Source organism: Brevundimonas sp., assembly GCF_035561115.1.
Classification (GTDB): domain Bacteria; phylum Pseudomonadota; class Alphaproteobacteria; order Caulobacterales; family Caulobacteraceae; genus Brevundimonas.
In genome coordinates, this window is sequence record NZ_DATMYH010000103.1 from 1 (window position 1) to 47,303 (window position 47,303).

Consider the following 47,303-nt stretch of genomic DNA (forward strand, 5'->3'; position numbering starts at 1 on the left):
CGCCAGCGTTGTGGGCAAGGCCGAGAGCGAGCGGTGGACCACCCAGACCGGGCGCACCTGCGGTTCCGCGCTCGGCTGATCAACCGCCGAGCTGGGACAGGTTCCGCAGGTCGCCCGAACGCCCCAGGGCAAGGGAATGGCCCGCTGACTTTCCGCCCAGGGACGAGATGATCCGCCGCGTCAGCGCCTCGCGGTCGTCGTCCTCCTGCAGCAGGTCGCGCAGGTCGACGCCGCCGTCGCCGAACAGGCACAGGCGCAGCTTGCCCTTCGAGGTGACGCGCAGTCTGTTGCAGCTGTCGCAGAATCCCGGCGCATAGGGCGCGATCAGGCCGATGGCGCCGGCGTGATCGGGATGACGATATTCCAGCGCCGGCCCGGCGTCGAAGGCGCGCGGCGTCGGCGTCCAGCCGTTTCGGTCCAGCCAGTCGCGCAGGCCTTGGGCCTTCACGTGATGGCGGGCGAAATAGTCGTCATTGTCGGTCGTCTTCATCAGTTCGATGAAGCGGACGGCCACGGGCCGGTCGCGGACGAAGCGGGCCCAGCCGTCGAAGCCGGCCTCGGCCGTCTCGCGCAGCAGAACGGCGTTGACCTTCACGGCGGAGAAGCCCCCGGCCAACGCCAGGTCCAGGCCGGTCAGGACCTGGCTCAGCTTGTCGTGGCCGGTGATCCGGTGAAACGTCTCCGGGTCGATCGAGTCGATACTGACGTTGATATGGCTGAGGCCGGAGGCCCGCCAGTCGGCCGCGTGGCGCGCCAGGTTCCAGCCGTTCGTGGTCATGGCGACCTTGGCCACGCCGGGCGCGGCGGCGACCGTCTCGATGATGGCGTTGAAGTCCTTGCGGACGGTGGGCTCGCCGCCGGTCAGGCGAACCTTGCTGAGCCCCAGATCGGAAAAGCCGGCCACCAGACGGCGAATCTCGTCGACCGTCAGGAACGACAGCGGCCCGGTCTTTTTCCAGCCGTTCGGCAGACAGTAGGTGCAGCTGAAATTGCACACCTCCGTCACCGACAGGCGAAGATAGTGGAACCGGCGGCCGAAGCCGTCGGTCATGGGGGCGGCGTCGAGCGCCATGGAAGCTCCTTTCCAGACACGGGAGGCGGAGGGATTTCTCCCGCCACCCTCGATCCTTGCGGATCCGGCCGCCGGGCCATGGCGCGCGGGCGCTACAGGTCAGGCGGCTCGGAGCGAACTCGGGCGGATTGGTAGTCGATCATTCCGCCACACCCTATGACCCGGGGCCGAACGGGCCTTGATGAAGATCAAGTGCGATCCCGGCGGGCCTTGTGCGTCTGAGGGGACGGCCATGCTAGTCAGGGCGACGGAGCGGATCGCTCTGGATGGAGGCGTGGTTAGTGGCGAAGGCGGAAGCGGGCATCGGACGGCGAAACGGGCTGTTGCTGCTCGCGGCCACGGTCCTGGCCGCCTGCTCGCCCCGGCGCCGAGTGGCGCCTTCGCCGATCGACCTGTTCGCGGCGGCCAGTCTGCGCGAAGTGCTGGACGCCGCCGTCGCCGACTATCGCCAGCGGTCCGGCCAGGCCGTGCGGGCGACCTATGCGGGCAGCGCCCAGCTGGCGCGACAGATCGCCCAGGGCGCGCCCGCCGACCTGTTCATTTCGGCCGACGCGGCCTGGATGGACTGGCTGGGCCAACGCGGTCTGATCGAGGCGCCCGCGCGACGGGACCTCGCCGCCAACCGCCTGGTGCTGATCGCTCCGGCGTCCAGGTCCGGCGCGGGCGTGGACCTGACCGTCCCCGGCGCACTCGCTGCCCGACTCGGAGACGGCCGGCTGGCCATGGCCGAAGCCGCCGTGCCGGCGGGCCGTTATGGCCAGCAAGCCCTGACCCGCCTGAACCTGTGGTCCGGGGTCAGCCACCGTCTGGCCCCGGCCGCGGATGTCCGGGCGGCTCTGTCCCTGGTGGCGCGCGCGGAAGCCCCGCTCGGCGTAGTCTATGCGACCGACGCCCGCGTCGAGCCGCGAGTCCGGGTGGTGGCGATCTTCCCGGCCACCAGCCATGCGCCGATCGTCTATCCCGGAGCCCCGGTTCGACGGCGGGACGGCGCCGCCGGCGACCCCGAGGCGGCGCGGGCCTTTCTGGCCTTCCTGGCCGGCGCGGAAGGGCAGGCCCGGTTCCAACGTTTCGGCTTCTCGCCGGCGCCCGTCTGAGCGGCCGGATGTTTTCGCTCAGCCCGGAGGAACAGCAGATCATCGGCCTGTCGCTGAAGGTCGCGACCACGGCGACGCTGTTCAGCCTGCCGCCGGGCGTCGCCCTGGCCTATCTGTTGTCGCGAGCCGAGTTTCCCGGGAAGGCCTTACTGTCGGGTCTCACCCATCTGCCGCTGATCCTGCCGCCGGTCGTGACCGGCTACGCCCTGCTTTTGCTGTTCGGGCGCAGCGGGCCGCTAGGCCGCCTGCTCGAGCCGATCGGGATCGTCTTCGCCTTCGACTGGACCGGGGCGGCGCTGGCCGCCGCCATCATGGGCTTTCCCTTGCTGGTGCGGGCCGTGCGGCTGTCGTTCGACATGGTCGATCCCCGGATCGAGCGGGCGGCCGAGACCCTGGGGGCGAGGCCCCTAGTCCGTTTCCTGACCATCACCCTCCCGCTGGCGTTGCCCGGCGTGGCGGCAGGCGCGGTGTTGGGCTTCGCCAAGGCGCTGGGCGAGTTCGGCGCCACCATCACCTTCGTCGCCAGCATTCCGGGAGAGACGCGCACCCTGCCGCTGGCCATCTACAGCCTGACCCAGGTGCCCGGCGGCGAGGCGGCCGCCATGCGACTGGTCCTGATCTCGGTCGGGGTGTCGATCGGTGCCCTCGTTCTTTCGGAGTGGGGGGCGCGTTCCGTCGCCCGGCGGGTCGGAGGGAGGCGGTGATGCTGGAGGTGTCAGCGCATATCGTCCGGGACGCCTTCTCGCTGGACGTCGACTTCTCGAGCGACGACCGGATCACCTGCCTGTTCGGCCGTTCCGGCGCCGGCAAGACCACGGTGGCCGAACTGGTCGCGGGTCTGATCCGTCCGGTCCGCGGGCGCGTCGTGCTGGACGGGGAGGTGCTCCTCGACTCCGGGACCGGCCTGTCGGTCCCGGCCTGGAAGCGGCGCATCGGCTATGTGTTCCAGGATGCGCGGTTGTTTCCGCATATGACCGTGCGAGACAATCTGCTCTACGGCGCGCGCCGGGCGGGCGACCGTCATCCCGAACTGGACAAGGCGGCGGCTCTGCTTGGGCTGGAGACCTTGCTGGAGCGCGCTCCGGGCGCCCTTTCGGGCGGGGAAGCCCGTCGGGTGGCGATCGGACGGGCCCTGTTGACCCGACCTCGCCTGCTGATCCTCGACGAGCCGCTGGCGGGGCTGGACGGCGCCCGGCGCGGCGACATCCTGCCTTATCTCGATCGACTGGCCCGCGACGGGCCGCCCATTCTCTATGTCAGCCACGCCGTCGAGGAGGTGGCGCGCCTCGCGGACCGGGTGGTGCTGGTCGGTGATGGCCAGACCTCCGGGGCGGAGCCGCCCGACGCGGCCTTCGACCGGCCGGAGGCGGAGGTCGCGGCCGGGCTCAGCGCGCCTTTGTCCATTCTCGACGGCAAGGTGGCCGGGCACGACCCGGCGGGCGACGCCACCCGGATCGACCTTGCCGGAACCCCGTTTTTGTCGCCGCTGCTGGACGTGCCTCCGGGCGAACGCGTGCGCGTGGTCGTCGACGCCCGCGACGTCGCCCTGGCGCTGACAGACCCGATCGGCGTCAGCTTCCAGAACCGCCTGCCGATGCGGATCGCCGCACTCGAATCGCGGACCGACGGGGTGCTGGTGAGGCTGGAAGCGGGCGGCCTGAGGCTCAAGGCCCTGGTCACCCGACAAGCGGGCGAGCAGCTGGCCCTGGCGCCGGGCGCGCGGGTGATCGCCCTGGTCAAGGCGACCGCCGCCGCCCGCTACGCCTGAGCGCGGTCAGCCGCGCGTGGGGCGAGCCCGCAGCAACATCGGGCCATAGGCGATGGCGAAGGCGAGAAAGGCCCCGGACCACAGGGCGGCCGAGACGATCAGCAACGGCTGGTAGAGGGACGGAGACAGGCCGCCCGCGACCCGGGTCAGGGCGGCGGCGTTGACCAGACCGTAGATCACCACTTCGACCGGGCCTGCGGCCAGCGGCCGACCGGTGTGGCCTCGGCTGGCGCGGGTCATAATGGCCAGGGTCATCACCCCGATGGCGCCGGCGGTCAGGGCGTGGACGCCGACGGAGGCCGGGACCAGGCCGGGCGTGGCGACCGACAAACCCGTCAGAACGAGGCCCGCCGCAAGCCACAGATAGCCGAGGTGCAGGATCCAGACGAGCGGTTCCGCCAGGGTCGCGTCGCCGCGCCAACGGACCAGCCGGAGCAGGTTCAACCCGCCCGCCGCCAGCAACATCGCCCCGGCGGCCGGATGCGCCGGGGCGACGCTCCAGCCGACCAGGCCCGCGGCGGTGACCGCCAGGGTCACCGCGTCGAAACGGCCGGCGACGGCGGGCAGGGGGCCGTCGCGCTTGATCTGCCAATTGCGGGTGAAACTGGGCGTGACCCGGCCGCCGATGACGGCGATCAGCAGGGCTATCGTCGCCAGACCCAGTCGTGTCGACAGGTTGGCGACGCCGCCGGCGCCCGGCTCAAGGTGAAATCCGGCATTGGCGAGGGCGAACAGGGTGACCATGACGGCGACCGGGACATTGCGCCAGTTGCGTCCGGCCAGCACCTCGCGCCAGATCACGCCGGCCATGACGAACAGGAACAGGCCGTCGACGATCGCCGGCCAGGCCGCCGTCGCCAGGTCTGCATTCAGGGCCATGGCCAGCATGGCCGCCCGACCCGCCAGCCACAGCCCGAACAGCAGGGCCAGGGGCCTCCCCACCACAGGCAGGCGACCGGTCCAGTTGGGCACGGCGGTCAACAGGAAGCCGACGACGACCCCGCCGGTATAGCCGAACAGCATCTCATGCACGTGCCAGTCGAGGCCGACCGGGCCGCCGCTGAGGAAGGCGTAGAGCCAGATCGGCGCGGCGATCGCTGACCACAGGGCGGCGAACAGGAAGAAGGGGCGCAGACCGACGCTGAAGACGGCGGGACCGCGATAGGCCCGAATAGCGGCGGCGGTGTTCATGAAGACTCCTGGACGACGGTTCCGTCCGGCATAGACGATCGGGGCGGAGAGAGGCTTGACGGACCGGCCCCTGCGGCCTGTCCATCGTCAAGCCGACCGATCGGATCGGACCGGCGCAACAGCGCCTGCTGGGCCTCGGCCGAACGCTCGAGGAGTTCGCGCCAGACCGCGACCGCGAGCGCCTCGTCCAGCCCGCAACGCCCCGCGGCGGACCGGACGCGGGCGAGGATGGCGGCGACCCGCTGGGGATCCCGTACGCTTTCGGGTCCCGCCTTGAGCCCGGCGATCAAGGCGACCTGGCGCTGGCGCGCGGCGACGAGCCGCACCAGGACCGCGTCGATCCGATCGATCCGCGTCCGCCGGGCCGCCAGTTCCGCGGCGCTCACGCGGCCGTCCCGGCGCCGATCCGGCGGGCGCCGGCCGCCCCGTGCAGATAGCCGCTGACCAGAGGTCCCGGGGGGCCGAGAGGCTCGATCCCGCGCGCCAGCGCCGCGGGCGTGATCCGTCCGGCGACGAAATCGTGGAACAGACGGGAAACCGCGACCATGTCCAGACTGTGCGGCGACAACCGCAGCATCGACACGCCCGCCGCCTCGAGCGCCTCGACCGGAACATCGACGAGCTGGCAGCCGTGCGACAGGGTCTGCAGCCCATTCATGGCCAGGAAGTCCTGTCCCTCAAGGGTCGCCACATCCATGCCGTCCGGATGGCGGTCGCAGACGTAGCGGCAGGCGTCCCGGTGCAGGCCCTCCATCCGGGCCTGGGCGCAGCGGCTCGACAGGGCGAGCGGCAAACGGCCGAAGGCGAACAGCTCAAGCTCCAGCCCCGGGCAGGCCTGGGCGATCTCCGCGACCGAGGTCAGGGGAAGCTCGACATTGGCGCACAGACGCACACAGCCCATCCGCACCAGCTCCACCGCCGCGGGGGCGTTGTAGACGTTCAGCAGCGGGCCGGCGACGAAGGGAGCCGGCGCCCCGCTCCAGACCGCCGACATGTCTCCGGCCTCGATCAGATGATCGGGGTCCGCGGCGAGTTCCGCCGCCAGCCGGCGCTCCCTCGGCGTGGAGGGGAGAGCCAGGGTGGACCAGATCACCGTCTTGCCGGCCGTTTCCAGGCGCTCGGCCGAGCGCGCCAAAACGTCCTGCAGCAGCGGCTGGCGCTTTCCGCACACCACCTCGCCCAGATAGACCGTCCCGACCGGGGCCTCGTCGGCGATCCGGGCGTAGAAGGTCTCGACCCGGTCCGGCGCCCAGTTGAAGAGCAGCGGTCCGATCGCCAGGTCCATTGATCCGCGCGGTTCCATGGACACCCTCATCGCCAGCGTTTCCGATAGGCGCCGGTGGTCTCTCGCGCGCCCTCGGCCAGATCGCCCAGCAGCGATTCATAGGGATCCGGCGACTCTCCGCGCTGGATGGCGTCGATGGCGGCCCGGAAGGCGGCGGTGACGCGCGCCACATAGGCGCGGCCTCTCTGTCGCCCCTCGATCTTGACGGCGGTGACGCCGGCCCGGGCCAGGCCGCCCAGCAGACTCATGGCGTTCAGGCTGACCGGGTCCTCGAACAGATAGGCCGCCTCTCCGGACCCGCCGCCGCGGAACCGTCCCTTGCACAGGGTCGGATAGCCGCCGACCTCGCCGGCCGGCAGCCGGTCGATGGCGAAGCCCGACAGCCGCGTGGTGCGCTCGCCATGGTCGTCGCTGAAACTCACCGCCTCGGGCGGCGAACACACCCCCGACAGGTTCGGCGAACGCCCGGAGGCGTAGGAGGACAGCGCGCAGCGGCCTTCAGCCATGACACACAGGCCGCCGTAGACGAAGGCTTCGGTCTCCACGGTGATCTCCGGGGTCAGGCTTCGGATCTCCTCGACGCTGAGGACGCGGGGCAGGACCACCCGCTTCACGCCGTATTCGCGGGCGTAGAAGGCGATCGCCTCGGGGGTCCCCGCCGCCGCCTGGACCGACAGGTGAAGTCGGGTGTCGGGGTGGTGGGTCCGCATGTGCGACAGCACGGCCAGATCCGCGGCGATCACGGCGTCCACGCCGGCGCCCGCCGCCGCATCGGCCGACGCCCGCCACAGGTCGGTGGCGTCGGCCCGGGCGAAGGTGTTGAGCGCCAGCAGGACCCGGGCGCCGCGTTCGTGGGCCCAGTCGGTCGCCGCCCGCAGCTCCTCGGGAGAGAAGTTCAGGCCGGGGAAATTGCGCGCATTGGTCTCGTCGCGGAAGCCGCAGTAGACGCTGTCCGCACCGGCCTCGATCGCCGCCTTCAGCATGGCGGGCGAACCGGCGGGGCAGACCAGCTCAAGCGCCGGCGCGGTGGCCCCGGTCATGGCCGGACCTCGCCCTGACGCCAGCGCCCGACGACGGACAGGGCGGTCTGCAGCATTGGATCGAGCCGCCGCGGCAGGCCCAGGATGTCGGCCATCGTCAACTCCGAGGCTTCGAGCGCATTGTGCAGGGCGAGGATGGCGGCGGTGTCGCCGTCGACGTCGATACGGCGCTGGAAGAAGGCTCCGTCGGCGTCCCCGCGTCCGTCAAACAGGGCGAGGAGGGTCAGCAGGGGACCGCTGATGCGAGCCGAGGCCCCGCCGGCATTGGAGTCGGGCCTTACCACGCGGATGGACCCGGCCACGCCGTCCGGCCGCATCTCGAAGGCGACGGGCAGGTGGTCGGGTATGATGCGGATGGTGGCCTGGCGGACCGGACCCAGCCGGTCGAACGCGTCCGGCTGGCGACGGGCCACGCTCCGGAGCGACGCGGTCAGCAGGACCTCCACCGGCCGCCGCGTCCGATACAGGAGTTCAGTCCACCGACGGCTCGACGACGGTCGGCGCAGGGGGGCTATCCGCATCGGGAATAGCCGCAGTCCAGGCAGCTGTCGCAGCCTTCCTTGCGGACCAGACCCGGCGTGCCGCAGCGCGGGCAGGCCGAGGGGGCGGAAGCGGCCGCGGCGACGGCCGCCGGTTCCGGGGTGGACTCGGCGATGACGCCGCCCCCGCCGGCCGACAGCGCCAGATGGCGCTCGATCACGGCGCCGATGGCCGCCGGAAGGGAGGGCGTATACCGCCCCTCCATCCACGCCCCGCCGCCGGGGTCGAACACCGCCTTGAGTTCCTCGGCGACGAAGGAGACGTCGCCGCCGCGCCGGAACACGGCCGAGATCATCCGGGTCAGGGCCACCGTCCAGGCGTAGTGCGCCATGTTCTTGGAGTTGACGAAGATCTCGAAAGGCCGGCGCGCCCCGTCCCCTTCGTCATCGGCGTCGTTGATGGTGACATAGACCGCGTGGGCGTCCAGCGGCCAGCGGACCTTGTAGGTCGCGCCCTCGAGCCGCCCCGGGCGCGGCGTCAGCACGGGCTCTTCGGCCGCCGCCGCCGGTGCGGGCGACGGTTCGACGCTGAGCACCGAGCCCGTGATGGCGTTGGGCCGATAGGTGGTCAGTCCCTTGCAGCCCAGGCGGTAGCCCTGGCGATAGACGTCGGAAAAGGCCTCGAAGGCGATGTCTTCCGGGCAGTTGATGGTCTTGGAGATCGAACTGTCGATCTGGGCCTGGGCCGCCGCCTGCATCCGCAGGTGATGCTCCGGGGTCAGGGTCTGGGCGCTGACGAAGGCGTCGCCCGGCGCACTGTCCAGGGGCGCGTCCGCCCCCTTGAGCCGCTTCCACAGCGCCAGGGCGTAGTCCTCGACGGCCTCCTCGCGCTTCGTGCCGTCGGGCTGCAACACCTTGCGGGTATAGGCGAAGGCGAACACCGGCTCGATCCCGGACGAGACGTTGCCGGCCAGCAGGGAGGTTGTGCCGGTCGGGGCGATCGAGGTCAGGCAGCCGTTGCGCAGGCCGTGGCGGGCGATCAGATCGCGGGTCTCGGGGTCCAGCCCGGCCAGGTTGGGCCGCTCCAGCATGGCCGGATCGTAGAGGGGGAAGGCGCCCTTCTCGGCCGCGAGCTCGGCCGAAGCGCGATAGGCTTCGCGCCGGATCACGCCCAGCCATTGATCCGTCAGGGCCACGGCCCGGTCCTCGCCGTAACGGGCGCCGCAGAAGATCAGGGCGTCGGCCAATCCGGTCACGCCCAGGCCGAGGCGGCGCTTGGCCCGCGCCTCCGCCTCCTGGGCGGGCAGCGGAAACCGCGAAATGTCGATGACATTGTCCAGCATCCGCACGGCCGTGCGGGTGAGGGCCGCCAGTTCCTCCTCATCCATGGCCGCGCCCGGCTCGAACGGCGCCGACACCAGTCGGGCCAGGTTGATCGAGCCCAGCAGGCAGGCGCCGTAGGGCGGCAGCATCTGCTCGCCGCAGGGGTTGGAGGCCGAGATCACCTCGCAATGGGCCAGGTTGTTGGCCGCGTTGACGCGGTCGATGAAGATCACCCCCGGTTCGGCGGCGTCGTAGGTGGCCTGCATCAGGCGGGTCCACAGGTCCACCGCCCGGACGGTGCGGCGCACCTCGCCGTCGAACACCAGGGGCCAGTCCGCGTCGGCGTCCAGGGCGGCCATGAAGGCGTCGGGGACCAGGACCGAAAGGTTGAAATTCCTGAACCGGACCGCGTCCCGCTTGGCGTCGATGAAGGCCTCGATGTCCGGATGGTCGATCCGCAGACAGCCCATCATCGCCCCGCGTCTCTGACCGGCCGACATGATGGTGCGGCACATGGAGTCCCACACGTCCATGAAGCTGAGCGGACCGGAGGCCTCCGCCCCGACGCCCCGCACCGGCGCGCCCGAGGGTCGGACGGTCGAGAAGTCCATGCCCACGCCGCCGCCCTGCTGCATGGTCACCGCGGCCTCGCGCACGGCCTGGAAGATGCCGTCGAGGTCGTCGGGCACCGTGCCCATGACGAAGCAGTTGAACAGGGTCACGGCCCGGCCGGTGCCGGCGCCGGCGAGAATCCGTCCGGCGGGCAGGAAGCGGTAGCCTTCCAGCGCCTCCCGGAACCGGGCGCGCCAGCGACCGCGCGTCTTGACCGGTTCGGCTTCGGCGAGGGCGGCGGCGACCCGGTCCCATGTGGCCTCGACGGTCGCGTCGCCGGCCCCGTCCTGGGGCCGGAACCGATATTTGCTGCTCCAGATTTCACCGGCCAGCGGACTGTCGAACGCCATCTCTGCACTCCTCGAAAACGGAGAACCAGACTCGATGATTCCCTGCGGCGCGCGGAAGGCCCGCGCCGGTGTCGCGGCTCCGGACCGGCATCAATGCGGCGCTTGATGGAGGTCAAGCGACGGCCGACGCCGGCGGCCTAGGAAGATCCGATCGCCGCGTCCGGAGACCGGAGCGCGAAACGGAAAGGAGTCTTCGGATCATGGCGCTTCAACATCTGTCGGTCGGCGAGATCGCGGTCATCATGCCCGCCGCCACCGCCGTCTTCCGCCGTCACAAGATCGATTTCTGCTGCAAGGGCGACGCCCTCCTCGCCAGCGAGGCCGAACGCCGCGGACTGGATCTTGCCGCCATCGAGGCGGAACTCCACGCCCTGGGGTCGCCGGGCGTCCATGCGCCCGCCGAGGTCCCCGACCTGATCGCCCACATCATCGAACGCTATCACAAGGTGCATCGGCTGGAGTTTCCGGCGGTCATCGAGATGGCCCGCCGCGTCGAGTCCGTCCACCAGGACCGGGCGGACTGTCCACGCGGGCTCGCCGAACTACTGTCCAACATGTTTGAGGATCTGGAAGATCATCAGCACAAGGAGGAGGCGATCCTGTTTCCGGCCATGATCGCCGGGATGGGAACGGTTCTGCGCCACCCGATCGCCCGGATGATGCAGGACCATGAGGAGCTGGGGGAACTGCTCGCCTTCCTGGCGGACCTGACCGACGACTTCGTCCCGCCCGACGGCGCTTGCTCGACCTGGCGGGCCCTCTACGCCGGCTGCAGCAAGCTGGATGCGGACCTGCGCGAACACGTCCACCTCGAGAACAACATCCTGTTCCGGCGCTTCGTGTGAGCCCGATCAGAAGTCCAGCACGGCCGCGGCTTCGCCCGCGCTGAGGCCGGGAGCGCCCGGGCGGCGTCGGATCAGGACGTCGGCCGTCGCCAGGGCCTTCTGGGTCGCGGAGTCCTGAACCTCCAGTCCCGCGACGCCGCCATCGCCCAGACGGCCGCGCTCGAACGTCTCCCGCTCTCCGCAGGGCTTCAGCGGCGCGGTCAGGGTCATGTCGCGCCAGTTCAGCAGCGCGGCGGGGTCTCTCCCCGCCAGACCCGCGACCAGCGGCGCCATGAACAGGCGGGCCGTGACCAGCGCCGACGTCGGATTGCCGGGCAGACCCAGCACCAGCGCGCCGCCGGCCCGCCCGAACCAGACCGGCTTGCCGGGCTTGATGGCCACCTTGGAGAAGATCAGCTCCAGTCCGAAGGGCGCGAACATCGCGCGGGCGTAGTCCTTCTCGCCGACGGACGCGCCGCCGGTGACCACCACCAGATCGGCCTCGTCGAGCGCGCGGCGGGCGGCGGCCTCCAGAAGCTCGGGCGTATCGGTCAGGCGACGACAGGCGAGCACCTCGCCGCCGCATTGCCGCGCGAGGGCGGCGACCCCGAACGAAACGCTTTCCGGAATACTGCCGGGCGTCTCCAGCGCCTGTCCCGGTTCCGCCAGTTCATCGCCGGTGCCCAGGATGATGACGCGGGGTTGGCGCACCACCGGCAGCGCAGCGACATCGGCGGCGGCGGCGGCGACCATGGCGCGGAAACCGAGCACGGTCCCGGCGGGAAGCAGGACGTCGCCAGCCCGGAAATCGGAACCGGCGGTGCGGATGTGAGTCCCCGGTCCCGGCGGAACCTCGAACAGGGCCTCGTCGCCGTCGCGGCCGACGATCTCCTGGATTATCACCCTGTCGGCCCCGTGCGGCGTCGGTCCTCCTGTGAAGACCCGCACGCAAGTCCCGGCCGGCAGGACGGGGACGTCGGCCCGTCCCGCGAAGGCGACCGCGGCGACCGGCAAGCGCGCCGGCAGCGTCGCCAGATCGACGTCCCGCACGGCGTAGCCGTCCATGGCCGACACCGCCGTGCGCGGCGCGTCGCCGCGCGCCCTCAGGTCCGCCGCCAGGACCCGTTCTCCGGCGGCGCCCAGCGACACGGTCTCACAGGGGAGGGGGCGGGCTTCGCGCAGCACCAGGGCGAGGGCGGTATCGAAGTCGATCATGTCGCGCCACCGTCGCCGAGGGACCAGTGGCCCGACCGTCCGCCCGATTTCGACAACAGCCGGACCTGGCTGATGACCATGCCGCGATCGGCCGCCTTGAGCATGTCGTAGAGGGTGAGGCAGGCCACCGAGACGGCGGTCAGGGCTTCCATCTCGACGCCGGTGGGCCCGCTGACCCGCGCCTCGGCGGTGACGACGAAGCCGGGCAGGCTCTCGTCGAGGGCCACGGTCACCGACACCTTGTCGAGGCCCAGAGGATGACACAGGGGAATCAGATCGGCGGTGCGTTTGGCCCCCATGATCCCGGCCAGTTCGGCCGTCGTGATCACCGCCCCCTTGGGGGCCTTGTCGTCGCGCACCAGGGCCAGGGTCGCGGGCGCGCAGATCACCCGTCCCTCGGCGACGGCCCGGCGCGCCGTGGCGGCCTTGTCGCCGACGTCGACCATATGCACGCGGCCGGCGTCGTCGAGGTGAGTCAGGGCGCTCACGGGCAGATGCCCCGGAATCGCGGGATCTGGCCGACCAGGGAACAGGGACGGAAGCGGCTGTCCAGTTCCTCGGCCAGCACCAGATCCCAGGCGTCGCGGCAGGCGCCGGTCGAGCCCGGCACGCAGAAGACGAAGGTGTCCTCGGCCTGACCGGCCAGGGCGCGCGACTGCAGGGTGGCGACCCCGACCGTCGCGAGGCTGGCGAGGTGGAAGATCACGGAGAAGCCGTCCAGCTCGCGCCGGAACAGCGGCTTCACGGCCTCGGGGGTCACATCGCGCGGGGAAAAGCCGGTGCCGCCCGTGGTCAGCACCACGTCCACGCCCGGATCCGCGATCCAGACCTTGAGCCGGGCGCGGATGGCGTCGACCTCGTCGTGAACGATGGCTTTGCCCGCGAGCACATGGCCGGCGGTGGTCAGCCGCTCGACCAGCGTTCCGCCGGAGGTGTCGGTCGTTTCGTCGCGGGTGTCCGAGATGGTCAGGACCGCGATGTTGAGCGGGTGAAACGGCAGCGTCTCATCAATTCGTCCGGCCATCAGGGCGCCTCATCCTTCCAGCGCGCCACGGCGGCGCGATCCTCGTCCACGGGCTCGATCCAGCGGCCGCCGGCGGGGCCGGTCTCGTACTTCCAGAATGCGGCCTCGGTCTTGAGCCTGTCCATCAGATAGTCCGCCGCCTCGAAGGCGGCGCGCCGGTGCGCCGCCGCGGCGGCGACGAAGACGATGGTTTCACCGGGGACGATGTCCCCGCAGCGGTGCGCCACGACCAGGTCCCGGACCGGGAACCGCGCGGCGGCGGCGACGGCGATATCGTGCATCGAGCCTTCGGTCAGGCCCGGGTACCAGTCCAGCCGGAGGGCATCGACCACCGACCCGTCGCGGGCCACGCCGCGGGCCAGGCCGGTGAAGCTCACCACCGCGCCGTCGCCGGTGCGGCCCGCGAGAAAGGCCTCGAGCTCGGCGGAGGCGGACAGGGGGCCGGCGATCAGTCGGACGTCCAGGGCCATCTCACCCTCCCGAAACGAGAGAGAAGAAGGCGATTTCCTGGCCTGGCCGCGCGAGGGCGTTCTCGCCGACTATGACCAGGTCGACACAGGCGCGGACGTCCGGCCGCAGCAGGGCGTCCGCTGCGACCTCGTCCTGTGCGGCCAGCAGCCGGCGAATCTCCCGGACGGGCAATCCATCGGCCGGCAGGTCCAGCTGTCCCTCGGCCCCCAGTCGTTCGCCGACGCGGCCGAAGTACAGAATGCGGGTCATGATCGTTTCCATTTCAGGCCGCCCGGGCGAGTTCGGCGTCGATGAGCGCGGCGCGCAACTCCCCGACGAAGCGCGGCGACAGCGCCTGCGTCACCGAGGGTTCAGACCAGTAGGGATTCATGAAAACGCAGCGGATCACCAGCATCCCCGCAGCCTCGTCCGGCCGGCCGTCATGGCCGACCAGAACGCCCGCGATCAGGGCGGCGTTGTCGGCCCCAAGGGTCGTTTTGGACACGGCGAAATGGGGCGATCTCTGGAAATAATCGAAGACGGCCTGGGTCCGGGCGTTGGAAAGGCTGAGCGCCTCGCCGGGGCGAGCCAGCGAGAAGCAGGCGATATTGCTGTCGGCGGGCAGGAACCGCGCTTCCGGGACGGCCTCCCGCACCACGGCTTCGAACGCCTGGCGGGCCTCGACCGTGGCGGCCATCAGGGACCCGAGGCCGTCGGCGGCGAAGCCCAGGGTTTGCGCCGTCAGCCAGGTCGCCGCGGCGCCCGCCGCCGACCGTGACCCCTCCAGCGTCGACGACCATTTGCCGTCGCCCAGCTCCGGTCGGTCCAGGTAGGGAGCGTCAAAGGCGGAAACGGCGTAGTGCTCCGCGTCCGGCGTCAGGAAGGCCCCGCAGGCATAGGGTACATAGCCCAGCTTGTGCGGATCGATGGTGATCGAGTCCGACCGCCCCATGGCGCGCAGCGCGTCGGCGGTTTCAGGCGCCAGCGCCGCCTCCGAGGGGCCGTCCAGCATGCCCCGGAGGAAGCCGCCATAGGCCGCGTCGACGTGACGCCAGATGCGCCAGCCGCGCTCCGCCCGCCACTGGTCCATCCGGTCGTAGAGGCGGTCCAGGGGATCCACGGCGCCGGTCTCGGTGGCGCCGGCGACGGCCACGGCCATCAGGATCGGCCGGCCCTCGGCCTGGGCCCGATCAACCAGCCGTTCGAAATCGGCCAGGTCCAGACGTCCGCGGGCGTCCAGGGCCACGCTCCACATCGCCTCCGCGCCGAGACCGAAGATATTGGCCGACTTGCTCCAGGAATAGTGCCGGTTGCCCGGCGCCAGCATCACCGGCCCGCGGTAATCCCTTCCCGAAGACCGGCTGATGCGGCGCCAGACATCGCCCGGATTGGACGCCGCCGCGCTGCAGGATTTCAGGACATCGTCGGACACGGCATGAGCGGTCCGAAGCGCGCGGAACCGCTCCCAGCCCATATGGGCCGCGGCGAACGGATCCAGGGTCTCGCCCGTCGTTTCGGCGATATGCAGGGCCAGGGCCAGCCAATGATCCAGCCGGTAGCGCGCGCGCCAGACCGCCTCGAAATTGGCCACGGTGCCGCCGGAGGTGAAATGGCCCTGGGCACGCAGGGGGTCATAGCCCAGCATGTCCGCGAGCGCCCCGATGGCTTCGGTCTCGATCACGCTGCCGACCCGGCTGGCGTCGCGCGAGCTGTTGTTGGGATTGTGCAGCATGGCCGCGAACCAGCCGAGCAGGCCGGGCAGGGAGAGGTCCGCCTTCATGTGGGCGATGTAACGCGGCGAGAAGGTCGGCGTTTCGGCCGTCAGGGCGTCGCAGAGTTCCAGCAACCGGCTGCCGAGGCGATCGCCGTGACGAGCGGGGGCGTCGGCGGCGACCGGCCCCCCCGCCGGCGCGCTGTCCTCAAACCGGCCCGAACGCCAGCGAAACCAGTGATCGAGGATGGCGTCCATCTCGCTGCGCAGACGACCTCCGTTCTCGGACCGCGCGCCGGGAAAGTAGGCGCGGACGAGTTCGCGGGCCGGGTCTGCGGTCATGGGACGTCGATCGCCTCTGCGCCCGAACCGGGCGGTCCGCTGGACTTACAGCCTGGGCGGCGAAATCGAATTGGCATCGATCAATTGCCCGCCCCACTCCCGTCAATGGCGACGCGGCGCCTTGGAGGCCCGGATGAGACACGGCGGTCTGAGGGCCCGCGGGTCCCGGGGGAGGGCCTAGCGGGGGCCTGTGTCGCCGGAGGTTTCCCCCAGCAGGCGGGCGTAGACTTCCAGGTCGATCTTCGAGAGCAGGGCGGCCGGGTTTTCATAAATGGCGCTGTTGGCGCCGTGCTCGAAACACTCGACGCTCTGGACCCAGCAGCGACCGTCGGTGGCGTCCCGTATCAGGCCTTCGGCCCGTTCGAGAACATACTGCGACAGGCGTTCGCAACTGGTTCCGGGGACCCGTCTCGCCTGGGCCAGGCCGAGCGTCTCGAGGTGCAGCAAAGCGTCCCGCTCGGGATCGTCGTCGCTGATCAGAAGCGTATGGTCGAAGGTCGCGTGAAGCCATTCGCGGATGGGCCCGAAGCCGCCCTTGCCGAAGTCCACGACCCATCCGCGGTGGTCGAGCTGTTCGGCGGCGAAGGTGAAGCGAAAGCCGAGCGAATACCCGTGAAGAAGATGGCAGTGGCTGTCGGCGGCCCATTGCCTGAAGGCGCAGGTCAAGCCCCGCTCAGCCCCGTAAGTCTTGGTGGAGAGGTGGGCCATGAGGGGGCTCCGCAACGGCGAGGCGCGACCCTTAGAGGGGTTTTCGTCCATCGGGCAAGCCGGGCGCCGGTCCGGGACCCGATCGGCCGGCCCGCCCGGGCGGCGCCGTCCGGCGCGCAGGGTCGGCAGGGGCGCGGCGCGGTCCAGGGCGATGATGCGCCGCATGGCGTCATCGGTCGTCGCGTGCGACCGAAAGCGTTGCGGGGAGCCGCTCGCCTGACCGCAACCGGCTGTCTTCACGAGGTTCGCCATGGATGCGTCGTCTTCAGACCGGAGCTATGATCGCCCCGTCGCCGCGGCCCGGGCGGCCTTTGACGAGGGCCGGACGCGGGATTTCGCCTGGCGCTCCGCCCAGCTCGCCGGCCTGATCCGACTGGTCGACAGGCATGAGGAGGATATCGTCGCCGCACTCGCGCACGACCTGGGCAAGCCGCGGGCCGAGGCGCTGACCGCCGAGGCCTGGCTGGTCCGCGCCGAAGCGCGCGAGACCGCCAGGTCCTACCGTCGCTGGGCTCGGGCGCGACCCGTTCGAACGCCCTTGTCGCTGTTCCTGGGAGCGGCCCGGGTGGCGCCGGAGCCGCGCGGCCTGGTCCTGATCATGGGGGCGTGGAACTATCCCTTTCTCCTGACGCTGTCGCCGCTGATCGGCGCCCTCGGGGCCGGGTGCGCCGTGGTGGTCAAACCTTCCGAACAGGCCCCGGCGACGGCCGATCTGCTGGCGGACCTCCTGCCCCGCTACCTCGACCGGGAGGCTGTCCAGGTCGTCCAGGGGGACGCGGACGGCGCCGCGCGGCTGCTTGAGCAGCGGTTCGATCTCATTCTCTACACCGGCGGGGCGCGGGTCGGGCGGCTGGTGATGGCTGCCGCCGCCCGGCGCCTGACGCCCGTCATCCTGGAACTGGGGGGCAAGAGCCCGGCGCTGGTGCACGACAGCGCCGACATCCCGGAAGCCGCCCGCCGCATAGCCTGGGGCAAGTCGCTGAACGCGGGCCAGACCTGCACCGCGCCCGACTATGTACTCGTCCCGCGCGACCGGACCGACGCCTTCCTGGCGGCCTATCGCGGGGCGCTGGGGCGGTTCCATGGCGGCGACGCCGCGACCAGCGCCGACTATGGACGGATCCTGAACCGGCGTCATTTCGAACGCCTTTCCGCCTATCTCGGCGACGGGCGGGTCGCGATCGGCGGTCGCACCGATCCGGCGCGGCTATTCATCGAGCCGACGGTGCTGGTCGACGTTTCGCTTGATGCGCCCATCATGCAGGAAGAGATCTTCGGCCCGATCCTGCCGCTGATCCCGTACGACAGCTGGGACGAGGCCCTGGCCTTCGTCCAGGCCCGGGACAAGCCGCTGGCGGCCTATGCTTTCGGTCGCGACCGCGGCGCCATCGACCGGGCCGAGCGGGACATCAGCGCCGGGGCCTTCTGCGGCAATGACGTGATCCTGCAGCAGACGGTGCCTGACCTGCCGTTCGGCGGGGTGGGCGCGAGCGGCATGGGCGCCTATCACGGCCGCGCCGGGTTCGACGCCTTCTCCCACGCCAAGGCGGTGCTGCGCCGCCCGGTGCGGTTCGACAGCGGTCTGCGTTTCCCGCCCCATTCCGAAGGCAAGCTGCGCCGGTTGCGGTCGTTCTTCTAGCAGCCTGTCGCGGATTTCACCTGGATGAGCGCATTGGTGAATCGACGGCGAGTATCCACCGATACTCAACGCGCTGATCGAACCCCCGATCTCGACCTGGTGTCTCGCGATAGCATCGAGACCTTCAAACGAATTCATTGAAACGGAAAGCTGTGCTAGGATGCCACTTGTCCGTTCGCCGGGGTTTCGTTCGATGCGGTTCCGAATCCCATAACTGGAGGATCGGTGTTGAACCAGCCAAATGCGGAGGCCCCGATCGGTGGCGACGGGAGGGCCATGAGGGGTCTGATCGCATCACCGCTTCGTGCCTGGAGTGGGGATGCGCCTTTGGGCCAGGTGTTCTGGGGCTATGGCGTGTTCGTGAGCGCGCTGCTGATAACCGCGTTTATCGGCGCGCTCTATCGCAATGACATCTGGATACAGGAAGCGCTGCTTCTGGCTTTTCTGGCCTATACGGTATGGATCCTGACTGCGATCTGGCGGTGCTCGGAGGCTGGCACGTCGGTCTGGCACATGATCGCGAGGCTGCTCACCTTCACCTGGGCGGCCAATACACTCCTCGTCGCGGGGTTTCTCCAGTTGAACCTGCTGGAGACCGCGCTCGGCCTATAAAGGCCGAGCCGCATCCCGACCCGACCCCAGGTGAATTCGCAGGCCTCGCCAGATAGAGCCCGCGAGCGCGCTCGCCGTCGCGATCCAGGCCGTCAATGCGACCCAGACCATGGCTTGGGCGATGGTCTTCAACGCGGGGATCTCCGCCGCCAGTGAAAGGCGCAGGCTCGCCAATGCGTACATGCCGAGCGGAAAGACGAGGCTCCAAAGCATCGGCGTATAGACGAGAGGCGCCCGGTGCGCCCCATGCTTCCAGATGCCGAACATGATCAGCAGTGGAATCCACCAGGTCGCCCATGCCCACATGATCAGCGTCACGCCGTCTATAAACGGACGCATGGAGATCAGGAACGGAACGCCGCTGTCGCTCATGATCAGGACCGAGCCGGCGTTGGTGCTGATCGCGGCCGCTCCCATGATCACCCACAACAGCGGGGTGATATCCTCCGGCCCCACGTCGAAGAAAAAAATCCGGTACGCGAACAATGTGATGAATATGCCGTAGAGACCGAGTCCTACGCCCCACAGCATATGAATGAACACGAAAAGCAGTGGAGCCGCGTCTCCTTGAGCCGGCACAAGGGCCGCTCCAAGAATAACCAGCGACTCTGTCCCCACGATCGCGATCAGCCACCCGCCGTGGACGACATTCGCGCCATGCGCCGTATTGAGGAACGTCAGGACCGCAAAACTGAAATAGATGAGGCAAAACCACAGGACGAGAGCGAAGGTCCACATGGCCAGGGCGGCTTCTCCAAACCCGCGAAGATTCATGCCGATGCCGAGGACATTGCTGCCGGCCACGATCGTGAAAAATGAAAAGACGAGAGCCGGATTGGTCAGGTCGGCCCACAGCGCCGCCCTGAACCGGACAATGCGCAGGACCGTCAACAGCACAAGCCAGGTGTAGGCGAACAAATTGACGGAGAAGAGCAGGTCCGAGAGCCTGGGCTGACCTTCGAAGTACAGGGTGTTGGAAATGATGCCGGTAGCCATCACCAGGGCGAAATAGCCGGGAAACAGGTCGCTGATCTGGTCACGCAGCCAGGCCACAAAGCGTGGCGGCGGCTTCGGTCCCATCACGCGTCCAAGCCTGGCTGGAAAACATGAGCGATCATGCCTCAACCAACGCCGTAATTGACGTCCTCATCTCGCGCCCTCGGCCGTCCGGCCCAAAGTTCCGGGTGATCGCCCGCAGCGCGCAAATCCGTCCAAGCGATAGTGGTCGCCGCATCGGAGGCCCCCCACGTCGGTAGCGTGAACCACCACCATAACAACGATTGCGACCAACCGGCATGATGATTGTCAAGCAGCCCCGGTAGGCGTCTTTTTGCGGCCGTCCATGCGTGATTCAGGCGGGGCGGATCGTCCCTCAAACAGGCCAGATTCTCCCCCGGAAAACGTCCGGGGTTAAGCCGCTTTGCGTTCCATCTCGGCGGGTCCAAACGTCCAGCGGATCACGCTCCGCACGCTGGTCCCGAACCGGGCGCGCCCGTCGGCGCGACATTCCGCCCCCAGGTGGGTTGGTCGGGAACTCCCCGCGGTTCAGTCAGATCGTCAAACGCTCCACGGCGGCGACCGTCCGCATTTCTGCTGCAGCGCCGCCAGATCGAGAACGACGAGTCGGGCATAGCGGGTCTCGACCACCCGTTCCCGGCGCAGCCGTCCGAGCAACGCGGCAAGGCTCTGACGGGAGACTCCGACCAGGGCCGCCAGGTCCTCCTGGCTCAGCCGCAGATCAATCTCGACGCCGGTCTCGACACGGCGTCCGTGACGACCCGCCATCTCCGTGAGGATGAACGCCAGACGGGCCTCGGTCGAGGCGGTCAGGGTTTGCTCCACAAAGGCCAGGGCGGCGCGCTGGTGCTGGCAGGTCAGCGCCCCGATCGCGCGGTCGAAACGGGGATGGACGGCCGCGATGGCGTCGATCCGGCTCGAATCGACGTGCAGGATGACGGACGATCCGAAGGCGATCGCATCGTGAAGCCGGGGTCTGCCGTCCAGCACCGACATCTCGCCGAACCAGTCTCCCTGTCGCAGGATCAGATAGACGAGGCGGCGCCCGGCCTCGGAATGTCCGATCAGCCGAACTTCGCCCTTGAGCACCGCATGGAGCCCGTCGCCCGGATCCCCCGCACGATAGATGGCGACGCCATTGTCGACGGCCCGCATCCGGGCGGCCCCCAGCAGGGCCGCGCGCGTGTCCGACGGCAAGGCGGCCAGCCAGGGATCAGACCCGAGACTGCGATGGGGGTCGGCGATCTCCATGCGACACTCTCTACCGCTGGATTGTCAGGAACGCGACAATCCTTGCCGCGAGACGCGCCTAGACTCGACCAAGGAAACCGCATCCGGTCGAGTCCCCGACCGGCGGGCCCGGAGCGCGCCATGGAAACCGCCGTACGGATGCTGGAGACCTTCGCCGACCAGGGGGTCGACGTCTGTTTCGCCAATCCGGGCACCTCGGAAATGCACCTGGTGGCCGCGCTGGACCGCGTGCCGCGCATCCGTCCGGTGCTCGGCCTGTTCGAGGGCGTGGTCACCGGCGCAGCCGACGGCTACGGCCGCATGCGCGGCGCCCCGGCCCTGACCCTGCTGCATCTGGGCCCCGGTCTGAGCAACGGCGCCGCCAATCTGCACAACGCCTTTCGCGCCCGCACCCCGATCGTCAGCCTGATCGGAGATCACGCCACCTACCACCGCAAGAACGACGCCCCGTTGCAAAGCGACATCGAGGCCCTGGCGCGGCCGGTCAGCCGCTGGCTCGAGACCGCGGAGACGCCCGCCCGGGCGATCGATCTGGCCGGCCGGGCGGTGGCGGCGGCGATCCGGTCCGGGCCGGCGGCGCTGATCATCCCGGCCGACGTCGCCTGGTCCGACGACGGGCCTTCGCCGCGGCCGTCCGAGCCGCAGGCGCCGTCTGCGCCGGCCTGGGACCGGCGCATCGATGAGATCGCGGCCGCGCTGGGACAACCCGGCTGCGCCCTTCTTCTCGGCGGCCGTCTGCTTGGGGCCGAGGCCTGCGCCGCGGCGTCGCGGATCGGCGCCGCCACCGGCGCCCTGGTCCTGACCGAGACCTTCCCGGCGCGCGTCGAGCGCGGCGGGGGGCGGGCCGCCCTGTCTCGAATCCCCTATCTGATCGAAATGAGCGCCGGCGTCATGGGGGCGATCGGCACGGTGATTCTGGCGGGCACCCCCGCGCCGGTGGCCTTCTTCGCCCTGCCGGGACGTCCGGCCCGGCCGACGGCGGACGACGCCCGCTTCCTGACCCTGGTCGAGCCGGGCGAGGACCCCACGGCGGCCCTGATCGCCCTGGCCGAGGCGGTCGCGGGGCCCGCGCGCCAGGCGGCCCCGCGGCCGGCGGTCGCCCAGCCGGGGTTCGCCGACGTTGACCATGAGCGCGCCCTGGACGCCGATCTGCTGGCCCGGGTGGTCGCGGCGACCCTGCCCGAGCAGGCCATCGTCTGCGACGAGTCGATCTCGCTCGGCTTCTACGCCTACGACTTCGCGGCCGGCGCGGCGCCGCACGACTGGTTGTCGCTGACCGGCGGCGCCATCGGCCAGGGGCTGCCGCTGGCGACCGGGGCCGCGCTGGCCTGTCCCGGCCGCCGGGTGGTCGCCCTGCAGGCCGACGGCAGCGCCCTGTTCACGGTTCAGGCCCTGTGGACCCAGGCGCGCGAAAGCCTCGACGTCACCACTGTCATTCTCAACAACGGCGCCTACGCCATCCTCGAACTGGAGCTGGCGCGGGCCGGAGCCCCGTCCGGCGGCCCCGCCGCCCGGGCCTTGTTCGACCTGACCCGGCCCGCGATCGACTTCACGGCGCTCGCGGCGGGCTTCGGCGTGCCCGCCACCCGGGTCCGCACCGCCGGCGAACTCGCCGCGGCGCTCAACCGGGCCAATGCGACCCCAGGCCCCCATCTGATCGAGGCGATGTTCCGATGACCCGATCCACGCCCCACGCGCCGCTGCCCGAAGCGCTTGTCCGCCGCCTGGCGGATCTGCTGGGCGAGCATTTCACCGTCAACGCCACGGTGTGCGGCCATCACGGCGGCGGCGGCATGCGCCATCCGAACCTGCCGCCCCAAGCCGTGGCCTTTCCGGGGACGACGGAGGAGGTCGCCGCGGTGGTGCGCGCCTGCGCGGACCACCGGACGCCGGTGGTCCCCTTCGGCGCGGGCACCTCGCTGGAGTGCCATGTGGGCGCCGTCGCGGGCGGCGTGACCCTCGACCTGTCGCGCATGAACCGGGTGCTTCGGGTCAGCGCCGAGGATTTCGACTGTACGGTGGAGGCGGGTGTGACCCGCATGGCGCTGAACGCCCATCTGCGCGACACCGGACTGTTCTTCCCGGTCGATCCGGGGGCGGACGCGACCCTCGGCGGCATGGCGGCGACGCGGGCTTCGGGCACCACCACGGTGCGCTACGGCGGCATGCGCGAGAATGTCATGGCCCTGACGGTGGTCACCGCCGCGGGGGAGATCCTCCGCACGGCCGGTCGCGCGCGCAAGTCCTCGGCGGGCTATGATCTGACGCATCTGTTCGTCGGTTCGGAAGGCACCCTGGGCGTGACGACCGAGGTCACCCTGCGCCTGCATCCGGTCCCGGAGGCCATGGCGGCCGCGGTCTGCGCCTTTCCTTCGGCGGGCGCCGCCGTGACCACCGTGATCGAGGCGCTGCAGTCGGGACTGACGCCCGCCCGCGCCGAATACCTCGACGCGGTCCAGATGGGCGCGGTCAACCGGGCTTTCGGCCTCGACTATGCGGTCGCCGACAGTCTTTTTCTGGAGTTCCATGGCGGACCGGACGACGTCAGCCGCCAGGCCGAGGCCCTCGGTGAACTGGCGACGGCCAACGGGGGCTCGGACTTCCGCTGGGAGACCGAGCCGGAGGCGCGCGACCGGTTGTGGAAGGCGCGCCACCAGGCGGGGTTCGCCGCCCTGTCGCTGCGGCCCGGGGCCGTGCCCTGGTCGACGGATGTCTGCGTGCCGATCAGCCGGCTGGCGCAATGCGTCACGGAAACCCGCGCGGACCTCGACGCCGCGCCCTTTCCGGGCACGATGCTCGGCCACGTCGGCGACGGCAATTTCCACGCCATTCTGCTGTTGAACCGGGACGACCCCGCCGAGATGGCCGCCGCCGCCGCCTTCGATGCGCGGCTGGTTCAGCGCGCCCTGGCCATGGACGGCACCTGCACGGGAGAGCACGGGGTCGGTCTCGGCAAACAGGGCGCGCTCATCGACGAACTCGGCGGCGCCGTGGCTCTGATGCGGGCGGTGAAGCAGGCGCTCGACCCGGACGGTCTGATGAACCCGGGCAAGATCTTCGCCGCCGCCTGACGGCCCGCTCACCGCCACCTTGAGGGAGAGAAGGCCGCGGGCGCCAGACCGCGTTCGGCCAGGTCGCACGGAATCTCGCGCTCCAGGGCCAGGGCGGCCCCCAGTCGGGCCGCGGCGGGGGCGGTCTGCATGCCATAGCCGCCCTGACCGGCGAACCAGAAGAAGCCGGCCATGTCCGGGTCGTAGCCGAGGACCGGGGTCCGGTCGGGGGCGAAGGTCCGCAGTCCGGCCCACGACCGCCGCACATGGTTTATGGAAAGGGTCGTGGCGGTCTGGAGGCGGTCGATACAGACCGCGATGTCATACTCCTCCGGCGCGGCGTCCCCGGGCGCGGACGGCGTCTCGTCGGCGGGGGAGGCGAGCAGGCGGCCCGATTCCGGTTTGAAATAGAACTGCTCGTCGATGTCGATCACCGTGGGCCAGGGTTCGATGGCCGGCCCGGCCGGCGGGTCGATCAGGATCACCGTCCGCCGCCGGGGCGTCAGCCCCAGAGGGGACGCCCCGGCCATTTCGGCGACCTGGTCCGCCCAGGCCCCCGCGGCGTTGACAATCACCCGGGCCTCGGCGGTGTCGCCGCCGGTCAGCGTGACCCGCCATCCCTCGGGCCGGCGTTCGATCCGTTCGACGCCGGCGTTCAGCTGCAGGTCCGCGCCTCTGGCCCGGGCCAGGCGGAGGTAGCCCGCGTGCAGGCCATGGGTGTCGATGTCGCTGGAGTCAGGCTCGAAGATCGCCCGCGACACCGCCTCCGGCCGCAGGATCGGCGCCATGGCCAGCGCGTCCCGTCCGCTGATCTCGCGCATCCCGCTCCCCGTCGCGCCGATGTCGGCGGCCCGGGCGTCGAGCGCCGGGCGCTGATCCCGTCGCGCCACGGTGAGACAGCCTCGCCGCTTCAGCAGCGGCTGGCTGCAGAAGCCGCCGGGCGGCGTATCGAAAAAGCCGCGGCTGGCTCCCGTCAGTCGTCTCACCCAGGCATTGCCGTAGGATTCGATGAACATCGCCGCCGACCGGCCGGTGGTGTGATAGCCGTGACCTTCCTCGCGCTCGACGACGAGAACGCTGGCGGAGGCGGCGAGCTCGGAGGCGATCGAGGCTCCGGCGATCCCGGATCCCACCACCAGATAGTCAAATCGCCTCATGAGGCCTCCCCCGGCCGGCGCGGTCGCCGGATCGCCGGAACGCCGGCCATCCGCCGACGGGGCCGGGCGTGGCCGTTCGACTGCGCTACCGCGCGCGGGCGACTCCCGGATTGTCGACCGTCAATCGGCGCCCCGATCCCGGTCAAGCCGGGCCGCACCGGACCGGCATCGCCTGGCGGATCCGGCGATGGGGATGGAGACGCAGGCCGCCTGGCGGTCCCGTCCCGATCAGGCCTCGATGTCCGGGCGGAACGAGCGGGGCTCCGGCGAGACCTGCGCGGCATCCTTCGTCACGGGGCCGCGGCGCGGTCGAATTCGGGCCGCAAGACCTCGCAGATCGGCTTCCGCGACGCCGTCCCGCGCCATCAGCAGTCGAACGATCGGATCGTCCAGCATCTGATCAAGCGTCAGCTCCTGATCGTGCATCCGCGCCTCCATCGATACGCCTGTGGGAGGGAGATGGGCGCGTCGTTGCGGGGCGCCAGACCGGCGGGGTGATTTCGTCAAAGGTTCACGCGCGTGGCGCCGGTCGCGTCACCGCCGACCCGATCATCCGAATTCCAGAAACTCGCCCTGGGGACCATAGGCGGCGAAGGCGGCGATCCGGCCGTCGCGAACCGCCTCGACCATCGTCTCCAGGGCCAGCTCTATCCGGCCCTTGTCAGGCGGCCTCCCGGCTTGTCCGGCGAGGCTGGCGGCGAACACCACGCTCCACGGCGGCCCCGCCCGTTCGGACTCCGAGACCAGGGCGTGGAAGTCGGGGATGTCCTGCGGCGCCTTGTCGACGCACATCAGCGGCGCCAGCGCGCCCCCGCGGCCCGACCGGAAGCGTTCGAGCTGCTCGGGCGTGGGGTGGTCCGGCAATTCGGCGAAGGCGAAGACGAACAGCAGACGTTGCGGTTCGGGCTCCGCGGCGGCGGCGGCCAAGAGCTGCCGGAAATGCGAGGTGTCGTTCATGGGGAGCAGGGTAGGGCGCCAAGACCGTCCCTGTCTTGCGCCGGCGCAATTAGACTGGCGCGGCCCCCAAATGTGAGTGCGAGACGCGTCAAACTGAGGCCGCGACGGCCCGCGATGCCCCGCCTTGTGCACGCTCGACGCCTTCGTCATCGTGCCGCTAGCGCCCGGCCGCTTTCGCGACAATCGCGCCGGGACGGCAAATGCACATGAGGATCTCTTGGGCACCGCATCATCGGTCCCTGCGAATTAGGCCTTGATCCCGATCAACCGCCGCCGATCTGGCGGCAGTGTTCTGGCTCGGGTGCTCGTGATGGGAGTACTCGCACGGATTTATCCCTGGGCGGCAATCGACGGGGCGTGGAGTTTGGGCCTGGTAATCTACGGCATCGCAAAGATTCGGCACGGACCGGCGCTGCCGATAGCCTCCACAGGCCCTTGCCAAACCCTGCGAGAGCGCCTAGGCAAGGAACACTACGCTAAACCGTTTGCTCTACGTGAACCCACTCCCCAAATCTCTGGGTCTCTTGCCTGGGATTGAGTCTCGTCAGTGGCGGACACTCATGAGTTGGAGAGTAACTGATGGCCTTCCCGATATTCGGCCGAATCGCCGCCATTTCCATAGCCATAGGCGTTGCTGGCCTATTCTCGGGCCCGGCGATGGCGCACTGCGACAGCATGGATGGCCCCGTTGTAAAGGACGCTCAAAGGGCGCTGTCTGACGAGGATGTGACCCCCGTCCTGAAATGGATCGGTGTCGAGGATGAAGCGGCGATCCGTCAGGCTTTCGACATGACATTGGCTGTTCGCGGCGAGAGCGAGAGGGCGAAGGCCGTCGCCGACATGTATTTCTTCGAAACATTGGTCAGAGTTCACCGCGCGACGGAGGGTGAAGGCTTCACGGGCCTGAAGCCCGCTGGGAGTGCTGATCCGGCGTTTGTCGCCGCTGATCGCGCCTTGGTCGACGGCGACATCACAACACTTGCCGATGAGGTTTCCGGAGCCGTCCGAAACGGCATCCTCGAGCGCTTCGCTACAGCCCGGGAGAAACGGCAGCAGGCAGAAAGCTCAGTGGAGCAGGGCCGGGAATACGTCGGCGCGTATATCCAATATACCCATTTCCTCGAGGGTGCGGGCCACTTGGCGTCAAACGGCGGCGATGCGACCCATCGTGAACCTGTTGCGGCCGTCCACTGAAGGAAAGTCGCTTCAAGGAAAGGCAGAGGAACGCCCGGACCAGCCGGATTGATCAGGTCGGAGCGTCCCTGGTGCGGCAGCGAACGGAAAACGCGGTCGGGAGCATGATGGGTATAAGAGAGCAGTTTAGCTGCTAGCCTCACGCTGTCCGGCGAATACAAGATCGATGAAACGGTCATTGCGCGGCCACCGGCTCGCGGCCTTTCGAACTCGTCGTGTCTTCGGGCAGGACGCACGGGCCTCCGGTTGGTCCTGGCTATGTCAGAACACCGCCACCCCGTGGCTTCGAGGATCGAAGAGGGCGAGGAAGCCCCCTGTCCGGCCCGGAAAGGGGAGGACAATTCCAGGCTACCGTTGGCGGCCCGCGCGATGGTCTCCGCGATGGCGAGCCCGAGTCCAGAGCCTGGGCCGGCAGCCGTGCCCGTTCGAGCGCTGAGGCAGCCGCAGCAGGCGACCGGGAGGGACCGCGGCGCCCTTGTTGGCCACGCTGAACTCCCCGGTTCAGACAGCGTGATGTCGAGCGGAGTCCCCGAGGGCGAGTGATTCAGGGCGTTCGCCGCAAGGCTCCGCATCAGAACGCCGAATGCATCGGGATCAATGTTCGAGGGCGCGTGGTCCGGCATTTCCACGCAGCGGGCGGTCGGCCAAATTCACGGAGGGAATTTGAGCGTCAGCGCCAGGATCGCACGAGATCAGACCCGGTCTTTCGCAGGACCCCGCCCCTTCCGCGCGCGCGAGCTGAAGGAGCTTTTTGGTGAGGCGCGCCACCCGCTTGAGCTCTATCTCGAAGTCGCGCGCCCCGCGTCGCTGCGGCTCCCATCCAATCCATGCGCGAGAGGCTGGACCCGGGCCAGCCGCGGCGATCGGCGTCCTGAACTCATGCGCCGCGGAGGAAGTGAGCGCACGCTCGGCCTCCAGGGGCCGAGACATCTTTTGCATCAGCCGGTTCACGACATGGGGAACAGGGTAGGGCTCCCGAGCCGTCCCTGTCTTGCGCCCGCACAATGTCAGCGCCGCGGCGCGTTGGCCCCGCAATCAAGCGCAGCGGTACGTAATATCCCGGAGGTGATAATGAGACGCAATAACTCTAGACCACTCGCGCCCCGGAGGAACAACGATGCGCCACCGAACCCCGAATCCCCGCTATTCGTCGTTGTCCTGCGCCAACGCCGCGGGGGCTTGCGTCCTTCTGACGCTGGCTCTGGCCGCCCCGGCCGAGGTCCAGGCCCAATCCGTCGCGCCGGTCTCGGAAGCACCGGTGGACCTGGGGGAGGTGGTGGTGACCGCGGGGCGCACGCCGCTGACCGTCGCCCGGGCGCGGGCCACGCGAACGCCCGGCGGCGCCAGCGTTATCGCCACGGCGGATTTCGAGGCGGAGGGGGCCGTCATCCTCGCCGACGCCCTGGCCTCCGCGCCCGGGGTCGTGGTGCAGAGCTTCTTTGGCGGCGACGACCAGCCGCGACTGCAGTTGCGGGGTTCCGGGCTGCAGCAGAACCCGGCCGAACGCGGCGTTCTCTTCCTGCAGGACGGCCTGCCGCTCAATCGGGCGGACGGCTCCTACATCGTCGGATTGATCGATCCGCGCCAGGCCGCCTTCATCGAGGTGTTCCGTGGCTATACCGCCAACAGGCTCGGGGCCACGGTCCTGGGCGGGGCGCTCAATTTCGTGTCCCCCTCGGGTGATGCGGTCCAGGGCGCGCGCCTGCGCCTCGAAGGCGGCAGCTTCGGCTACGCCTACGGTTCGGTCGACGTCGGCGTCGAGGCCGACGACTGGGCCGGCTTCGGATCGGTCAGCCACAGCCGGCGCGACGGCTACCGCGACTACAACGGATCATCGCGCACCAGCGTGGTTCTGAGCAGCGACCACGACCTCGCGCCCGGAGTCAGCTCCCGCTTCCTCGCCGGTTACGTCGACAGTGCATTCGATGTTTCAGGTCCCCTGACAGCGGCGATGCTGGGGGACGATCCGCGACAGGTTTCGACCGGCCCGGTGGTGGTGGCCGGCGTCGCCCGCAATCCCGGACCCAATGTCGTCCGCGATCGGCCGCGACGCGAGACGCGGCTGGCGTGGATCGGAAACCGGACCACGGCGACCCGGGGCGCACACGCCTTCGACGCGGCCGTCAGTTTCGTGCACGCCGACGACAGCTTCGCCTTTCCGGTCTCCGCCGGGGTCCGGGAAACGGATGGCGGCGACCTCAATCTGATGGGGCGCTACGCCCTGCTTCGGGACGGCGGCGGCCTGCCGCGCCTGGAGGTGACCGGCCACTACGCCACGGGGTCTGCGGACCGGGTGTATGCGCTCAACGTCGCCGGCGAACGCGGCGCCGTGTTCGGGCAGGGCGACCTGGAGGCGCGCGTCTACGGACTCAATCTGACCGCCAACCTGTCGCTGGGCGATGCGCTCACCTTGGCGCCGTCCCTGTCCTGGGCGCGCGCGGAACGGACCTGGGAGGACACCTACGCCCTGGCGACCCGGCCGACCGTGGCGTTCAACCCCATGAATCCGGCGATGCGCCTTCCCGACGGAGCCGTGGCAGCCACGGACAGCGGCTATGACCGCCACTACGACGAGATCAGCTCGTCTCTGGCGCTGAGCTGGCGGCCCGACGAGCGGACCCATGTCTACGCCGCCGTCAGCCATAGCTTCGAGCCGCCCTCGCACGACGATCTGATCGCCACCATCAACGGCACGCCGAACTCTTCCGCGGGCCGTCCGGCGCCGGGGAATCCCGGACTGCAGGCCGAGGTGTTCCGGACACCGGATCTGAAGGCCCAGACCAGCGACACGGTCGAGATCGGGGTCCGCGGCCGTCGGGGCCGGTTCCAGCTCGATGGTCTCGTCTACTATGCCCGGGTCAGCGACGAACTGCTCAATCTGCGCGACGCGACCGGCGTGTCCCTGGGGGCGATCAACGCCGACGAGACCCGTCACATCGGCGCCGAGATCGGCATTTCCGCGGACCTGACCGACCGCCTGGCCGGCTGGGTGAGCTACACCTGGCAGGACTTCCGCTTCGTCGACGACCCTCTCCGCGGCGACAACCGGCTCGCGGGCGCTCCCCCGCACGTGGTCAACGCCAACCTCAGCCTGGCCGTCACGCCCGCCCTGACCGTGGCGGCGAACGCGCACTGGCGACCGTCCCGCACGCCGGTCGACAATATGAACACTCTCTACAGCGACGCCTTCGCGACGCTGGACTTGCGCGTCGCCTATGCCTTCCAGGGCGGCGTCACGGCCTTCGTCGAGTCCCGCAATGTCTTCGACGAGGTCCATGCCGCTTCGACCCTTGTGGTCGATCAGGCCCGCCCGGACCAGGCCGTCTACCTCCCGGGCGAAGGGCGGGCGCTCACCGCCGGCCTCCGCTTCGGCTTCTAGGAGATGACCATGGCCAGCCTTCTGTCGCGACGCCGGGCGCTGTCCGTTCTCGCCTTCGGCGCCGCCGGCGCGGCGACGGGGTGCGCCGGTCCGGCGCCGGACGATCCCGCCCATCTGACCCTGTGGGGGCCGCCGGCCGGTCCGACGATCATCCTCGCCCACGCCGTCCACCTCGGCCTCACCGATTTCATGGCGGAGACCGTGGCCGTCAGAGCCTGGCGCAGCCCCGACGAACTCAGGGCCGGGCTGACCTCCGGAACCATCCACCTGTCGATCATGCCGCTCAATACGGCGGCCAGCCTCTACAACCGCGGCCAGGACGTGCGGCTGCTGAATGTGATGACCGACGGTCTGCTCTATGTCGTCTCGCCGGACGCGGGCATCACCGGGCCCCGAGATCTGAAGGGGCGCAGTCTGGCCGTTCCGTACCGTCGCGACGCCCCGGACGTCGTGCTCCGCAGCCTGCTCGGCTTCCATGGACTGGTCCCGGGCAAGGACATCACGATCCGCAGCACCGGATCGCCGATCGAGGCGGTTCAACTGATGCTCACCGGCGCCGTGGACGCCGCCTTCGTGCCCGAGCCGGCCGCCTCGGCGGCGATCCTCAGTGGGCGTCTGGTGGGCAAGACCATCAGCCGCGTCATCGATGTCCAGGCGCAATGGCAAGCCGTGGTCGGCGATCCGGCCGCGACCCTTCCGCAGGCCGGCCTGGCGGTCAAGGGGCTCTTCCATCGTGACAACGTCGAGCGGCTGTCGCGTCTGAACCGGGTCCTCGCGAAGGCGGCGGTCGCGGTCAATGCGGACCCGAAAGCGGCGGCGCGGGCGGCGACCGGATCGCTGGGCATGCCGGCGCCGATCCTGGAAGCGGCGATTCCCTTCTCCAATCTCAGGGTCGTCGAGGCGAGGACGGCCCGTCCCACGATCGAACGCTATTTCTCGACGATCACGGCCGCCGATCCCGCCATTCTGGGGGGGCGTGCTCCGGATGAGGGCTTCTATCTCTAGCGCGCCGCTGACGCGAACGGCGGCCGAGGCGGCCGGGCGCCTTGGCGGGTTCCTGTGGTCGGCCTGGGTCGGCCTGGCGGGCCTGGCTCTGATCGGCGCCCTGTGGCAGGTCGGTCATGAAGCCTTCGGCGACTTCATCCTGCCGGCGCCGCTGGCGGTCCTGGCCGCCACGATCGAATTGCTGGGTCAACGGGAGACCTGGGTCGTCGCCGGCCAGACGACCGTGCGCGCGGTCCGGGGTCTTGCCCTGGGCCTGGTCGCGGGCGGCCTGACCGGTTTCGTCGCCGGCTATTCGCCGGCGCTGATGCGCCTGGCCCGACCCATCCTGACGGTGATGCTCGGCGTGCCGCCCATCGCCTGGATCGTCATGACGATGATCTGGTTCGGGTCCTCCGACGCCACCGTCACGGTGACCGTAGTGGTGGCCGCCGCGCCCTTCCTCTTCATTGGCGCCGCGGAGGGCGTGACCGGTCGGGACCGGCGGCTCGACGACATGGCCCGGGCGTTCGGAGCAGGACCGGTCACGCGCTTGGTCACGATCGGCCTGCGCCAGATGATGACCAGCCTGTTTCCGGCCCTGACCATGGCCACCGGCACGGCGTTCAAGGTCGCGGTCATGGCGGAACTGCTGACGAATACGGGCGGAGTCGGCGGCGCCCTGGCGGACGCCCGCACGATGCTCGATGTCCGTCAGGCCCTGGCCTGGGTGCTCATCTCCGTGGCGGCCCTGCTGGCGGTGGAATACGGTCTCATCCATCCGGTCCGCGGCCATCTTGAACGCTGGCGCGAGGCCGCCCGCCAATGGGGCGTGAAGCGGTGACCCGGCTTGAACTGAGCGGCGTCGGCCACGCCTACCTCGGACGCACTGTTCTCGATCAGGTTCATCTGGCGGTCGGGGTGGCGGAGATCGTGGCCCTGGTCGGGCCGTCCGGCTGCGGCAAGAGCACCCTGCTGCATATCGCCGCCGGCCTTATGGATCCGGTGCGGGGCCGCGTCATTCGCAACTATCGACGCCATGGCGTGGTCTTTCAGGAACCTCGCCTGCTGCCCTGGGCGACGGCGCGCGACAATATCGCCTACGCCCTCAAGCGATGCGGCGTCGATGGCCGGACCCGACGCCGGCGCGTGCGCGAGGTCGCCGCGAGCGTGGCGCTCGGCGACGACGACCTCGACAAATACCCGCTCGAGCTGTCGGGCGGCATGGCGCAGCGGGTGGCCGTCGCCCGCGCCCTCGCGGCCGAGCCCGATTTCGTCTTCCTCGACGAACCGTTCAGCGCGCTCGATGTCGGGCTGAAGCGGCGGCTGCAGGATCTCACCATCGCCGCGCTCGATGAGGGCGGGGTCAGCGCCCTGTTCGTCACCCACGATCTGGCCGAAGCGGCCCGCATCGCCCATCGCATCGTGGTCCTCGACGGGAGAGGGCAGGGCCTGATCGCGAACCGGCGTCTTCCGGACCGCCCGGGCCGGCGCAGTGAGCGTCAGATATTCGAGACGGTCCAGGATCTGCTGACCCACGACCCGGCGTTTCTGCACATCAACGACGTCGGTGAGAGAGACTAGGATGGGCAGGCGATTGCGGGCCACGGCGGCGGTGCTCGGCGACGAGGCCCTGCGCCTGTTCTTCCCCCTCGCGGCGCTCCATGCGGCGGCCTGGCCGCTGCTGTGGGTGGCGGTCTATGGCCTCGACCTGCCTCTGGCGCGGACGGTCCCGCCGTCGCTGTGGCACGGCCATGAGATGCTGATCGGCGCCTTTGGCGCCGCCCTGCTCGGCTTCATTTTTACTGCGGTCCCGGAATGGAGCAACCAGGATCGGCCGAGAGGCCCTGTCCTGTTCGCCCTCGCCGGGCTCTGGAGCGTCGGGCGGCTGGTCGGGCTTGTCGGCGCGGACATGTTGGGCGCGCTCGGCGCACTGGCCGACCTCGCCTGGCTGGGCGCCATCGTAGTCTTTCTGGCGTTCACCGCCGTCCGGCAGCGCGCCCTGGGTCTGCGGGGATTCCTGTTCTGGATCGTCGCCCTGTGGCTCGGTGAGGCGGCCACCCGGTATGGGTTCCTGACCGGCGATCTTCATCTCGCGAAAACGTCCCTCTGGCTTTCCGTGCTCGCCTTTACCGCCATCCTTGGGCTCGCGCTGGCCCGGATCACGCCGCCGATCACCAACCGTATCCTCGATCCGGACCTCGCGAGCACGCCGTTCCGGCCGCACCCTGGACGCCGCAACCTTGGCCCGATCCTGATCGCCACGGCGATGGCCGGGACGATCTTTGGCGCTTCCGCGGCGGTAGACGGCTTTCTCCTGATCGCCGCCGGCGCGGCCTTTATGGACCGGTCGGCGGAGGCCTTTATCGGTCGCGCCTTCTTCCGGACGGAAATCCTCGCGCTCGGCGGATCCTCCGCGCTCGCGGGATTCGGTTTGCTGCTTGTCGGAGCGAGCCGCCTGGCCTTGCCTGTGCCGGAACTCGCCGGACTTCATCTGCTGACCATGGGCGGACTGGGCCTTGGCGTTCTTTCGGTGTTCGCCATCGCCGGCAAGCTTCACACCGGCCAGCCCCTGGGTCTGGAGCTCCCCGTGAAGGGCGCCTTCCTGTTGCTGGTCGGCGGAACGCTCGCGCGGGTGGCGGCGGCTTTCGATCCGACGACGCCGTCCATCACCGGCCTGTTGCATCTCATCTCGGCGCTGATGTGGGCGGGAGCCTTCCTCGTCTGGCTGCGATGCTATTGGCCCTTCCTTTCCCGCGCCGACAAACCGGAGGAAGGATCGGCTCGTGGCTGATCCGGCCTTGACGGGAAGGAGGCGGGGCCACGCCGCGGCGCCGCCCTCCTGTAGGTCGTTGGACGCCGGCTACCGTCCGGCCCGCGTCAGAAGTTCGATCAGTTCGCCGGCCTTCGCCCTTCGGTCCTCAAGATCGTCGCCGGTCATGGCGCCCATCACGCAGTGGTCGAGATGGTCCTTCAGCACTTCTGTCTCCACACGGTGGACCGCCGCGCGGACGGCTTGCAGCTGGGTCAGCAGGTCGATGCAATAGCGGTCCTCCGCGACCATGCGCGCGATCCCCCGCACCTGCCCTTCGATCCGGCTTAGCCTGTTGAGGATTTTGGGTTTCGTATCAGTCTGCATGGATTTTTCGCTCCTGCAGTCTCGTTATACCCATTGGGGGTATCTTGCAATATACCCCTGCTGGGTATAGGTGAGCGGCGTCAGACGGAGAGAACGCCATGTCCACGCTTCCTCACAGTCACGCCTCAGGCCATTCGTGCTGCTCGACGAAAGCCTCTGCGGGCGCGGCCTCGGTCAAGGATCCGGTCTGCGGGATGTCGGTTGATCCAACGACCACGGCTCACCGGGCCAGCCATGACGACCAGGACTATTTCTTCTGCTCGGCAGGGTGTCGGACCAGGTTCGTCACGGAGCCGCAGCTTTATCTCAACCCGCGCATGGAGGCGGAGCCCGTCATCCCGGGCGCGATCTACACCTGCCCCATGCACCCCGAGATCCGGCAGGAAGGCCCGGGCTCCTGCCCGATCTGCGGCATGGCGCTCGAGCCGGAGACGGCCACCGCCGAAGCCCCGCCCAACCATGAACTGATCGACTTCACCCGCCGGGGCTGGGTCGGCCTGGTTTTGGCGCTGCCGGTGTTCGCGCTGGAGATGGGCGTGCATCTGACCAATCTGCACATGCTCATCCCCGGCCAGTTGTCGAACTGGATCCAGTTCGCCCTGGCGACCCCCGTGGTCCTCTGGTGCGGCTGGCCCTTCCTTCAGCGCGGCTGGACATCGCTGCGCACCCGTCGGCTGAACATGTTCACCCTGATCGCGATGGGGGTCGGGGTCGCCTGGCTCTACAGCGTCGTGGCCGTGGTCGCGCCCGGGCTGTTCCCGCCCGCCTTCCTGAAGGCCGACGGCAGCGCGCCGGTGTATTTCGAGGCGGCGGCGGTCATCACGGTGCTGGTGCTCGTCGGACAGATCCTGGAACTCCGCGCCCGGGAGCAGACCTCTGGCGCGATCCGGGCATTGCTGGACCTCACGCCCAAGACCGCGCGACGGTTAGGTGCGGACGGCGTCGATGAGGACGTCTCCCTGGAACAGGTCGCCGTCGGCGACCGCCTGCGGGTCCGGCCCGGCGAGAAGATCCCGGTGGACGGCGAGATCCTGGAAGGCCGGGTGGCGGTCGATGAATCGATGGTCACCGGAGAGTCCATGCCCGTGACGAAGGCGGTCGGCGACCGGGTCGTCGCGGGGGCCCTGAACCGGACCGGATCCTTCATCATGCGCGCCGACAAGGTCGGGGCCGACACCTTGCTGGCCCAGATCGTCCAGATGGTCGCCCAGGCCCAACGCAGCCGCGCGCCGATCCAGCGGCTGGCCGACACGGTTTCCGGCTGGTTCGTCCCGACCGTGATCGCAATCGCCCTGCTCGCCACCGCCGTCTGGGGAATGGTGGGTCCGGAGCCCCGGCTGTCCTATGCGCTGGTCGCCGCGGTCTCGGTCCTGATCATCGCCTGTCCCTGTGCTCTCGGTCTCGCGACCCCGATCTCGATCATGGTGGGTGTCGGACGAGGGGCGCGCGCCGGGGTTCTGATCAAGAACGCCGAAGCTCTGGAGCGCTTCGAGAAGGTCGACACCCTGATCCTCGACAAGACCGGCACCCTCACCGAGGGCCGCCCGTCCGTGACGGCGATCCTGCCCGCCGACGGCTTCACCGAAGCGGAGATCCTGCGTCTTTCGGCCAGTCTCGAGCGCGGAAGCGAGCATCCCCTCGCGGACGCGATCGTCTGGGCCGCCAAGGACCGTGATCTGACCCTGTCAGAGGCCGTGGACTTCGATAGCCCGGTGGGACGAGGCGTGCGCGGGACGGTCGAGGGCCGCCAGGTGGCCCTCGGCAACACCCGGTATCTTGGTGAGCTCTCGATCGACGTTTCCGCCCTGGAGCCGCAGGCCGATGCGCTCCGCCATGACGGCGCCACCGCCATTTTCGTGGCGGTCGATGGCAAGGCGGCGGGGGTCATCGGCATCGCCGATCCGGTCAAGACCACGACGCCCGACGCCATCCTCGCGCTGAAGGCGGCGGGCCTGCGGCTGGTCATGATGACGGGCGACAACCGGACCACGGCCGAAGCCGTGGCGCGGCGCCTCGGCATCGACGAGGTCCAGGCCGAGGTTCTGCCGCAGGACAAGGCCTCCGTGGTTCAGCAGCTTCGGGCCCAGGGCCGGGTCGTCGCCATGGCGGGAGACGGCGTCAATGATGCGCCCGCCCTGGCCGCCGCCGATGTGGGCGTCGCCATGGGGGCGGGCTCGGATGTCGCGATCGAGAGCGCGGGCGTGACCCTTCTGGGCGGCGACCTGCAAGGCATCGTCCGCGCGCGGCGACTGTCCCGCGCGGTGATGGGCAACATACGGCAAAACCTGGTCTTCGCCTTCGGTTACAATGCGCTCGGCATCCCGGTGGCGGCGGGCCTGCTGTATCCGGTTTTCGGGCTGCTCCTCTCGCCCGCCCTGGCGGCGCTCGCCATGGCGCTGTCCTCGGTGAGCGTTATCGGCAACGCGTTGAGGCTGCGCAGCCTGAGGCTCTAATGTCGCGTGATCTGGTTTCCGAGGAGCGGACCTGGGCCTTTAGGCGAGCATGATCCAGAGCACGAAAAAGGCGACTACACACAGGCCGGAAAACAGACACATATTGACGAACATGCGCATCATTCCACGTTCGTGCTGGTCTGTGAGACCGAGGTAGTCGCAGACCAGATTGGACGGACGCAACAGCAGCGTGAGCAGGGTCATTTTTGCTTCCTTGCAGGCGGTCGGGCCAGGCGAGCGAGGGCGGCAAAGTGTCCGGTCATCGTCCGCAGGCTTGTGGCAGCGTCACCCGAAACGGATCGGAATACACCCTGGGGAATCCCCTTAGCGGTGGTTCGCGGCCGCCACCCACCTCGGCCTTCGGGGAGTCTCGAAGCCGGGTGCGCAGGATCTTCCGGACATCTGATTTGCGCTCGCGCAAAGACCGAAGCGGCCTGCGGATCGGTCCCGGGCGGCGGCTTCGGCGGCTCCGTGGGACATCCAGGAGCGTGTCGGAGCGTGGACTTTGCGCCGGAACAACCTGGCCCCAAGTCGGACCCGGAGAGTTTCGCCCTCAGCCTGCGAGGCACCTCCCCGGCAATCGCTCCCGGACGCAGAGCGGGCTCTCGTGGCGGTGATCGTGGGTCTGGCGGCCTCTATCGGTCGCCGGGCCACGTTCCGCTTTACCCGAAACCAGACCGAGGCCCGCATCGCCACCCGTCCGTCAGCCATGCGGCGATCGCGTCACCTGCAAGCGCGGTGATCTCGAATGGCACAGGTCTCCCCGCCTTTGGCTGGATGACGATTGAGCGCTGGCGAAGCGCATTATCTGCAGCCACGTCGCCGACTCAGAGCCACGAGGTCACACCCGGAAGCTTGGCGTCCAGGGCCCATTGAACATGCAAGGCCACGCCCAGAAGAGTGCTCCGGCTCCGGCCGTGCCGTAGGCGATCAGACGGTCGGCGTTCCATCGGGCGCTTTGGCTGGATGCGCAGGGCAGATCGTCGCATGGCCAGTCTCCATTTGACGTCGCCACCCCTGTCCACTTGATTCCATGGCCACAGCGGCACTTGAGCGCCAAAAGGTGACGTTCGCGTCCCGCGCCTTCGGCGAGGGGTTCGCGCGGGGGGCGCCGGCCCTAGCAAGCCTCACTATGTCCGAACAGCGCTGGCCTTTGCGCCCAGGGGATCGAAGACAGCGAGGAAGCCCCCGGCCTGGCCCGGAATGGGGGAGAACAGCTCCAAGCTGCCGTTGGCGGCACGTGAAATGGTCTCTGCGATGGCGAGCCCGAGACCCGAGCCCAGGCCGCCAGTCGTACCTCTCTCGAAACGCTGCGTCAGCCGGGTCAACCGATCTGGCGGGACTATGCGGCAGTCGTTGGCCACGCTGATCTTCCCCGACGCCGTCAGGGCGATGTCGATCGGCGTTCCCGTGGGTGAATGGTTCAAGGCGTTCTCGATCAGGTTCCGCACCAGAATGCCGAATGCGTCAGGATCTATGTGCGAGGGCGCGTAGTCCGGCATTTCCACGCGCAGAGGGCGGCCGGTAAGTTCGTGACGGAAATCGTCGAGCGTCAGCACCAGGATCGGCACCAGATCGGATTCCGTTTTCCGCAGCACCCCGGCGCCTTCCGCGCGTGCAAGCTGAAGAAGCTTTTCGGCGAGGCGCGCCAACCGCTTGAGCTCCGCCTCGAGGGCCCGCGCCCGCTGTCGCTGCGGCTCCCGCTCCAGTTCGCGTACGAGACGTTGCACCTGGGCCAGCGCCGCGGCGATCGGTGTCCTGAGCTCATGCGCCGCGGAAGAGGTGAACGCACGCTCGGCCTCCAAGGCCCGAGACATCCTCTGCATCAGCCGGTTCACCGAATCCGCCAGAGGCAGGAACTCCAGCTGCAGCCCCTCCGTTACGACGGACGTGAGGTCTGTCTCGTTGCGATCACGGATCGCGTCCGACAGGCGCGACATCGGCCTCAGGCGGATGCGGGTCAGCCACCAAACCCAAAGGACCGTGAGCGGCAGAAGCGCGGCCATCGGCCAGGCCAAGGCCGCGACGGTCCGGAGCAAGGTCTCGCGCCTATGCTTGAGTGGTTCGGCCACAGCAATGCGATAAGCGCCCGAGACGGCGTCGGCGCCGTAAAGCCGGTAACCGTGCCGATCCCAAAAACCGAGCCGCGGTTCCCCGGAGAACACCTTGCGGTGGACATCGTGCGAATAGAGCAGCACCCGCCCCCCGGCGTCATATACGGCGTAGGTCAGGTATTCCTCATCCGCACCGAGCGGCGATATGCGGCGCGCTGCGAACTCGTCGTCCGAATTCATCAACTCGACGACCGCGAGCGATAGAATTCGTTCGGACGCCTCCTGAAGAACGCTGTCCGAGACTTCATTCAGCTCATGTCGCAGGACTGCTCCCGCCAGCAGCAGGGCTGCAATCCACAGCCCGACCACCCCGAGCGCCACGCCCAGCGACAGGTCACGACGCAGGCTGCGCGGCCGACTCACGCAGGGGCTCCAGGACAGCCAAGGCGATAGCCCAGCCCTCGCAGCGTCTCGATGGTCTCCCGGCCGAGTTTCTTGCGCAAGCGGCTGACATAGACCTCGATGGTGTTGCTCTCCACCTCGCTGTCGAAGGCATAGAGCCGCTGTTCAAGTTGCGGCTTGGTGACGATCGAGCCGGGCCGCTGAAGGAGGGCCTCAAAGATCGCCCATTCCCGTTGCGACAGGTCGATCCGGCCGGCGGGACCGAAGATACTGCGGGCCGCGAGGTCCACCTCCAAAGGTCCAAGTCGGATCTGCGGGTTCGGATTGCCGGCATAGCGGCGCGCGACGGCGCCGATGCGCGCAGACAGCTCATCAAGATCGAACGGCTTGACCAGATAGTCGTCGGCGCCTGCGTTTAGACCCTCGATGCGCTCGGTAGTGCGATCTCTGGCGGTGAGGATGATCACCGGCGTAACCGAGCCGCGCGCGCGCAGATTGCGTAGGAAGCTCAGCCCGCTCCCGTCCGGCAGCATCAGGTCAAGCAGAACCAGATCGTAGCCGACGCCGTCGACGCAGGCGCGTGCGTCCGCGATTGTCATGACACGGTCGACGCCATGGCCTTCAGCGATGACCTGGTCCTGCACGGCCATGCCGAGCCCCGGGTCGTCCTCCACCAACAGAATGCGCATGCCGTCCTCCGCCGAAGTGGATGGTCCCACAAGCTGACACCATGCTGAACGCGGAGCCACACCGTATTCAGCGCCACGTCAGTCTCGCAGAGCAGAAGGCGGGTCAGCGATGTGAAAGGACCCGTGATGCGCCGAACTCTGATCCTCCTGATGCTTGGGGGCGTCTGCCTCGCCGCAGGAACCCCGGCAATGGCTGGCGATCATTGCGACCGCCCGATGCGAGACTGGCGGCCGAGGCAAGCCGTCGAGGAACGGGCGCGAGAACTCGGGGTTGAGGTCAACCGTATCCGCACCGATGACGGCTGCTACAGGATCTACGGGCGCACGGCCGATGGCCGGTCCGTCGAGATCGAGATGGACCCTCTCACGCTGAATGTCCTTGAGACGGAATTTGGGGATCGGGCCCGGAGGCGGGATCACGACCGTCCGGAGCCATATCGGACTGCACCGCCGGGCCGCCCGGCTGCTCCAGCCATCCGTTAAACAGGCCCGCGAGCGGCGCCACGAAATGAACCATCGGAGACAACCCATGAAGAAGATCGCCTCTTCGACCGCCCTGTGCCTGGCGCTGGCGCTCCTGACCACGCCGGCCATGGCCCGTCCCGTGACGATAACCACGAAGATGAAGTCATACGGGGGGGACGGCGCCTACCTGGCGATCTACCTCACGGATGCGGCAGGCGCCTACAGGCGAACCCTGTGGGTTTCCGGCCGCAAGACGAGATACTGGTCCCATCTCTCAAACTGGTATCGCGCGACGCGCGGCTCCCCCCCCGGGGTCGATGCGATCACCGGCGCCAGCGCGGGATCGGGCCGCACCCTGACCGTGACGGTCGATCTTGCGGATGCGCTGATCGACGCCGGCTATCAGATCCGGGTCGACAGCGCAGTCGAGGACGACGCGGACCGACCGGCCGAGGTGATCGCTCCCCTCGCCGCCAACGGGCGGCGCCGGGCCACCGCCGGCCGAGGGTTCGTCCAGTCGCTGACCTACGACTTCTGAGCTTACCAATGAGCCGCAGGATCCATTCGGTCGCGGGCCTCGTCTTCGGGCTGCTGCTCGTTCTGGTGGCCGGAACAGGCGCGATCCTGTCGCTCGAGCCTGCCCTGGAACGCATGCAGGCGCGTCCTGGCGGCGGCTCTGTCGCCCAGCTCGCGGCGCAGGTGGCCGCGCGGCATCCGGGCGTGGAACGGCTTGAACGCCGGGCCAACGGCGTCGTGCTGGCGAGCGTTGCGACACCCCAGGGCTACAAGGTCCGGCGGGTGGATCCCGCGACAGGGGCGGACCTGGGACCGTGGGAACCCTCCGGGACGATGCGATGGATCCAGAAGCTGCACCGCTCGATGCTGCTCGACGACGCGGGCAAGGCGATAGCCGGTGCAAGCGCCGCGGTCATGGCGACGCTCGGCGTCACCGGGGTGTTGCTGCTGGTCGGCATGCTGGGCGGTTGGCGCAGACTGGGACGGCGTGTGCGCAGCTCCGGAGCGAACCGTTGGCATGCGATAATCGGGCGGGCGGCGCTGGCCGGGCTTTCGGTCTCGGCGCTGACCGGCCTTTGGATGTCGTTGGCGACATTTGGGATCGTCAGCGACGGCGGTCCGGACACCTCAGTTTTCCCGGAGGTCGTCAATAGCGCCTCGCCCGCCCCGGTTGAAACCCTGACCTCCCTCCGACAGATCCGGATCGAGGACCTGCGACGGCTGACGTGGCCGGCGGCCGGCGACGCGACCGATGTGTTCGGCCTCAGGACGGCCGACGGCGCCGGATACGTCAACCAAGGGAACGGCGCCTTGCTGAACTGGCAGCCGCACTCGTCCGCGCAGACGATCTGGGAGTGGGCGTACAAGCTGCACACCGGCCAGGGACTGTGGTGGTTCGGCCTGCTGCTGGGCGCTTCGGCGGCGGCCACGCCGGTCATGGCGGCGACGGGCGGATGGATCTGGTTAAAGCGGCGCGCGGCGCGTCCGTTCATCGCCGGCGCCGTTTCAATGGCAAAGGCGGAAATCGTCATACTGACGGGTTCCGAGGGCGGTACGACCTGGGGTTTCGCCTCGACCCTGGCCAAGGCGCTGATCGAAGCGGGGCGGAAGGTCCACCTCGGCGCGATGAACGATGCGGGTCCCATGCCCGCGGCGCAGGCGCTGATCGTGCTGACCGCCACCTATGGCGATGGCGCGGCTCCGTCATCGGCGGCGCGGTTCCTCTCCCGACTCGACCAGATGAACAGGGTTCCGGTCGCCGTGCTGGGGTTCGGCGACCGCAGCTTTACCGCCTATTGCGGCTTCGCCCAACTTGTCCTGACGCAGCTGGCCGAGGCCGGCTGGCAGACGCTCACGCCCATGGCGCGGATTGATCGCCAGTCGGTGCGGGATTTCGCGATCTGGGGCGAAGCCTTGGGAGACGCGCTCGGCCTTCCGTTGAAGCTGAACCATCGGGTCGCCTTCCCTGAGCCGGTCTCGCTCAAACTTGTCGAGCGGCGGGCGTTCGGCCGTGAGGTCGGCGCGCCCTCCGCTATCCTGCGCTTCGAGCCGGCGGCCAACGCCAGATTGCCGCGCTTCCAGGCCGGCGACCTTCTGGGTGTTGTCGCCCCCGGAGCCGACGTCCCACGCTTCTATTCTCTCGGGTCCGCCCGGCGGGACGGCTTCATCGAAATCGCGGTGCGGCGTATGCCGGCCGGGCTGTGCTCGGGCTACCTGTACGGGCTTGAGCCGGGCGATGAGATCCGCGCCTTCGTTCGCCCAAACCCTGCATTCCGCGCGACCAAGGGGCGGGCGCCGGTTATTCTCGTGGCCGCGGGTTGCGGGATCGCCCCGGCGATCGGCCTGTTGCGCCACATGCGGCGGGATCGGCCCTCCGTCCTCTACTTCGGCATACGCGATCCGGAGTCGGATTTCCTCTATCGGCAGGAAACGGACGCCATGCTGGCGGACGGACGGCTTTCGCGTCGGGTCATGGCTTTCTCCCGCTCGGGCCGAGGAACGCGCGTTCAAGACCGCCTGAACGAGAGCCCCGACGAACTCGCACGCCAGATCCAGGCCGGCGGGCAAGTGCTGGTCTGCGGGAGCGCTGCGATGGGACGCGACGTCGCTCGGACCTTCGAGGCCATCCTGAGAACTCGCGGCGTGACGGTCGCCGATCTGAAAGCCGAGGGACGGTATCTCGAAGATGTCTACTGACGCCCTTGCCACGCTGAATGGTCCGACGATGGGCGCCCGTTGGTCAGTCCGGCTGGCGTCCCGACGCGCGGCTCCGGAACTCTCCGCGGCCCTCCAAGCCAGCGTGGACTCCGTCGATCGCCAGATGAGCACATGGCGACCCGACAGCGAGCTTATGCGCCTAAACGGGGCGGCCCCGGGCGCGTGGGTCGATGTCGGCTCCGACCTGATCAAGGTGCTGAAAATTTCGGCCGAGGTTACGGCCGCTTCGGGCGGAGCTTTCGACATCGGCGTCGCCGAAGCCGTCAGCGCCTGGGGGTTCGGTCCTGCGCAGGGTAAGGCGGACGAGACGGCGATCCGGCTCGCCATGGGGCGCGCGCTGCATTCGGAGGTGGAGTGCGAGCCGGCCGCCGGTCGCGTCCGGCGGCTTAACAATCGACTCCTGGACCTATCGGGCGTGGCGAAGGGATTCGCCGTCGACCAGATGGCCGAAGTGCTGCGCAAACACGGCGTGCGCGGATTTCTCGCGGCCCTAGACGGCGAGATCGTCGTCGACGGCGAGCGCCCCGACGGGCGGCCCTGGGCCGTTGCGCTGGAAGAGCCCGATCCGTTCCGTCGGGCGGGCCGCGCGGTGATCGAGGTCTCCGACCGCGCCGTAGCGACGAGCGGCGACTATCGGCATCGGGTCCAACTCGGCGCGAAGTGGCTGTCGCACACGATGGATCCACGCTCCGGCGGACCAGCCTGTAACCGACTCGCCAGCGTGACCGTCCTGGCTGCTGACTGCGCCAGGGCCGATGCCTGGGCGACGGCGCTGATGGTGCTTGGGGAAACGGATGGCCCGCGCCTCGCCCGGAGTAGAGCGGTCGAGGCGATCTTCCTGATCCGCGACGATGACGGTTTTGCGGAGATCTCGACGCTGGGCATCTAGACCGATTGGGTCCTGATTTTCGGGAGCGTCCGGTCGCCAAGGCGAGGCCCCGAGTAGCGACCCGAGGAGCGGGATCTTTCCCGATGGCCATGGTGTGAGCCATGCATACGTAGTCAGCCGAGTGTCGCCTCGGAGTTCAGAAGCGCTCGAGTCTGGCGCATCCCCAGTCTCCGTGGGATCCGGATCAGGGTCATCGCATATCCCGGCCGTCTCTCTCCGGTCGCCGCTTCTGGCGGCGAACGTTTCCGGAGAGACCATGTCCCCTTCGTCCACCCTGCGCTCGTCGGTGCCTCTCCCGGCGGAGCCAGAGGCGCGCCCGCGCCGGCCCGGTCCGGGCCGTCCGCCCAAGCCCGTCGTCGAGTATCCCGAACCGCTTTGGGAGCCTGTCGAGGCGCCCCATGATTTCGCGGCCGCTTTCGATGCGGAAATCCGGAGACATGGCGACAGCGTCTGGGGTCTCCACAAGGCCACGACGGCGAAAGGCGGGATGGTCGACCGGACCACGCTTGGGGCCTGGCGCCGGGGGACGAAGGGACCGCAGACGCCGGCCAGTCTGCAGGTCGTCGATCTGATCGAGAATCGTTACCGGCTTCCCCGGGGCTATCTGAGATCCCGCGTCACCCATGGACGGGCCGTCTCGGGTCACCGCCTGCCGGAAGTCGGCGCGGCGGAGCGGCGGCGTCTCGCGTGGCATCTCCCCGACGACTTCAACGCCCGGACGGCGAGCGAACAGGCGGAGATCCTCGCCTGGGTCCGGTCGTCGGTTCTCTCCGGCGGCACGGCCTTCCATCGCTATCACGCCGAGGTCTCCAAGCACCGGTTCGCGATCCGGTTCGAAGGCGTGGTTGAGGGCGCTCCCCTGAGGTCCGGCCATACTCTCTCGTCGCGGCCGGAGTTCGCCCCGCCGCCGCGCCTCGCCCGGGAGATGGCGGACCTGCTGAGGTTCAAGACCCGGACCCTGACCGAGGTGGGCTTCCAGCGCTCGGGCGTCTGGGGCCCAGAGACCGCGTCGCAGAAGGTCGAGCACCTCGGCCTGCTGTTCGGGGCCCTGACCGTGGGACCGGACAGCGTGTCCCGAGGTTTCGGATTGCCGCGCGAGCGGCTGACGTTCGCCTTGCTCGTCTCTCCGGCCGTCTGGGACTGGTATGTCCAGTGGCGCGAGACGCGACGCGGCTTCTACACCGGCTGGGAAGCAGAGATGCTCCTGCTCGCGGCGGCGTTGACCCGCAGCCAGACCGGCTGGCTGCGGCAGAACCCCGCCCTGGCCTCCGAACTTGAACCGGTCGAGGGGCTGATCTCGGAAGACGACGTCCGGCGGATGCGGGACGACTGGGACGGCGCGTGCGAGCGGGTCCATCGCCATGCCCTTGCGCGAGCCAAGGAAATCCAGCGCGTCGCCCGGGTCCACCGGGACCCGTTCGAACCGCTTTTGCCGGTCCTCGAGGCGGCGAGTCCGGTGGGCGAATATCTCAAGATCACGCGGGAAATCCTCCTGAGAATGCCGCATGCCGGCCGTCACCCGCGGGCGGCGGCGGAGAGCGTCCGGGCCTTTCTGATGATCCGGCTCGGACTTCATCTCGGCCTCAGGCAGAAGAACCTGCGCCAGTTGCTCGTCCGGCTTCGGGGACAGACCCACACCAGCGAGCGGGAACTGGAACGCCTGAAACGCGGCGAACTGCGGTGGAGCGACCGGGACGCGGGCTGGGAGGTCTTCATCCCCTGCGCGGCCTTCAAGAACGCCCACTCGGGCTATTTCGCCAAACGGCCGTTCCGGCTGCTCTTGCCTGATCTGGGCGACCTCTACCGGTGGATCGACGACTACCTCGACCGGCACAGGGCCCGTCTCCTCGCCGGCGCGCCCGACCCGGGCGTCTTCTTCATCAAGACGGTCAAGACCAGGAGCCGGGACGCAGCCTACAGCCAGCAGACCTTCTATGAGGCCTGGCGGCTGACGATCCAGCGCTACGGCATCCACAATCCGTACACGGGACGGGGCGCGATCCCCGGCCTGCTGCCGCATGGCCCGCACAGTGTCCGCGATGTGCTGGCCACCCACATCCTCAAGCAGACGGGCTCCTACGAACAGGCGAGCTATGCGATCCAGGATACCGCGGCCACGGTCGCCGATCACTATGGTCGCTTCCTGCCGCAGGACAAGGCGGCCCTTGCCGCCCAGGTCCTCAATCAGGTCTGGAACGACAGGGCGGCCTGAGGGACGGGCCGGGCGCGGGGAGGCGGCTAATTTCCGCCCTCCCGGCCTCCGGCCGCGCGCAGGAGGTCGCCGACTCCCCGGCCATTCAGGCGGCACGCGGCGATGACCCGGTCGTAGACGACGACCCGGCCGCTGCGGCCACGCACCGTGACGCAGTTCAGGGTCCGGCCGCGCGCGAGCGTCGACAGCCGGTCGCGGGCGGCCCGGCCGGAGGGGCTGTGCAGCTCGGGCGCATCGAAATCGGAGAGCCGGACCTCGATCCAGGTCGACGGGTCGGCGCCGGGACCGACGCAGAGACTGTCCCCGTCGCCGATGTAGCGGACCTCCCCGGAGAAGGTCTGCCCCGCGCGATCGGGTAGCCGGCCTTCGCACGGATCGGCCTTCGCGACCGCCGGACAGAGCAGAAGGGCGGCGGGGATCAGGAGCCATTTCATGGGTCCAGCCTGCCGTCGCTGGAGGGCGGCGACAACCCCGCCGGAGGGGAAAGGAAGGCCGGCGGCGGACGCTCCGTGGTGGAGCGGAAAAGGAGACCGCCATGACAC

44 protein-coding genes and 1 riboswitch are annotated in these 47,303 nt (G+C 69.3%); of the genes, 20 read left to right on the plus strand and 24 right to left on the minus strand.

Annotated elements, in window-relative coordinates:
* Positions 1 to 79: 79 nt before the first annotated feature.
* Positions 80 to 1,072, minus strand: coding sequence for a GTP 3',8-cyclase MoaA (gene moaA / locus VN378_RS13230; RefSeq protein ID WP_325744047.1), 993 nt, complete (start codon positions 1,070 to 1,072; stop codon positions 80 to 82).
* Positions 1,062 to 1,198: riboswitch (molybdenum cofactor riboswitch) on the minus strand. (Overlaps the previous gene by 11 nt.)
* A gap of 140 nt (positions 1,199 to 1,338) precedes the next feature.
* On the opposite strand from moaA, the gene modA reads away from it, so the two are divergent.
* From modA to modC, 3 genes are read left to right on the plus strand one after another with little or no spacing between them, the layout of a single operon-like run.
* Entirely contained in the window at positions 1,339 to 2,166 is an 828-nt protein-coding gene (modA, locus tag VN378_RS13235) for a molybdate ABC transporter substrate-binding protein (RefSeq protein ID WP_325744048.1), read from the plus strand.
* 8 nt (positions 2,167 to 2,174) lie between these two features.
* Positions 2,175 to 2,870: a molybdate ABC transporter permease subunit gene (gene modB / locus VN378_RS13240; RefSeq protein ID WP_325744049.1), complete on the plus strand. Its 696-nt coding sequence runs from the start codon at positions 2,175 to 2,177 to the stop codon at positions 2,868 to 2,870.
* Positions 2,870 to 3,934: a molybdenum ABC transporter ATP-binding protein gene (gene modC, locus VN378_RS13245; protein WP_325744050.1), complete on the plus strand. Its 1,065-nt coding sequence runs from the start codon at positions 2,870 to 2,872 to the stop codon at positions 3,932 to 3,934. Before modB ends, modC begins: the two co-directional genes overlap by 1 nt.
* A 6-nt stretch (positions 3,935 to 3,940) precedes the next feature.
* Here the strand turns inward: modC and VN378_RS13250 are convergent, their stop codons facing one another.
* Genes VN378_RS13250 through VN378_RS13275 form a run of 6 tightly spaced genes read right to left on the minus strand, consistent with a single transcriptional unit; the run spans position 3,941 to position 10,214 of the window.
* Positions 3,941 to 5,125, minus strand: coding sequence for an NnrS family protein (locus VN378_RS13250; protein ID WP_325744051.1), 1,185 nt, complete (start codon positions 5,123 to 5,125; stop codon positions 3,941 to 3,943).
* Positions 5,122 to 5,511 carry a chorismate mutase gene (locus VN378_RS13255; protein WP_325744052.1) on the minus strand — a complete coding sequence of 130 codons (390 nt, stop codon included), beginning with the start codon at positions 5,509 to 5,511 and terminating at the stop codon, positions 5,122 to 5,124. Before VN378_RS13255 ends, VN378_RS13250 begins: the two co-directional genes overlap by 4 nt.
* Positions 5,508 to 6,428 carry a ubiquinone anaerobic biosynthesis protein UbiV gene (gene ubiV / locus VN378_RS13260; RefSeq protein WP_325744053.1) on the minus strand — a complete coding sequence of 307 codons (921 nt, stop codon included), beginning with the start codon at positions 6,426 to 6,428 and terminating at the stop codon, positions 5,508 to 5,510. Before ubiV ends, VN378_RS13255 begins: the two co-directional genes overlap by 4 nt.
* A gap of 8 nt (positions 6,429 to 6,436) precedes the next feature.
* The gene (gene ubiU, locus VN378_RS13265; protein ID WP_325744054.1) at positions 6,437 to 7,450 is read right to left on the minus strand and encodes a ubiquinone anaerobic biosynthesis protein UbiU; all 1,014 of its coding nucleotides are present in this window, start codon (positions 7,448 to 7,450) and stop codon (positions 6,437 to 6,439) included.
* Positions 7,447 to 7,971, minus strand: coding sequence for a ubiquinone anaerobic biosynthesis accessory factor UbiT (ubiT, locus tag VN378_RS13270; RefSeq protein ID WP_414642248.1), 525 nt, complete (start codon positions 7,969 to 7,971; stop codon positions 7,447 to 7,449). The genes ubiU and ubiT overlap by 4 nt, the downstream gene beginning before the upstream one ends.
* On the minus strand, positions 7,962 to 10,214 hold the full coding sequence (locus tag VN378_RS13275; RefSeq protein WP_325744056.1) for an adenosylcobalamin-dependent ribonucleoside-diphosphate reductase: 2,253 nt from the start codon (positions 10,212 to 10,214) through the stop codon (positions 7,962 to 7,964). Before VN378_RS13275 ends, ubiT begins: the two co-directional genes overlap by 10 nt.
* Positions 10,215 to 10,414: 200 nt before the next feature.
* Between VN378_RS13275 and ric the strand changes: the two genes are divergently transcribed.
* On the plus strand, positions 10,415 to 11,059 hold the full coding sequence (ric, locus tag VN378_RS13280; RefSeq protein ID WP_325744057.1) for an iron-sulfur cluster repair di-iron protein: 645 nt from the start codon (positions 10,415 to 10,417) through the stop codon (positions 11,057 to 11,059).
* A 6-nt stretch (positions 11,060 to 11,065) separates the two neighbouring features.
* On the opposite strand, the gene VN378_RS13285 is transcribed toward ric, so the two are convergent.
* The 7 genes from VN378_RS13285 to VN378_RS13315 form a co-directional block, all read right to left on the minus strand.
* Entirely contained in the window at positions 11,066 to 12,253 is a 1,188-nt protein-coding gene (locus tag VN378_RS13285; protein WP_325744058.1) for a molybdopterin molybdotransferase MoeA, read from the minus strand.
* Positions 12,250 to 12,741 (minus strand): cyclic pyranopterin monophosphate synthase MoaC, encoded by a 492-nt coding sequence (gene moaC / locus VN378_RS13290; protein ID WP_325744059.1) that lies wholly within the window; start codon positions 12,739 to 12,741, stop codon positions 12,250 to 12,252. Before moaC ends, VN378_RS13285 begins: the two co-directional genes overlap by 4 nt.
* Positions 12,738 to 13,277: a molybdenum cofactor biosynthesis protein B gene (gene moaB / locus VN378_RS13295; protein ID WP_325744060.1), complete on the minus strand. Its 540-nt coding sequence runs from the start codon at positions 13,275 to 13,277 to the stop codon at positions 12,738 to 12,740. The genes moaC and moaB overlap by 4 nt, the downstream gene beginning before the upstream one ends.
* Complete coding sequence (locus VN378_RS13300; RefSeq protein WP_325744061.1) at positions 13,277 to 13,747, minus strand: molybdenum cofactor biosynthesis protein MoaE; 471 nt, start codon at positions 13,745 to 13,747, stop codon at positions 13,277 to 13,279. Before VN378_RS13300 ends, moaB begins: the two co-directional genes overlap by 1 nt.
* 1 nt (position 13,748) lies before the next feature.
* Entirely contained in the window at positions 13,749 to 13,997 is a 249-nt protein-coding gene (locus VN378_RS13305; protein ID WP_325744062.1) for a MoaD/ThiS family protein, read from the minus strand.
* Positions 13,998 to 14,010: 13 nt separating this feature from the next.
* The gene (locus tag VN378_RS13310) at positions 14,011 to 15,780 is read right to left on the minus strand and encodes a pyridoxal phosphate-dependent decarboxylase family protein (protein ID WP_325744063.1); all 1,770 of its coding nucleotides are present in this window, start codon (positions 15,778 to 15,780) and stop codon (positions 14,011 to 14,013) included.
* Between the two features lie 177 nt (positions 15,781 to 15,957).
* Positions 15,958 to 16,488 (minus strand): 6-pyruvoyl trahydropterin synthase family protein, encoded by a 531-nt coding sequence (locus VN378_RS13315; protein WP_325744064.1) that lies wholly within the window; start codon positions 16,486 to 16,488, stop codon positions 15,958 to 15,960.
* Between the two features lie 250 nt (positions 16,489 to 16,738).
* Here VN378_RS13315 and VN378_RS13320 point away from each other — a divergent pair, with 250 nt between their 5' ends.
* Entirely contained in the window at positions 16,739 to 18,127 is a 1,389-nt protein-coding gene (locus tag VN378_RS13320; protein WP_325744065.1) for an aldehyde dehydrogenase family protein, read from the plus strand.
* Positions 18,128 to 18,403: 276 nt separating this feature from the next.
* Positions 18,404 to 18,739 (plus strand): hypothetical protein, encoded by a 336-nt coding sequence (locus VN378_RS13325; protein ID WP_325744066.1) that lies wholly within the window; start codon positions 18,404 to 18,406, stop codon positions 18,737 to 18,739.
* Here VN378_RS13325 and VN378_RS13330 read toward each other — a convergent pair.
* Together VN378_RS13330 and VN378_RS13335 are read right to left on the minus strand one after the other, a co-directional pair.
* The gene (locus tag VN378_RS13330; RefSeq protein ID WP_325744067.1) at positions 18,734 to 19,819 is read right to left on the minus strand and encodes a tellurite resistance/C4-dicarboxylate transporter family protein; all 1,086 of its coding nucleotides are present in this window, start codon (positions 19,817 to 19,819) and stop codon (positions 18,734 to 18,736) included. The two genes, VN378_RS13325 and VN378_RS13330, sit on opposite strands and share 6 nt — an antisense overlap.
* A gap of 477 nt (positions 19,820 to 20,296) precedes the next feature.
* Entirely contained in the window at positions 20,297 to 21,007 is a 711-nt protein-coding gene (locus tag VN378_RS13335; RefSeq protein WP_325744068.1) for a Crp/Fnr family transcriptional regulator, read from the minus strand.
* Between the two features lie 120 nt (positions 21,008 to 21,127).
* Between VN378_RS13335 and VN378_RS13340 the strand changes: the two genes are divergently transcribed.
* Both VN378_RS13340 and VN378_RS13345 read left to right on the plus strand, forming a co-directional pair.
* Positions 21,128 to 22,684 (plus strand): acetolactate synthase large subunit, encoded by a 1,557-nt coding sequence (locus VN378_RS13340; protein WP_304929124.1) that lies wholly within the window; start codon positions 21,128 to 21,130, stop codon positions 22,682 to 22,684.
* The gene (locus tag VN378_RS13345; RefSeq protein ID WP_325744069.1) at positions 22,681 to 24,078 is read left to right on the plus strand and encodes an FAD-binding oxidoreductase; all 1,398 of its coding nucleotides are present in this window, start codon (positions 22,681 to 22,683) and stop codon (positions 24,076 to 24,078) included. Before VN378_RS13340 ends, VN378_RS13345 begins: the two co-directional genes overlap by 4 nt.
* Positions 24,079 to 24,086: 8 nt before the next feature.
* On the opposite strand, the gene VN378_RS13350 is transcribed toward VN378_RS13345, so the two are convergent.
* The 3 genes from VN378_RS13350 to VN378_RS13360 all read right to left on the minus strand — a co-directional run bounded on the left by VN378_RS13350 (position 24,087) and on the right by VN378_RS13360 (position 26,171).
* On the minus strand, positions 24,087 to 25,214 hold the full coding sequence (locus VN378_RS13350) for an FAD-dependent oxidoreductase (protein ID WP_325744070.1): 1,128 nt from the start codon (positions 25,212 to 25,214) through the stop codon (positions 24,087 to 24,089).
* A 228-nt stretch (positions 25,215 to 25,442) separates the two neighbouring features.
* Positions 25,443 to 25,640 carry a hypothetical protein gene (locus VN378_RS13355; RefSeq protein ID WP_304929121.1) on the minus strand — a complete coding sequence of 66 codons (198 nt, stop codon included), beginning with the start codon at positions 25,638 to 25,640 and terminating at the stop codon, positions 25,443 to 25,445.
* Positions 25,641 to 25,763: 123 nt separating this feature from the next.
* Positions 25,764 to 26,171, minus strand: coding sequence for a ribonucleotide reductase subunit alpha (locus VN378_RS13360; RefSeq protein WP_304929120.1), 408 nt, complete (start codon positions 26,169 to 26,171; stop codon positions 25,764 to 25,766).
* Positions 26,172 to 26,750: 579 nt separating this feature from the next.
* Here VN378_RS13360 and VN378_RS13365 point away from each other — a divergent pair.
* The 6 genes from VN378_RS13365 (at position 26,751) to VN378_RS13390 (ending at position 34,519) form a co-directional block, all read left to right on the plus strand.
* Complete coding sequence (locus VN378_RS13365; protein WP_304929119.1) at positions 26,751 to 27,365, plus strand: DUF6448 family protein; 615 nt, start codon at positions 26,751 to 26,753, stop codon at positions 27,363 to 27,365.
* Between the two features lie 1,117 nt (positions 27,366 to 28,482).
* On the plus strand, positions 28,483 to 30,744 hold the full coding sequence (locus VN378_RS13370) for a TonB-dependent receptor family protein (RefSeq protein ID WP_304929118.1): 2,262 nt from the start codon (positions 28,483 to 28,485) through the stop codon (positions 30,742 to 30,744).
* Positions 30,745 to 30,753: 9 nt separating this feature from the next.
* Entirely contained in the window at positions 30,754 to 31,749 is a 996-nt protein-coding gene (locus VN378_RS13375) for an ABC transporter substrate-binding protein (RefSeq protein ID WP_304929117.1), read from the plus strand.
* Positions 31,730 to 32,569 carry an ABC transporter permease gene (locus VN378_RS13380; protein ID WP_304929116.1) on the plus strand — a complete coding sequence of 280 codons (840 nt, stop codon included), beginning with the start codon at positions 31,730 to 31,732 and terminating at the stop codon, positions 32,567 to 32,569. Before VN378_RS13375 ends, VN378_RS13380 begins: the two co-directional genes overlap by 20 nt.
* The gene (locus tag VN378_RS13385) at positions 32,566 to 33,309 is read left to right on the plus strand and encodes an ABC transporter ATP-binding protein (protein ID WP_325744071.1); all 744 of its coding nucleotides are present in this window, start codon (positions 32,566 to 32,568) and stop codon (positions 33,307 to 33,309) included. Before VN378_RS13380 ends, VN378_RS13385 begins: the two co-directional genes overlap by 4 nt.
* A gap of 1 nt (position 33,310) precedes the next feature.
* Positions 33,311 to 34,519, plus strand: coding sequence for an NnrS family protein (locus VN378_RS13390; protein WP_325744072.1), 1,209 nt, complete (start codon positions 33,311 to 33,313; stop codon positions 34,517 to 34,519).
* A gap of 69 nt (positions 34,520 to 34,588) precedes the next feature.
* Here VN378_RS13390 and VN378_RS13395 read toward each other — a convergent pair whose 3' ends face one another.
* Positions 34,589 to 34,864, minus strand: a complete 276-nt coding sequence (locus tag VN378_RS13395; protein ID WP_304929113.1) for a metal-sensitive transcriptional regulator — start codon at positions 34,862 to 34,864, stop codon at positions 34,589 to 34,591.
* A 98-nt stretch (positions 34,865 to 34,962) separates the two neighbouring features.
* On the opposite strand from VN378_RS13395, the gene VN378_RS13400 reads away from it, so the two are divergent.
* Positions 34,963 to 37,317 carry a heavy metal translocating P-type ATPase gene (locus VN378_RS13400; protein ID WP_325744073.1) on the plus strand — a complete coding sequence of 785 codons (2,355 nt, stop codon included), beginning with the start codon at positions 34,963 to 34,965 and terminating at the stop codon, positions 37,315 to 37,317.
* Positions 37,318 to 37,356: 39 nt separating this feature from the next.
* On the opposite strand, the gene VN378_RS13405 is transcribed toward VN378_RS13400, so the two are convergent.
* The 3 genes from VN378_RS13405 to VN378_RS13415 all read right to left on the minus strand — a co-directional run bounded on the left by VN378_RS13405 (position 37,357) and on the right by VN378_RS13415 (position 40,462).
* Positions 37,357 to 37,521, minus strand: coding sequence for a hypothetical protein (locus VN378_RS13405; RefSeq protein WP_304929111.1), 165 nt, complete (start codon positions 37,519 to 37,521; stop codon positions 37,357 to 37,359).
* A 926-nt stretch (positions 37,522 to 38,447) separates the two neighbouring features.
* Positions 38,448 to 39,794: an ATP-binding protein gene (locus VN378_RS13410; protein WP_304929110.1), complete on the minus strand. Its 1,347-nt coding sequence runs from the start codon at positions 39,792 to 39,794 to the stop codon at positions 38,448 to 38,450.
* Positions 39,791 to 40,462: a response regulator transcription factor gene (locus VN378_RS13415; RefSeq protein ID WP_304929109.1), complete on the minus strand. Its 672-nt coding sequence runs from the start codon at positions 40,460 to 40,462 to the stop codon at positions 39,791 to 39,793. Before VN378_RS13415 ends, VN378_RS13410 begins: the two co-directional genes overlap by 4 nt.
* A 150-nt stretch (positions 40,463 to 40,612) precedes the next feature.
* Here VN378_RS13415 and VN378_RS16885 point away from each other — a divergent pair, with 150 nt between their 5' ends.
* From VN378_RS16885 to VN378_RS13435, 5 genes are all read left to right on the plus strand, one after another.
* A complete protein-coding gene (locus VN378_RS16885) occupies positions 40,613 to 40,945 on the plus strand; it encodes a PepSY domain-containing protein (RefSeq protein WP_414642249.1) in 333 nt (110 codons plus the stop codon).
* A gap of 46 nt (positions 40,946 to 40,991) precedes the next feature.
* A complete protein-coding gene (locus tag VN378_RS13420; protein WP_325744074.1) occupies positions 40,992 to 41,465 on the plus strand; it encodes a DUF2271 domain-containing protein in 474 nt (157 codons plus the stop codon).
* A gap of 8 nt (positions 41,466 to 41,473) precedes the next feature.
* Positions 41,474 to 43,639, plus strand: a complete 2,166-nt coding sequence (locus tag VN378_RS13425; RefSeq protein WP_304929108.1) for a PepSY domain-containing protein — start codon at positions 41,474 to 41,476, stop codon at positions 43,637 to 43,639.
* Positions 43,640 to 43,667: 28 nt separating this feature from the next.
* Positions 43,668 to 44,549: an FAD:protein FMN transferase gene (locus VN378_RS13430; protein ID WP_304929128.1), complete on the plus strand. Its 882-nt coding sequence runs from the start codon at positions 43,668 to 43,670 to the stop codon at positions 44,547 to 44,549.
* A 256-nt stretch (positions 44,550 to 44,805) separates the two neighbouring features.
* Positions 44,806 to 46,761, plus strand: coding sequence for a hypothetical protein (locus tag VN378_RS13435; RefSeq protein ID WP_325744075.1), 1,956 nt, complete (start codon positions 44,806 to 44,808; stop codon positions 46,759 to 46,761).
* 26 nt (positions 46,762 to 46,787) lie between these two features.
* Here the strand turns inward: VN378_RS13435 and VN378_RS13440 are convergent, their stop codons facing one another.
* Entirely contained in the window at positions 46,788 to 47,195 is a 408-nt protein-coding gene (locus tag VN378_RS13440) for a nuclease (protein WP_325744076.1), read from the minus strand.
* Positions 47,196 to 47,303: the final 108 nt, after the last annotated feature.

Bases quoted from the DNA above. Each gene is read 5' to 3' on its own strand.
- VN378_RS13360 (WP_304929120.1), bottom strand. From the start codon at position 26,171: ATGAACGACACCTCGCATTTCCGGCAGCTCTTGGCCGCCGCCGCCGCG.
- VN378_RS13340 (WP_304929124.1), top strand. From the start codon at position 21,128: ATGGAAACCGCCGTACGGATGCTGGAGACCTTCGCCGACCAGGGGGTC.
- VN378_RS13365 (WP_304929119.1), top strand. From the start codon at position 26,751: ATGGCCTTCCCGATATTCGGCCGAATCGCCGCCATTTCCATAGCCATA.
- VN378_RS13395 (WP_304929113.1), bottom strand. From the start codon at position 34,864: ATGCAGACTGATACGAAACCCAAAATCCTCAACAGGCTAAGCCGGATC.
- modC (WP_325744050.1), top strand. From the start codon at position 2,870: ATGCTGGAGGTGTCAGCGCATATCGTCCGGGACGCCTTCTCGCTGGAC.
- ric (WP_325744057.1), top strand. From the start codon at position 10,415: ATGGCGCTTCAACATCTGTCGGTCGGCGAGATCGCGGTCATCATGCCC.
- VN378_RS13400 (WP_325744073.1), top strand. From the start codon at position 34,963: ATGTCCACGCTTCCTCACAGTCACGCCTCAGGCCATTCGTGCTGCTCG.
- ubiV (WP_325744053.1), bottom strand. From the start codon at position 6,428: ATGGAACCGCGCGGATCAATGGACCTGGCGATCGGACCGCTGCTCTTC.
- VN378_RS13370 (WP_304929118.1), top strand. From the start codon at position 28,483: ATGCGCCACCGAACCCCGAATCCCCGCTATTCGTCGTTGTCCTGCGCC.
- VN378_RS13310 (WP_325744063.1), bottom strand. From the start codon at position 15,780: ATGACCGCAGACCCGGCCCGCGAACTCGTCCGCGCCTACTTTCCCGGC.
- VN378_RS13390 (WP_325744072.1), top strand. From the start codon at position 33,311: ATGGGCAGGCGATTGCGGGCCACGGCGGCGGTGCTCGGCGACGAGGCC.
- VN378_RS13320 (WP_325744065.1), top strand. From the start codon at position 16,739: ATGGATGCGTCGTCTTCAGACCGGAGCTATGATCGCCCCGTCGCCGCG.
- VN378_RS13315 (WP_325744064.1), bottom strand. From the start codon at position 16,488: ATGGCCCACCTCTCCACCAAGACTTACGGGGCTGAGCGGGGCTTGACC.
- VN378_RS13275 (WP_325744056.1), bottom strand. From the start codon at position 10,214: ATGGCGTTCGACAGTCCGCTGGCCGGTGAAATCTGGAGCAGCAAATAT.
- VN378_RS13425 (WP_304929108.1), top strand. From the start codon at position 41,474: ATGAGCCGCAGGATCCATTCGGTCGCGGGCCTCGTCTTCGGGCTGCTG.
- VN378_RS13440 (WP_325744076.1), bottom strand. From the start codon at position 47,195: ATGAAATGGCTCCTGATCCCCGCCGCCCTTCTGCTCTGTCCGGCGGTC.
- VN378_RS13415 (WP_304929109.1), bottom strand. From the start codon at position 40,462: ATGCGCATTCTGTTGGTGGAGGACGACCCGGGGCTCGGCATGGCCGTG.
- VN378_RS13420 (WP_325744074.1), top strand. From the start codon at position 40,992: ATGAAGAAGATCGCCTCTTCGACCGCCCTGTGCCTGGCGCTGGCGCTC.
- VN378_RS13380 (WP_304929116.1), top strand. From the start codon at position 31,730: ATGAGGGCTTCTATCTCTAGCGCGCCGCTGACGCGAACGGCGGCCGAG.
- VN378_RS13325 (WP_325744066.1), top strand. From the start codon at position 18,404: ATGAGGGGTCTGATCGCATCACCGCTTCGTGCCTGGAGTGGGGATGCG.
- modA (WP_325744048.1), top strand. From the start codon at position 1,339: ATGGAGGCGTGGTTAGTGGCGAAGGCGGAAGCGGGCATCGGACGGCGA.
- ubiU (WP_325744054.1), bottom strand. From the start codon at position 7,450: ATGACCGGGGCCACCGCGCCGGCGCTTGAGCTGGTCTGCCCCGCCGGT.
- VN378_RS13430 (WP_304929128.1), top strand. From the start codon at position 43,668: ATGGGCGCCCGTTGGTCAGTCCGGCTGGCGTCCCGACGCGCGGCTCCG.
- VN378_RS13345 (WP_325744069.1), top strand. From the start codon at position 22,681: ATGACCCGATCCACGCCCCACGCGCCGCTGCCCGAAGCGCTTGTCCGC.
- VN378_RS13435 (WP_325744075.1), top strand. From the start codon at position 44,806: ATGTCCCCTTCGTCCACCCTGCGCTCGTCGGTGCCTCTCCCGGCGGAG.
- moaB (WP_325744060.1), bottom strand. From the start codon at position 13,277: ATGGCCGGACGAATTGATGAGACGCTGCCGTTTCACCCGCTCAACATC.
- ubiT (WP_414642248.1), bottom strand. From the start codon at position 7,971: ATGCGGATAGCCCCCCTGCGCCGACCGTCGTCGAGCCGTCGGTGGACT.
- VN378_RS16885 (WP_414642249.1), top strand. From the start codon at position 40,613: ATGCTTGGGGGCGTCTGCCTCGCCGCAGGAACCCCGGCAATGGCTGGC.
- VN378_RS13330 (WP_325744067.1), bottom strand. From the start codon at position 19,819: ATGGGACCGAAGCCGCCGCCACGCTTTGTGGCCTGGCTGCGTGACCAG.
- VN378_RS13300 (WP_325744061.1), bottom strand. From the start codon at position 13,747: ATGGCCCTGGACGTCCGACTGATCGCCGGCCCCCTGTCCGCCTCCGCC.
- VN378_RS13250 (WP_325744051.1), bottom strand. From the start codon at position 5,125: ATGAACACCGCCGCCGCTATTCGGGCCTATCGCGGTCCCGCCGTCTTC.
- VN378_RS13405 (WP_304929111.1), bottom strand. From the start codon at position 37,521: ATGACCCTGCTCACGCTGCTGTTGCGTCCGTCCAATCTGGTCTGCGAC.
- VN378_RS13285 (WP_325744058.1), bottom strand. From the start codon at position 12,253: ATGATCGACTTCGATACCGCCCTCGCCCTGGTGCTGCGCGAAGCCCGC.
- VN378_RS13355 (WP_304929121.1), bottom strand. From the start codon at position 25,640: ATGCACGATCAGGAGCTGACGCTTGATCAGATGCTGGACGATCCGATC.
- moaA (WP_325744047.1), bottom strand. From the start codon at position 1,072: ATGGCGCTCGACGCCGCCCCCATGACCGACGGCTTCGGCCGCCGGTTC.
- VN378_RS13305 (WP_325744062.1), bottom strand. From the start codon at position 13,997: ATGACCCGCATTCTGTACTTCGGCCGCGTCGGCGAACGACTGGGGGCC.
- VN378_RS13375 (WP_304929117.1), top strand. From the start codon at position 30,754: ATGGCCAGCCTTCTGTCGCGACGCCGGGCGCTGTCCGTTCTCGCCTTC.
- VN378_RS13335 (WP_325744068.1), bottom strand. From the start codon at position 21,007: ATGGAGATCGCCGACCCCCATCGCAGTCTCGGGTCTGATCCCTGGCTG.
- modB (WP_325744049.1), top strand. From the start codon at position 2,175: ATGTTTTCGCTCAGCCCGGAGGAACAGCAGATCATCGGCCTGTCGCTG.
- VN378_RS13350 (WP_325744070.1), bottom strand. From the start codon at position 25,214: ATGAGGCGATTTGACTATCTGGTGGTGGGATCCGGGATCGCCGGAGCC.